Origin of the sequence: Myxococcus sp. AS-1-15, from assembly GCF_020037055.1 — a bacterium.
Taxonomy (GTDB): Bacteria; Myxococcota; Myxococcia; order Myxococcales; family Myxococcaceae; genus Myxococcus; species Myxococcus fulvus.
Genome location: NZ_JAIQDF010000022.1, coordinates 1 through 57,671, shown reverse-complemented (window position 1 = coordinate 57,671; position 57,671 = coordinate 1). Strand labels below are relative to the sequence as shown.

The window sequence follows — 57,671 nt, the reverse complement described above, 5'->3', positions numbered from 1 at the left end:
GGCCGCGCCCGGAACACCCCGGGGCGCCTGCGTCGTCACCAGCGTGCCGGCATCGTTCTCCAGGCGGCAGCCCAGGGCCGCCGCTCCGCCGATGGACACCGCGCAGCCCTGCATGAAGCCCTCGCCGCGCAGCGCCACCACCTCGCCACCGTCCGGAAGGCCGTAGGCGGGAAGCACCTCACCCAGCACCGGGGCCGCCGGCGTGTCCAGCGAGGCCGTCTGGAACCGGACCTCCGTGTCCGTCCCCAGGCCGCCATCGCGCAGGTCCGTCAGGCCCGCGCCAATCCGCAGGACGTAGTCCGTGGACACGCTCAGCTCCGGGTCCACCGCCACGATGCGCGGGCTCCCGTCTGCGCTGGTGGCCAGCCACTCCACTGGCACGGTGCTGCCTCCGTCCGCGACCTCCAGTCGCACCTCGTGCAACGTCGTCGAGCGCGGCAGCTCGCTGAGGAGCACCTCGGGCGCGGTGTGGATGGACACCCGCTCTCCCTCGCCCGGCCGGGTGCCCAGCACCTCGATGTGCGGCAGCGGCGCCGTGGCGAGCATTCCCGCCAGTGGCGAGCTCGCTTCGTGCGGGTGATGCACGGGCAACTCCACGGCCCGCCCGCCCGCGTCGAGCACCAGTGTGCCCACCAGCAGGTGGCTGCCACGGAACGCCAGGGTGGTTGCATCGCCCGTGACGCTCACCCGCTCCAGCCACGCGGGACTGCCTGCCGCTGGCACCCGGAAGCGCTGCACCTTGCCGCCGCCCGCCGCGACCCAGGCGATGCCCGCGGCCACGTGCGTCTGCTCCGCAGAGACATGGCCGCCCCCGAGCGGGTCCTGCAGCGGCAGCACCCCGTTGACCTGGGGGTTCGCCGGATCGCTCAAGTCGATGAGGGCCACTTCCTTGCGCTTGCCCAGCGAGACGAACGCACGGTGCCCTTCGGTGGTGATGTGGCGCGCACGGCCGGCGAGCGGGAGCTGCCCCACCACCGCCAGGTCACCGCGGCGCGCATCCAGCACGTAGAGCACCGCGCTGCCCGCGCCACCGCCCGCCGCGAGGAGGTAGCCGCCATGGAGCGCGAGCGCCGAGACACCGCCTTCGATGACGCGCTGGCCCGTCAGTCGCGGCCGCACGTCCTCGGTGGTCCGCCATGCCCTCACACCGCCGCTGTCAGCGGTGAAGAGGAGCTCGCCTCCCGCGACGACGTCCACGGTGGGGCCCTGGCCGGACAGCGAGGACTCCAACGAGGGTGCCGCCGGACGGGTGATGTCGACGACCTTCAGGCCACCGGTCCCCGCCGCCACGTAGAGCCGGTCTCCCATGCGCGCCAGCCGCCAGGCGCCTCCCTGCGTGCTGTCCGGGAACGTCAACCGGGTGATCTCCCGGATGGCGGTGGGCTCGGCGGGGTCCGCCACCAGCAGCCCACCGGGCGACCAGGAGCGCAGGCCACCTCCCGACACCGGCTCACCGCCCGGGCCGGTGACCTCCACCTCGCCGCCCATGGCCGCGAACACCACACCGCGCTCGAGGAGCAGGTGCCGCAGCGGCGGAGTCCCGAGCCGCGCCACCGCGCCCGTCCCGTAGAGGAAGGACTGGTGCTTGGGGAACGAGTGGTCGTCCGAGTCCGACACCCTCAGCCGCGCCACCACGTCCACCAGGCCGGGCTCGTGGGTCGGCGCGTTCGCCACGGCGGTCTGGGACGACAGCACGCGCACGTCCATGGACTCCGTCCCACCGAACACCACCTGCAGGCCGGGCCGGAAGCCCGTCCCCGTCAGCACGACGTCCACCCCGCCACGCTGCTCCGCGCGGTCCGGGGTGAGCATCTCGATGGAGAGCGGGGCCCGGTAGGTGAACCCCCCCAGCCGCAGCGCCGACAGCCCGCTCGGGTCCACCACCCGCACGGACACCGGGCCGGAAGTCGCGCCGGGGGGCACGTCGATGAGGAGCGTCGCGCTGTCACTGCCCGCCTTGGGGCGCACCTCCTGCGTGCCCACGAGGACAGTCGTCCCCGTGCCGTCGACACGCGGACGGAAGTTGCTACCCGTGATGACCACCGGCGTGCTCTCCGAGACCAGGCCGCTGGTCGGCGAGATGCTCGAGAGGATGGGCTGCGCCGCCCCCTCCCCGGCCACGGTGAAGGTCAGCTCCACCGCCGTGGCCAGCGTGACGAAGGAGCCGCCCACCGTCCGCAGGCTCCCCTTGGGAATGGTGACGTGCACCGTCTCGCCGCCGTTGAACGGCGGCACGGGCAGCTCCTGCGTCATCGAGTCCGGCGTGAAGAGGAGCGACGACCCGCGCACGCGAGGGATGACCGTCCAGGTGCCCGGAACGGTGCGCTCGCTCCCGCCCGCGCCCACCGCCTTGATCTGCACGGCCCCCACCACGGACGCCGGCGCGACGGCGAGGTTGAAGTCCAGGCTCACCTGCGCGTCCACCGGCGCGAGCGCGCCGTTCACCGGCGAGGAGCCCACGCTCAGCAGCTCCGCCGGAGGCACCTCCACCACCGTCTGCGTGGCGTCACCCGTGGCGACCCACAGGCTGCCACCCGCCCAGGTGAGGCCCCGGCCGTCGTCCGCCAGCTGCGCGGACTGGAGCGCGACGGGCGCCTGCTCGTGCTGGGGGCTCACGTCGAACACGTACACGCGCCGCCCCACGGTGACGTAGGCGCGGCCGGCGCGCACCGCCACGCGGCTGCGCATCAGCATGGAGGTCTGGGTGATGGCCGCATCCACCGTCACCCAGCCCTTGGGTGTGCCCGCGCGGTCGTAGATGCGCAGCCGCAGTCCGTCTCCTGAGCCGCCGTTGATGGCCGACGTCAGCACGTAGAAACGGTCCGGCCCCAGGTCCAGCGCCAGGCCGTCCTCGGGATAGAGCAGGCGGGCCTCGCTCGTCAGGACATTCAGCGTGGGCGACGTCAGGTCGAGCACCTGGATCTGCCCGCTGCCGGCGCTCGGCTCGGTGACGCTGACGTAGGCACGCGTGCCCTCGATGCGCACGCCCGTGGCCGTTCCCGAAGTGGCCACCCGGCCCACGACGAAGGGACGCGCCGCGTCCGAGACGTCCACCGCGGTGATGCCCGGCCCTTCGGCCAGCAGCGCCAACGGGTCGCTGACATCCAGGCCCAGCACCGGAGCCGCCGTCTTCAGGCTCCCCTTGCGGATGGGCCGCTCTTCCAGCAGCACGTCGAAGATCTGCAACCCGGGGGCATGGGCCGACACACCCACGTACAGGGTGTTGCCATCCAGCTTGAGCTCCGAGGCCTCGAGCGGCGGGAAGCCCGGCAGCGACAGGTACGAGCCGAACGGCAGGTCATACGAGAAGGAGCCCACCACGATGGACTCTGGCGGGTCCTCGGGGTCTTCCGCGTCGCGCTCCAGCGCCACGGGGACCAGGCCCGCCGTGCCCTCGGGCAGGGTGAACTTCACCTGCCGCAGGTCGACGACGTCCACCTCACCCGCGAGGCGCGTGCCCACGCGCACCCGCATCCCCGGGGACAGCGCGGCGCGGTCCAGCGTCAGGGTCACCCGCGTGTTGCCACCCACGGGCCCGTGGTCCGGAGACAGCGTCGCGCGGGCGCCCACCAGCTCGTCCATGTAGAACAGGGCCGAGGAGAGCGCCGAGCTGGGACCGCCCGGGTCTCGCGCCACCACGTCCACGGGCCCCGGCAGATCCGACGGCGGCGCGTTCAGGGTCAGCGCCGAGCCATCCGAAGCCGCGTCGCAGTCATTGGCCGCGACGAGGCAGTCCACCTCCACTCCGCCGATGCGCACCCGCGCGTTCGGCGCGAAGCCGCTGCCCACCAGGGTGATTCTCCCGCCCTGGAGCGGCACGGACCGAGGCGTCACCGAGACCAGTTGGGGGTGCTTGCTGCTGACCGCACCCGTCTTGAACCGACCCTCGAACGGGATGAGCAGGCGGCCACCTCGGTCGTCCGTGATGCCGGCGATCCGCAGCGTGTAGGGCTTGTCCGCCTCCAGCGTGCCGCCCACCGTCACCCGCAGGCCGTACCGCAGCTCGCCATGGTTGGAGATCTGCGTCCACGACAGCGGCATGCGCGCGTTGCCCTGCATGACCGGCTGATGGCTGCCGTCGAGCAACTCGAGCGTGATGGGCGCTCCGCCGGAGCCCACCGACGTCCGGACACTGGCGGGGTTGATGGGCCGACTGACGAGCACCATGAAGACCGGGGACTCCGGCGGCACCACGGAGTCGCGCTCCGGCGTCATGCCGGTGACGAACGTGAAGGGCACCCGCAGCTCGGTGACGCGGTCCTTGCCCGCGACGAGCAGCCGGTCTCCCACCGCCGCCGAGTCCATGGCCGCCTCGGTGTTGCCACCGCTCACCAGGCGGGGCTCACGCGGGTCGGCCACGTCCACCAGCACCACGCCGCCCTCGTTGGCGGACACGAAGAGCATGTCCCCCACCAGCCGCAGCCGCTGAGGCTGGCCGGGCACGTTCGACAGCGTCTCGTCGAAGAGGATCCGCTTGTCCTCGAGTTCGACAGGCGCCTCGGGGTTGGAGACGTCGATGAAGAGCAGGCCCAGCTCGGCCGCCGCGACGATGGCCACGTCGCGCACCACCACCACGTCCGTGAGGTTGGCGTCGAACCGCAGCGAGCCGAGGTCCGGCCTGTCGCTGCTCGACGGGTCGTGGATGGAGAGATACCCCTCCGGCTTCTGCGTCGCGCCTTCGCGCTTGTGGTACGTCGTGCGCTGGCCACCACGCTCACCGCCCGTCAGCGAGTACTCGGGCGGAGGCGGCGCCAACGGGTTCGACGGGCAGTAGTAGATGCCCTCGTGGTGACCGGCCGCCACGAAGAGCAGCCCACCGTGGAGGGTCATGCCATACGGCTCTCCGGGCACGCTCACCGTGCGGACCAGCAGCGGGTCCGCCGGGAAGCGCGTGTCGAGCAGGCGCACCCGCCCCGGGGTGCCCGCCGCGGGCTGAAATCCCTCGCACTTCGGCGATTCTGGCGGCGGGTTGGGCGCCATGCCGTTGAACGCCACCCAGCTACCGATGGGCGTGGGCAGCAGGCGCGTCGCGTACTCCGCCAGGCCGAAGACGCCGAACTTCGCGGCGCCCAGCTCCCCCAGTCCGCTGGGGTCCACCACCACCAGGCCCGCCTCGCCGTTGGCCACGAGCACCTGGCCCTGCCGGGGCACCACGTCCATCGAGTCCGGCGTGAGCGCGATGTCCGGCAGCGGCGAGCCTTCCGGCAGGTAGCGATTCAGCACCGCGAACAGCCGGTCCACCTGAGCATGCTCCGGCGCCGCGGCACTCCCCGCGCTCCCTTCCGGATTCCCCTGCGACTTCACGTCGTAGCGGGCCAGGCGCATGGCGTCGTAGTACACGCCACCGCCCGTCAGCGGCCCCAGGTACGGGGATAGCGTGCGGTTGCCGCTCCCGGACGCGCCCGCGGACGCGTAGACCAACAGCGGCTCCGACGGGTCCGCGGCGAGCGCCTTCGGGTAGAGCCCGACGACGCGCTCCTCTCCCGCGTCCACCGGGCCCGGGAGATTCGTGCCCAGGGGGAGGCTGCGCTCCAGGCCATAGCCCACCTGCTCCGCGAGGTGGGTCGACTCGGGCAGGCTGTCCGTCGAGTCGGCGCCCTGGTTGTCGGGCAACGTCGTGCTGACGGTCACCGTCGCGAAGCCGTCGGCGCCGAACGAGCCCGGCGGAGCCTCGACCCTCAGCAGGCTCGTGGACACCACCGACACCGCGGGGGCATCCACACCGCCGACCTTCACCAGCGGAGCGCCCATGGCGCCATAGGCCCACGCGGGCAGGAACCCGTCGCCGGCGATTTCCATCAGGCTGCCGCCGCGCGGATTGAGGAAGCGCGGGGTCGCCTTGCTGAGCCAGAGGGGCGACTTGTAGAGGAAGCCGCCCGGCCGCCGGTCGGAAAGCCCCGCCAGGCAGCCCAACTCGCAGTTGATGACCTCCACGTCCGCCAGGCCCGGCACCCCCTTGGGGGTCTTCACCGTCAGGCGCGTGGAGTCATGCACGGCGGACGGGAGGACGTCGGCCTCGACGCCGCCGATGCGCACCTTCGCGTGCGGCTCGAAGTCCGCGCCGAGAATCTGGAGGATGGAGCCACCAGCGATGGGGCCGACACGCGGCACCACCTGGGCGATGCGCGGACGCGGGAAGAAGCCGGAGGCGGACTCGAACTCCACCTCGAAGGGCGTCATCAGGTGCTTGCCATCCGGCGTGCTCAGCCCGGTGGAGACGGCGAGGCGCAGCCCCGCGGCCTCGGGCAGCGGCGTGCCCGGCCGGAACCGGAGCACCGCCGTGCTCACCGGCAACTCCGCGCTCCCGGCCTCCAAGTCCACCTGCGGAGTCGCCGTCTTCAGCCACTCGGTGCCATTCACCTGGAACGACACCGCTTGGCGCGCGCTCTCCGGGGTGATGGTGGTGGAGAAGGTGAGCAGCAGCGAGGGCAGCTCGCGCGGCACGCGCTCTGCCCAGTTCACACTCGAGGACACCAGCACCAGCTCGGCCGCCGGACCGAACTCCAGCGACCAGCCGGAGGAGGCACGCTGCCGCACGTTGATGATGCGGCCACCCGCCACCGCCACCAGGCGTGCCGCGCCGCCCCGGGCTCCCGTCACGTGGTACAGCAGCTTCGGGGCCCCCTGTCCGAGGTTGCTCAGGTCCACCACCGCGACGCCCGCCTCGCCCGCGGCCACGTACGCGAGATTGCCCACCAGCCGGACGTCGGACGCGAAGCCTCCGAGCACGTCCCTGCCCACCTTGTGCTCGGACACGGCGGGCGCGTCCTCGCCCGTCAATCGCACCAGCACCAGCCCCTCGTCACCGGCCGCCACCACCGCCCAGTCGCGGTACATCCGCACTCGCTGGACGTCGACGTCCACGGAGCCGAGCACCCGAGGAGGCGCGTCCTCGTCATCCGCGAGGCGCTCCACGTCGATGAGGTGCAGCCGCCCTTGGGTGAAGCGGTGCCCGTCCATCCACACGCCGGTGCCGAGCACCGCGCGGCCATCCCCCACCGCCAGCGCGGTCGCCTGCGTGGACAGCGTGTCCGGCGAAATGGGGGTCGCCCGCTCGTTCAGCAGGAACGGCGCGTGGGAGATGTCGAAGCCGAGCAGGCCGCGCGCGCCCGCCGCGGCGAGCAGCCGGTCGCCCCGTGTGTCGAGCCCGAACACCGCTCCCGCGCCCGCCCGCGTCGCGGAGATCATCCGGGGCTGGGCCGGGTTGGAGATGTCCAGCTCGATGACGGTCGCCAGGGCGTACTGGCCCTTGTCGTTGCGCCGGCCCGCGCCCACGAAGAGCCGGTCGCCTCCCTCCGCGGGGTACGACAGGGAGAGCAGCTCACCCTCCAGGTTGCTCCACTGGCCGATGAGGCGGTCGTCGACGTTGTCGCGGTCCTCGTCGATGAGCTCCGTCCGCCGCTCGGGCGGAATGGGAACGCCGGCGAGCGGCCCGCGGGTGTAGAGGTTGGACAGGTCCACCACCTGCAGGCCCCCCGCGCCCACGGTGTAGACAGCGTCACCGATGACGAGCAGGTCGCGGATCTCCGTCATGGCCAGCGCCGAGTCCGTGGGCTGGTCGAAGGTGAAGAAGTCCTCGCGCGTGACGCTGGCCCCGTTCGGCTCGGGGAGCATCACCCTCACGTCCACCGGTCCCCGCAAACCGTTGGGCGTATAGGCCTCCAGCCGGCCGATGCCGAGCGTCCGGACGCGCAGCGCGCGCTGGTTGCCGAAGTAGACCTCCATGGGACGGTCGGTCGCGAAGCCGGCGCCCTCCAGCACCACCCGCGTGCCCCCCGAGGTCGGTCCCCGGTCCGGGGAGATGGAGGCCAGGGACAGCACCTCCGTGTAGAGGTACGCGCCCACCCGTGTGAGCGAGCCCCCCGAGGGGTTGCGGACCTCGAGCGTCGCGGCGCCAGCGGAGCCCGCCGGGGTCTCCACCTCCACCCAGGTCTTGTCGGTGGCGACCCGGACGACTCTCGAGGGCTTCCCGCCGAAGCGGACCTCCAGGCCGGACTCGAAGCCCGCGCCACGCAGCGTGACGAGCGTTCCACCCTGCACGGGCCCCTGGCGGGGCTCGACGCATTCCCTGGGCCCGTCCGGCGTCGCCGCCGGGCACAGCAGCGTCACCGGGACGCGGTCGCCCGCGGTGGACGTCTCGAACTCGGCGACGAAGCGGCCGGGCATCACCGCCTCGCTCTTGGAGACGAGCCCCTGGGCCACCACACGGTAGGAGGTCCGCTCCTCCAGGTCGTGCGCCGGCCGGAGGATGATGGCGGTCCGCGACTCGTTCAGGCTCCAGGTCGCCGCCACGGGCACGCCCTCGGCGGAGCCGTTGAGCTTCACCAGCCGCACGGAGAAGCGGGACTGCACCGCGCTGCCCTCATGCAGGGCCGTGCTCAGCTCCAGCGTGATGGGCTCGGAGACGCGCACGCCGGTCTCACCGGAGCGCGGCGTGCTGGCCACCACGATGGGGAACGGCACCTCGATGAGCGCCAGCGCGTCCGTCGCCGCCGAGCGGGGGACCAGCTCGCGGATGGTGGCGGCGATGAGGTTGCCCTCGACAGCCACGTCCGCCAGGTTGACGGCTGGGTACAGGTCCACCGCGTCGACCGGGAGCGGCGCCGCCAGGTCCGAAACGAGGTTGAGCTGGACCAGCGAGCGGCCAGCGGTGGCGCCCAGGTGGGGCCCGAGGCCGGCGGAAGAGAAGTCGACCGGCACCAGCGACTTCACCGTGGACACCACGCGGGGCCGGGTGGGCAGCGCCAGGGACACGGTCCTCGCGCCGCCGGACGCGGCGAGCCCCGCGGAGCCGGACGTCGCCAGGTCCCCGAGGTCGGGGTCCAGCTCCCCCACCACCGGGAAGCCCGGACGCGCCAGGTCCACCACGAGGGTAGAGGCGCTGCTGGAGCCACGTTCGGCCGTGACGACGGCGTAGCGCCCGCGCGCCTGCACGCGGGTGATGGACGGGGTCCCCAGCACGCCGCCCTGCAGGAAGGACCGGACGGAGCCGATGAGCATCGGCTTGAGCGGGTCCCTCAACGAGAAGAGGGTGAGGCCACCCTCGCCGGAGGCCACCAGCACCAGGTCGTCCACCACGTCCACGCCATGCGCCTGGCCCTCGAAGGGAATCGCGTAGGCGAACCGGGGAGCCGTGGGGCTCGTGGCATCCACCACCAGCAGCGACGGGCCACCCTCGCCCACCAACTCAACGGCCTGGAGCTCCGGCGCGTCCGCGACGACGTAGGCCGTGCTGCCCCGCACCGCCAGGGCGCGCGGCAGGTACGGCGGCGGAAAGGAGACGCCGCCCATCACCTTGGCGTCCGCCGGGTCGCTCACGTCCACCAGCGACAGCGCGCCCTGGAGGCTGTTCTTCAGCACCTCCACCACCGTCGCCCCCTGGCTGACGGCGCCGTCCGACAACATCCACACGCGCTTGTTCGTGAGGACGAGCTGCCCGGGGATGCCGCGAGGGAGCCGCTCCGGGGGCCTGTCACCGTGACCATCGTGACGGCTGACCACGGCCGACGTGTTCAGGTCCGAGTACAGGAAGGCCCCGAGCGCCTCCACACGTTGGCCGTCCGGGTTCTCCACGATGATGTCCGCCGGGCCGAAGTCTCCCTCGGGCGTCTTCAGGCGGATGCGCCCGGGCGACTGCACCACGACCTCCGTCGCCGCGCGGCTCACGGAGACACCCCGGAAGGTCACCTTCGCGCCGACCTGGAAGCCCGCGCCGGACAGCTCCACCGGCTCGTCCCCCAGGGTGCGGCCCGTGGCGGGGTACGCGAAGCCCAGCTCGAGCATGGGCAGGTAGACGAAGCCACCCAGCAGGCTGCCCTGGAGCCCGTCCGGGTTGACGACGGTGACACGCACCGGCCCCTTCACCTGGGGAGGCGTCACGGCGGTGAGGAACGCGCCCGTCGTGTCGAGGCCCACCTCCGTGGCCTCCTCGGAGGAGAAGAACACGCGAGCGCCCGACTTGAGCCCCACGCCATGAATCTTCACACGCGTACCGCCATCCACCGGCCCCGCGGGCGGCTCCACCCTCACGACGGAAGGCGGCGTGCCATCCGCCGGGCGGGTGCGGAAGCGCGAGGTGAACCCGGCGCGCAGCGGCGCTCCGCCTTCGCTCCTCAGCCCATCCGGGCCTCCCATGATGACGACGTAGATGTCCGTGTTGCGCGGCAGCTTCGGGGCGTCGCCCGTCAGCGTGAAGACGAGTTGGCGCTCGTTCTCGACGGCCGCCGTCGCGGGCACCACCGTCGAGGAGAAGGGGCTGCCCACGCGAAGCACGGCGACGGTGGGGTTGTCGCCGAGGAATTCCGAGTCGATGGGCTGCGAGAACGTCACCGTCACCCGGGGGTCCATGCCCGACAGCGCCACCTGATCCGCGCCGTTCGCCGGCACCACGTCCGTCACCAGGAACTGCGGCAGGCTGAAGTCCACCAGGCCCTGGTGACCGAACAGGGTGAAGGGCCGGCCTTCATAGAGGCTCACGTCCTGCGCCAGCGGGACGTTGGCGCGCACGAACGTGCGCGGGAGCCCGTCCGGAGGGACGACGGAGGCGGACAGCAGGCCCTTCACCGGCACCGCTTCCTGATCCACCAACTGCACGGTGGACACGGAGAGCCCACCGGACGTCGCCAGCGAGCGCTGACCGGTGGCCACCAGGTCCCGGCGCCGGGGCGCGTGCGACAGCAGCGCCTCCAGCAGCGGCGGGCTGGAGGTCAGGTCCACCACCGCGAGCGCCGCGGCGAAGCCCTGGCCGCCCACGAGCGCGCGGGTGCCGGAGACCTCGACCTCTTCCGCGCCACCCGGAATCGGCGTGAAGGTCCGCTCGCCCAGTTCCGGGTCCAGCAGGTCATGCACGCGCAGCCCGCCGGACCCAGCCGCCACCAGCAGGTCGTTGCCCATCACCACCACGTCCCGCGCCTCCCCCACGACGGGGACGACATCCAGCCGCTGCGGCAGGCCCTGCGCCTTCAAATCCACCACCACCACGCCGGCCTCGCCATTGGCAACGAAGGCCAGGTGGCCCTCGGCCGTCACCGCATGCACCTGCGGACCGGGCAGGTCGATGGAGCCCAGCAGCTTCGGCATCGACAGGAGGGTGACGTCGATGACCTGCAGCGTGGGCAGCTCGTCGAGCTTCCCCTGCACCACCACCAGCGCCAGGTTGCCATGGAAGGTCGCCGCCACCGGAATGCCCGGCAGCATCAAGGGGCCGGCGGTCGCCACGCCCTCCGCCGTGACGGTGAAGAAGTGGACGCCCTGGGGCCGGATGAGGGCGTGCTTCGGGAGGTTCCAGCCGCCGACGACGCCCCGCCCCGTCTTCGCGTCCAACGCGAGCGAGCCCAGCTTGTACTCACTCGGGCCGCCCGTGCCGAAGAAATAGGTCGGCAGGTGTTCGGGCCGCATGCCGACCTCCACGCGGACGTTCGACGACTGGCCTTCCTGGCCGGACAGGTCCTTGGCTCTCGCATCGACGACAAGGAGGTCCTCCTCCGCGGCGCTGGCCGCGGAGTTGGGCACCAGCCAGGTGAAGGGGTACAGCGGACGGCCCGCCGGGCCCTGCACGGGCACCGCCGACGTGCCAACCCGGACGCCATCCACGTGGAACGAGACGGCGTCGACAACGCCGTTGTCCTCCGCGGCCGCGGCCAGCACCAGCGGCTCCGCCTCGGTGACGACGTCGAGGTCCGGAGGGTCCACCAGCTCGACCTCCGGGGGCACCGTGTCCCTGATGATGAGGACGCCATGGGCTTCCGAGGCCACCTCGTTGCCCGCGACGTCCACGCCCACGGCCTGGAACTCCAGGTAGGCCTCGGGGTTGTCGACGGGCACCACGTAGCTGGCCACGTAGGCGTTGGGCCGCCCGGGGATGCCCGCAGGCGCGGTGGCGGTGGCCACCTTGCGCCCGTCCACGAAGAACGTCACCGAGGACACCTCGCCCTCGGCATCCTCCACCTCGGCCTCCATCCGCACCCGGCCGCCCTCCAGCAGGGTCGCGCCAGCCATCGGCCTGACGAGCTTCACGCGCGGCGGACGGTCCTCCACCACCCCGAAGGACACCGCGTCGGACAGCCGCTCCTGCCCCGCCGAGTCCACCGCCCTCGCCCGCAGCCAGAGCGTCTTTCCCACCTGGGCGGGGTCCGCCACGTAGCGAAGCTCGAAGGGAAGCTGGAAGTCCCGGCCCACCTCCGCGACCGAGTCCTCGCTCGGCCCCACCAGGAAGGTGACGTGGGCCACCGCGACATCGTCGCTGGCCTTGGCGAAGAACGTGGTCGGCAGTCCGACCACCGCCTGCGGGGACGTGGACACCGCCACGCTGGGCTTCGCATCACCAATGGCCTCCACCCGCACCCGGGCCGTGGCGTCGTTGTTGCTCGTGTCGACTGCCTTCGCGGTGAACTCCAGGGGCACCGGCGTCCCGTCCTCGGACACCAGGCTCTTGTCGATGAGGTACGAGAAGCGGAACGGCGGCGCGGCGAAGCGGGCCACCTCCTTGGGCGTGGCATCACCCACCTTGGCGCTCACGGTGACGGCGGCGACGCCGACGTTGTCCTCGGCGCGCACCTCCACGTCCAGGCGCAGCCCCTCCACCATCCGGGAGTTGTGGGCCGGCGAGGCGAAGGCCACGGTGGGCTTCTGCTTGTCGTCGATGACCGTCACGCGCACATCCGGGGCCGTCACCGTCTGCCGCGCCGAGTCGCGCGCCTTCGCGCGCACCGTCAGCGTGCGGTCAGCCGAGCCATACGGCAGCGGCACGCGGAAGGAATACGGACGCGCCGTCCCCACGAAGTGCAGCGGCCCGTCCACGCCTCCCTCCACCGTGACCTCCACGGACTCCACGCGGACGTCGTCCTGCGCGGCCACCAGCACGGAGAAGTCGCGGCCCTCCACCACCTGGACCCCGTCGCCCGGCTGGGCGATGGCCACCGTGGGCGGCTGGTCCTCCTGCGCGCTCAGCGTCAACGCCTGCGAGAAGACGACGTGACCGAAGCTGTCCACCGCCTTGCCTTCGATGACGACCGTCGTGCCCTCCGGCAGGTCCGCCGGCGGCACGTAGGCGAACGTGAAGGGAGGCCGCTCCAGCGGCAACCCATAAGGCACCTTCGTCGTCACTCCGCCGACCTGCAGGACGCGCAAGAGCTGCACGCTGGTGACGGCGACGTCATCCTCGGCCGCGAGCACCACCGTCACCGGGTTGCCGCGGACCACCCGGGTGCCGTCCGCCGGGGACACGATGGCCAGCGCCGGCTCTCTGTCCCGCACCACGTCGATCTGCTGGTACTCCAGCTCGCTCCACTGGCCGGACACGTCCCTGGCGCGCGCGGCCACGAAGTACGGCACCACGTCCAGCGCGGCTTGCGCCCCCAGCTTCGGGACCATGTGCTGGTAGGTGATGACGGGCGTGTAGACGTCGAACGCCGAGCCGGGCAGCGCGTTCTCCAGCGGGAAGTCTCCCGCCGTGTGGACCCGCTTCAGTTCCTCCGCGCTCGCGCCGGCATAGAGCTCCACCCGGTCCACGAACGCGTTGTCGCGAGCCTGGACCTGGATGAGCACCGGCGTGCCCTCGACGATGTCGCTGCCGAGCGAGGGCCGCAGGAAGCTGGCCACCGGCAGCCCCGTGTCCTGGACGACGCGCACGCGCCGCTCCACGGAGGACCGGTGGTCCTCGTTGTCCACGGCATCCACCCGCAGTCGGATGAAGGCCTCGGAGCGGCTCGGGTCCAGCTTCACGAAGCCCGGCGGCAGGCTCAGCGTGGTGCGGTACGTCTTGAACCGGCCAATCTCCTCGGTGGGCACGCGCAGCGCGGCCAGCGCCTGTCGGGCGAGCGGGTCCGAGGGCGTGCGGAGGCCATCGCCATCGACGAAGGTCTCGACCGGGATGCCCGTGCTCCCCTGCAGCGTGATGGCGGGCGTGGTGCCACCGTTGATGTAGACCTCCAGCCGCTGGATGCCGAGGTCGTCCCCGGAGAGCGCGTTCAGGCGGAGCTGGATGCTGCCCTCCACCAGGTACCCATCCACCGACGGCTCGAGGATGGCCAGGTCCGGCGCCCGGGGCTGCCGCGACTCGATGATGAGCCGCGTCTGGCCCACTGCGCCCCGGTCGTCGCGAGCGGTGATGACGAGGACCGAGGGCGCGCCATTCAGTCCCACGGGCGGCGTGAACGAGAGGCTCTGCGTCCTGTCGGGCTGGTTGACCGTCACCCAGGAGAGCGGCCCTCCCGACGGGTCCCTGCCATCGTAGTCGACCTGGTAGTCGACGACGCGCACGTCATCGCGCACGCGGAAGCGCAGCTCCGCGGACGTGTTCTGGATGAGGCGGACGAAACCGCTCTGGAGCTCCTTCTGGGTGATGCGCTCTCCCGCCGAGCCCAGCTCCAGCAGCTCCACCACGGGGATTGCGTCCGGACGGACCTGCACGAAGGCGGGGCTCGACGTCACGGGAGGATTGCCCGCGCGGTCCCACGCCGTGGCGGACAGCTCCAGCGTGCCGGCGGTCGCCAACGCGCCGGGGATGGTGAACTCCACGTCCTGGAGCGGGCCCACCAGCGGCGTCTCGCCCACCAATGTACCACCCGCATGGAGCCGTACCCTCGCGATGCTCGCGTTGTCGGTGACGCGCACCGTCGCCTGGAAGCCCCGGCCCTCCACCGCCGCGCCACGGTCTCCCGCGCTCACCACCGAGACGGCCGGTGACTGCCGGTCCGGCTGGACCGAGAAGGTCCGCTCCGCGCGCGCCGCCGCGCCACGCGAGTCCACGACGATGGCCGTGTAGCGCACCGCGTCCGCGCCCCAGCCAGAGGGAACGCGCAGCGACACCGGACGCTGGGTGGGCCGGCCGGCCGTCACCGTCGCGTCAAGGGCCTCCACCGCCACCTTCGCCCCCTCGGCGACGACACGCGCCTGGGGCGACGGATGGCCGAGGTAGCGCAGGGACAAGCGCGAGACGAGCGGCGCCTCGCCGCTGGTACCGGCGGAGAAGGTGACGACGACCTCCTCCATCTCCACGCGGGCCGCCGGGAAGGCGAGGTCCGCGGTGAGGAGCGCGCCCTGGGGGACCAGCGTGACTTCACGCGCCTCGGTGGAGGGGTGCTCCGTGAAGAACGGGTCCGGCGCCCCCGCCTTCGGACGGTAGATGTAGGTGACGTGCGCGACGGCAGCGTGGGCGGGCTGCCAGTTGGGGAGCTCCAGCCGCAGGGCGCCGGGCGCCTCGTCGTTGCCGAGCAGCGCGGGGGGCGACACGGTGAGGGCCTGACTTCCGACGGTGGCGGTGAACCGGGCCGGCAGGGACGTGGCCTTGTCCCGGCCGAAGGAGAGCGTCGCGCTGGGCACCGGGCGATTTCCCGCGACGACGGTGGACGCGAACGGAACCTGGAAGGAGCTGGCCCCCACCGCGGACAAGGGCGCCGAGGGCGCGACGAGCCACGCGGAGCGCAGCGTCACGTCGTCCTGGAGCTCCAGCGTGCCGGGCGTGAGCTGTTCCTCGGTGAGCCGGGTCGCGGGGTCGGGCGAAGCCCAGAGCGCGATGGGCGAGCTGTCCGCCACGAGCTGGCAGGAGAAGCTCGTGACGGTCGCCCGGTGGCTGGCGTCGACGGCCCGCGCCTCGAAGACCACGGTGCGGGGGCCTTCCGCATCCAGCGGAGGCAGCGGGAAGGGCCCGGCCAGGGTGATGCTGCTCGCGCTGCGCGTCTCCACGACGGCCCCTCCCGGCACCACGGGAGCCCCGTCGAAGAGCACCGCGAGCGACGTCAGGTTGCCGTCATCCGACGCCTGGACACGCAGCAGGGGGGTGGAACCCGCCACACACGTGCGCTCCGAGGGCGTCCCGCCCAGGGAGATGCGCACCACCGGAGGCAGCTTGTCCTCGCGCGCGAGAATCTGGAACCGGACCGGCGGGCTCAGCTCGAAGTTGCCCGCGGCGTCGTACACCTTCGCCTGGAGGGTGTGGAGGCCGGGTCCCAGTTTCGTGTCGCTGGAGGGGAAGGAGACCGAGCCGCTCCAGGTGCCCACGTAGCGCCGGCTGAGGAGGATGTCCCCCGGGCCGAGCGGGTTGGGCGTGCGCTCCTCCTCGAACTTCCACTCGAGCTCCCGGACCCGGGGCTGCCCGGACTCCTCGGCCAGCTCGTAGCTGTCGTCCACGACCACGCCCACCCGGGTGACACGCACGTCGTCGGACACCTCCATGCGCATGCTCAGGCTGCCGTTCTGGGACACCTCCAGCACGCCCTCGCGGGCGGCCTGGGGCGTGACGAGCACCACGGTGGGAGCCTCCGTGTCCTCCGCCACGTCCAGCACCACGTCGGTGAAGGAGCCAGCATCGTGGAGGTCGACGGCCGCCACACCCACCGAGGGCGTGCCACCGTCCTGTACCAGCGGCGCGCGGACCACGAGGCGCTGGAGGCTGGACAGGTCCTGCCGCTCGTTCGTGGGGATGCGTGGGAATTCACCGACCCGCACGCCACCGGAGCGCCCCGCCCAGGCCACGTTGCCGTCGTCGTTGGCCACGGTGAAGGTGATGTCGACGTCCTCACCCTCCTTCACCGGCGTGCGCGCCGCCGGGGTGTAGATGGAAATCTCGGGAGGGAGGTTGGCCCCCACGGGCAGCTCGATGCGCCGCTCGGCGACATTGCCCGCGGCATCCTCGACCCGCGCCAGCAGCGACATGGGCTGGTCGGTTCCCGCCGGGGTGGCCCTGACGGTGCTGAACTGGAAGACCTGGTACAGGTTCTCCTGCGTGAAGCCGGTCGACGTCAGCGCGCCCGCCTCGTTGCCATTGACGACGAGGGTGGCCTTCTTGACGCCCACGTTGTCCGCCGACAGCACCTCGATGGGAACGAGGTCGTCCGTGAAGAGGCGCGTTCCTTCCATGGGGGTACGGAAAGCCACCATCGGCTGCTCGTCGTCCGGCACGACCTGGACGGTCAGGATGGCGTCGTCGGACTGCTGCGCGGAGGAGTCCCACGCACGGGCCGTCAGTTGGAGCGGCTGGGGGGTGGCGGGCAGCTCCACGAGAAAGCGGTACGGCGGCGACAGCAGCGGCTCACCGACGCGCTCCGCGCCCCGGTACAGCTCCACGCGGGCGACGGCGACGTCGTCCTCGGCGCGCAGCAGCACCGCGAGCTTCGTGCCGACGGGAACGGCGTCCTCCGCGCTGGGGGTGACGAACGCCACGGTGGGCTTCGCGTCGTCCGTGTCCAGCTCGACGGTGAGCTCCTCCCTCCGGGTCCTCCCCGATGCATCCTCGGCCTCCGCGATGAGCTTCAGCTGGTCGATGCCAGCGAGCCGGTTCTTGGGCACGACGGCATGGGTGACGAACGAGCCCAATCGGCCCTGGTCCTCCAGCGGGGAGGGGTCTGCCACGAGCAGCCCGGGGCTCTGCTCTTCCGGCCGCTGGCTGTAGATGCGCACGGCCACCGTGTCCACGTTGTCCCCGCCCGTCACCGTGACGAGCAGGGGCTGGGACACGGGAACCTTGATGCCAGGCCTGGGCGCCTGGAAGGTGACGTTGGGGTCCGTCGTGTCCGGCTCGACGTGCACGACGACGGGGTGTTCGGGTGAGGCCGTCTGGCCGCGCCCATCCCGCGCCACGGCCGTCACCACGAGGTCCCCGCCCTGACCGGGCGTGACGTAGCGCACCCGATAGGGCGGCGCGCTGGACTGGCCCACGCCCGCGCCGTTGACGTACCAGGTGACGCTGACGCTGTCCGCGCTGTCGTCCACGACGTTCGCCGTGAGGAGCAGCGAGGAGCCGGCCACCACATTGGCCCCGTTCGTGGGCGTGGCGATGGAGATGATGGGCGGCTCGTCGTTCAGGACGATGGCCTCGAAGCCCACCCGCCGCTCCAGCCCGGCGTTGTCGATGGCCTGCACCTCCACGTGGTGCCGCTTGCCCAGGCTCGAGCCGGGTGGCGTCCACGTGAAGACGAAATCCCTGGAGTGGGTGCTGGTGCCCGCGAGGCCCTCCGCGGACAGCTGCACGCTGCTCACGGCGTTGCCATCCACCAGCAGCGAGGCCCGCACGCCGAACGCCAGCGCATCATCCCCGATGATGCCGCGGACGGTGAGCGGCAGGCCGGCCCGCACCTCCACCTCCTGGCCCGCCGGTTGACGGATGGAGACCAGCGGTGGCGCGTTCTGCACGATGCGCACCAGCATCGCCCCGGCGTCGGCGAGTGCTCCGCCCGAATCGACGCCCACCGCCCGCAGCGAAGCGGTGGTGCCCGCGCTGCCCGGCGGCGGAACGTAGGTGACCTCCCAGAGAGGCACGGCCACGTGCTGCTCGGGGTTCGAGTTCGGCACCGTCCGGATCTCGATGCGCGGCGTCTGGGACACACCGAGCGGCGCCCCATCCACGGAGAAGCGCACCGACTGGAAGTCCAGGGGGGACAGCGTCCCGGACCTCCACTCGCCGCTGGTGACCCGGATGACCTGCGGCAGTCCCTCGATGAGATGGGCACCCGGCGAGGGCACCTCGTACATGACCTGCTTCGCGCTGGGGCCGGGGACGGGCGTGACCTTCACCTTCACCGGCTGGGCAGGGCTCACCGCTCCACCGATGTCCTCGACCTCCGCGGACACCTCCAGCGTCGCGCCCGACTGGGTCGGGGCCTGCACCTGGAGCACGTAGGGCTCCTGGGTGTCCACCGCCACGGGGACACGTGCCTTGCCCAGGAAGAACCGCACCTCCTTGATGCCCATGTCGTCCGTGGCGAGCGCATTCACCGAGAAGGAGGTGCCGGTCGTCACCGTGGCGGGTGAAGCCAGGCGGATCTCCGGCAGGGCGTTCTTTGCCTCCACCGAACGCGGCGTGGCATCGAGCACGGTGGAGTCGTTCACCCGGTAGGTGGCCTGGATGGAGGCGAAGCCCGGGCGCTTCGCGGTCAGCCGGCCCTGGGGAGACACCTCCACGCTGGTGTCGGAGGACGACCACACGATCTTCGACGTGAAGGAGGTGAGGTCGACGAACCGCTCCCCTCCTCCCACCGACAGGACACCCACGAGCTTGAGCGGCAGCGTGCCCCCTACGCGGGGGATGCCGAACTCCAGCGGCTCGATGAGCGCCTCGGGGTCCTGGTCCCGGTGGATCTCCACCCGCTCGAACTGCGCCTGCTGGGTGACGAGGACGGGCACCTCCTCCGTCTGGTTCGCATACGTCACCTGGAGCGTCGTCTCGCCCGGGAACAGCGCGACGGCGGTGCCGTCCGGCGAAACGGAGACGACGTCGGGGTCCCCGGACGCATAGGTCACGCCGCGCCGCGCGCCCGACAGGTCCACGTCTCCCGCCACCGCGAAGCGGCCGGTGACCTGCAGCCGCACCGGCTGACCAATCTGCTCCATCAGCAGGGACGAGGGGGACACCACCACGTCCACCAGCGGATCAAAGGTGGTGGAGCTGGTGAACTCGACGGCCGAGGTGTGCACCGTGCGGCCGAACGCATCGCGCAGCGCCACGTCCGCGATGACCACGCCGTCCGGAGGAATGGAGACGCCCTCCAGGGTGGGAACGGTGAAGCTGATGCGGCCGGGGGCGCTGACACGGGGCCGGCCCACCAGCCCGCGAGCCACCATGAAGGCCCGGGGCTCCACCATCCCCAGGTCACCGTGCGCCAGGTTCAGCGCGATCGCCGAAGCGCCGAGCACGGACACCTCCGCGGAGGACACGTCTCCCGTGTAGTTCACCTCCAGGGTGATTTGGTTCCGGGCCTCGTTCGCACGCACGGCAACGGGCGTGGCCCCGAAGGCCGGGGGGCTCGACTTCGCGCTGAACGTCACCGGAAGCGCGTCGCCGGAGGTGCCATCCGCGGCCAGCGGCGTGGCGGTGACGGTGAGCACACCGTCATCCGGGAAGGGAGCCGTCAGGGGGATGAGCAGGTGGAAGGGCACCGCGCCCGCGAAGTCCCGCTCCACGAGCACGTCGCGCAGGGTGACGAAGCTTCCCTTGGTCGCGGAGGTGCTCGTCACGGACACCCGGAGGCGCGACGCCTGCTCCGCGATGTCGAAGCCAATCTCCGCGCTCGTGGCTCCCGGGCGCAGCGGGGCCAGCGGGTAGGCCGCGGTGACGACAGGCTCCGCAGGCGGCTGCTGCGCGCTCGCGGTCAGGACAAGGCCCAGGCAGAACATCACCAGCACGGCACGCCCACCGTTCGTAACGAACCGATTCACGAAGCCCCCTCCATACGGTCCCATTCGCGCTGTGACTAGGGACGCCCCGCCACGTCGATCTCAATCGTTCCCGCCCGCCGCAGCCGCTCGAGCAGGTCTTCGAATACCTTCCGCTTGCGCTGCGGGAGCATCCGCGCCTCCACCTCGGCACGGACCTCTTCGAACGGCGGGACGCGTGCTTCGCGGCGCTCCAGCAGTTGGAGCACCGAGAAGCCTCCCGCCTCAGCCACCACGGGACTCACCTCGCCCACCTTCTTGAGGGCAAAGGCCGCCTTCTCCACCGCCACATCCCCACGCCAGTCCCCGCGCGCGAGCCCCCCCAGCTCACCGCCCCGCGCCTTCTCCGGTCCATCCCCGCCCGCCGCCACCTTCTCCCGCGGCTGGCCCGCCCGAAGCTGCTGCGCGAAGCGCTCCGCGCGCTGCTTCGCCTGGGTCCGCTGGGCCGCCGAGGCCCCGGCCGGCGTGGCCGCGAAGATCCGCACCACCCGCACCCGCTCGGGTTGTGTCAGTTCCGAGAGGTGCCCCTCATACCAGGCGCGCAGTTCCGCCTCCGAGGCTGCCCCCGCCGCGCGCTCCTCCTCGGCCAGCAGCGCCTGGAGCATCAGGCGCTCTTCCAGTGCCTGGACCTGCTTCTGGATTTCCGGGTTTTCGTTCAGCCCGCGCGCACGGGACTCCTGGGCCAGCAAGCGTTTGTCAATCATCGACCGGACGAACTCGTGCCGTCCGTTGGGTCCTTCGAACTGCTCGCGCAGGGGCGAGGGGAGCCGGGAGGACTCGGCGAGCAGTTCCTCCTCCGTGACGACGCCCCCGTCGTAGCGCCCCACGACCCTGCCGCCATCCTTCAGGTTTGCCTGCTCCTGGGCGGACGGTTCGCGGACCGGCGGAGTACAGGCCCCGGCAAGAAAGACAAGAGTCAGACCTGTAGTGAAACGGAACGGGCTCAAAGGGGGCGCTCACTGCTTGGGTGGCTGTTCACCGGGTCGGCCCGCCTCGATAGCGACTGTCCGCAGACGAACAATCCCCGACTTCGGGGCAATGATGCAAGAATCTCTTTCAACTCACCGCACGCCTTCCCGGTCCCGACGCACCGGGTCTCGGACTGCGAGTCTGCCTTACCCTCGGAATCCCTGTCATGCACATGCCGTCCCTCCCTCCTGACCTCGCTCGTCCTCCTCGAATGCTCGGGTGACAGGAGTTCCGGTTCGGAAGCCGCCACCCGCAAGAAGGGGCCGTGGTGGCGCTGGTGAACGGCCAACCCGTGATGGAGGAGGTGGTGGTGGAGGCGAAGCGAAGGGAGCAACCGGCGTTCATCCGCGCCCGATACGCCATATCCGAGAAAACTGAATTCCTGGACAATCTCAGCCGTCTCGAGCTGCTGGCGCAGGAAGCGCGGCGGGTGGGACTGGACAAGGAGCCAGAGATCCTGGCCACGCCCGCGAAGGTGAGGGTGCAGAAGCTGCTTCGCCAGCAGCAGGAGGCCACCGGGACACCCTCGGAGACTGAGCTGCGCAAGCATTTGTTGCTGCCGCGGCTGGTGCGAGCCGGCGGCGAGTAGACGGTGAGAGGGGTGTGGCGACACCCCTGCCCACCAATGCCCCGCGAGAAGGCTGTGGAGAGCGCTTCGCGGAGCACCCGAGGAGTCATCCGAAGTCAGAGAGGAGTCAAGTCCTGGGCCCAGGAAGTGCCCTCGGTGGAGGCGGCGCGTCCGGCCCGCTGCCCAGGCCCGTCCTCTCCAGTTCGCATATCACTACGCCAAGGACGTGTTGACGCCGGAAGATGCGGATGAAGACGGAATTCCACTGCTCCTTCCGCAGAGTGCGGGCCGACATGGACCTCCACCGCAAGTCATTGCATTGCCCAACCTGAGCGGCGAACTGCGCTACATCGCCGGACACCTGCAGCAGCTCCACTCGGAAGGACTCCGCGGAGAAGATCGACCTCGCGGAGGTCGGCACGCTGGGCGCAGGTGAGTACCTGGTGGTGAGCTCGGCCGCGGTTGTCGGCCCCTCTGGCGAGTCGTCCCGGGGTGAAGACCCTCCAGCGGGGGACCTCGGACTTCATCCAGAACGGCGGCAGCGCGACGAGCCCCCCCCGCGGACGCCGTGGCACTCTACGAGGGGGGCCAGGATGCGCTCATCGACTCGCTCTCCTACGAGGGAGCCATCACCCAGGCCACCATCGCGGGCTCCTCCAAGCGGTTCGACATGCAGGAGGGAACCACGAGCGCGACGACGCTGGCCGACAGCAACACGCTCGAAGGCTCGCGGTACCGCGACGCGAACAGCACGGACACCGACGACAACGGGGTGGACTTCAAGTTCACCACGACCGTGACGTCGGGCGGGGCCAATGTCGTAACCGCGCCGTGATGCCCGTCCGCTGACCGGACGACGAAGGCCTGGGCCGTGCTGGAGAATTCAGCGCGCGCCCGGGCCTTCACCGTTCATCGACTCTCAAGAGCGAGACCCGGTAGCCCATCCGCATCAGCCTGTCATGGGCATGGGTCAAGTTGAGCTGGCTGAAGAACGGCAATGAGTGAGGCCAGTTCGACTTTCGCTTGGTGATGATGGCGAATACCACCTCGAATTTCGAGGGGTCAGGCCTCGCGTCGGGAATCAACGTACCCAGCGCAGGCCGCCCCTTCACGACTTGATTCCGGGTGTGACTCCGGTACTCCGGGTCCATCCAGAACGAGTCGGCGGATACAACACCCTGCGCGAAGAGGTGGCTCAGCGTCGCGGAGCGCGTCTTCCTCTTCACATGGACGAACTGGCAATCCTTCGTGAACAGATCACACACTTCGATTCGGGTCTTGCTCCCGTCCACGAAGACGTTTCGCCGATCCATCAGCGCGTAGTTCTTCGAGGTCTTCGCCACCTGGCTGTTGTAGTCGTCCTCGTGCTGCTCGCTCCCCGCCGGAGGGAGCACGAGCTTTGAAGCGGGAATCTGTCCCAACTTCGTCTTCACTCCATCCGCGAACGTCTTGTCGACCTGGAACCAGTCTCCTCCGGAGAGGACGTAGACCTTCCCCTCCAGCTCCGTCTCGAAGACGAGGGTGTCGAACACGCTCCACTTCGAGAGCGGGACCTCCGAGCGCGTGTCATGGAGCCTCACCACATCTCGCTTGAGCTTCTCGAATGAGAGCTCGTCCTCGTCCACCGTGCGGAGATACTCCTCCATCCGCAACTCATGGCGCGGAGTCGGCTCAGCCTCCGTGGAGAAGGAGAGCCCCGACGATTCGTGCCAATCGATGATGTCGGGAGGGGCCAGATGCAGGTCATCGTGCTTCTTGGAGCGGATCGTCTCGAGCAGCATCGTGGAGAGACTCGCTATCACTGACGGGTCGCGCACGGCCCGCAGCTGGTCGAACCAGGGGAAATGCTCCCGGTACGCGTTGCTCTGGTAAGCCGCCAGCAGCTCCTCGCACTTCGCCCCCAGGTCTTCGACCTCCAGCTTGGCACTCAACGACAAGGAGTCCGAGCCCGCGATCAACTTCGCGAACGCCTCGTCGATGGGCTTCCCGGCGATGACCCGAGGGATGTCCTGATGCAGGTTCAGCGCGAACGCCGTCATCGGCGAGTTCCGACTCAGCTGCTTCCGAGTCTGCGTCGTCAGGCTCTCGACGCTTCGCACATCGACGCTCCGGAGCTGCTTCGGGTCCACCGAGTTCAGCACCACCTTGATGCCGAAGTCCCGCTCGAAGCAGTCGACCTTCAGCAAGTTCCTCCCGTGCCCCTGCGTGAAGACCAGCCACCGCTTCTGGACACGAACAAAGAGCACCGCACTGATGTTGTCGTTCTTCAGCTCCGGAAGGCGCCCCTCCAGCATCGGCGCCACGAAGCCCATCCAGGCAGCGGACCTGGCGCGCTTGGACTGCACGTAGAACTCCCCCGTGAAACCAAGGCCGCGCTTCACCCCTATCTGAGTCACCGAGGCAGGGTCCTTGAGACAGTCCTTGGGACTCTTGAACTCACTCTTGATCAACAAAGCGGTCAGATGTCTGACGCGCTTCCGCGACTGAGCCTTCTTCGTGGCCATTCACTCCCCAATCGAAGGTCGTGTTTCGATCTGGAGGATGGGCCTCAGGGGTTGGGATGTCTCTACCACCCCAGGGGTACGCACGGGGCGGCGCTAGCCGGCGCGGCGAAACACACCGTCCAGCGCCCGGAAGCGCTCCAACGTACTCGTGGGAATCTCATCGAGCGCCGCCACGAGCGGCAGCGTGAAACGGTGGAAGCTCGCGTCGTACAGCGGCTGACCCACGAACCGCGCGCCCATCTTCCTGGCGAACAGCGACGGCGCCCGGGGCATCCTCAATCCCGCCAACAACCCCTGCCCTGCCCGCTCGCGCTCCGCCGGCGTATAGAACGGGCTCCTGGGGATCGCGGGCGACTCATGAGGCACCGTCGACCTCACCCGCCAACGCGGACTCACCCAACCCCGGTGCTCCGCCACACACGCAATCAGCCGCGCGTCCTCGTGTGAGTCCGTGTCCATGTTGGCCGCGGCAACCCAGTGCGTCACGCCGCGCCGCCGGCTCTCCGCGTAGATGCCCGCCTGCAGGTGCGCCACCGCCTCCGTGTGCCGCCACTGTTCGAGCACGCAGAAGCGCGCCGTCTCCGCGATGACCCGCCCCGGCCCCACCAGGCTCGACAGGTCCAGCTTCTGCTCCATCTCCACCCCCAGCCGCCCTCCCGTCGCCAGCGCCACCTCCGGATTCGTCAACAACATCCGCAGCGTCGCCACCGGCGTCCGGTCCGCATAGACCACCAGATGCACCGTCGTCTCCAGCGTGTCGAAGCAGCCCACCTCGCGCCGCGTCGGTGACGGATTGCCCCCCAGCAAGCGCAGCTCTCCTCCGAAAACAGCCCAGCGGATCCGCAGCGCGTCATCCAACTCACGCTGGGTGGTGGCGACTCGGCAGTGCATGGACGTCATGGGTCCCTCCTGAAACAGGCCGGCGACATACCGACCCCGTCCCCCTTCTTCGGCGCCGCCGCCCCGACTGCGCCCACCACCCCATGTCTCGTCCACCCTGAGCCATACCACCCGGGAGGTACAGACATTGCTTCGCTTCGCGACCAACCTTCCGCGGACGTGAACGAGACACACGCCGTCGAACTCACCGAGCCGGTAACGAAAGGACACACAGTTCGATGTCAACCCGAGAGCGGGCACGTGTTCCCGGCGAGGAGTGGGGATGAGTCTTCCAACACCATCGGAGGAGCAGGAGCTTCACGAACGCATCCTGAAGAAGGATGAGTCATTGGCTACCGCGGAGGTCTTTGAAGTCTTCGTCGACCCAATCACTGCACACTTGTGCAGAGACCTGAACCGCACCAAGGAAGAGGCCTGGGACGCGGTGGTCGATGTCATCTACGCCTATCTGGCGCACCCTGAACGGTACGTTCCCCAGAAGAGTCGGCTGTCCACCTACCTTCGAGAGGCCGCCAAGAAGAAGCTCACCGACCGCTACCGCTCCCGGGTAGCCCGCACCCACCGAGAGCAGGATTACGGGACCGTTTTCGAACTTCGCACGCGGGCACCGAATGAAAGCCTGGAGGTCACCGTGGAAGCCAGGCTCGCCGTGAGACGAATCGACCATGCCAGACTGCCGGAGCGAGACCGAGTCTTCCTCGGGCTGGTCCTCCAGGGAGAGGGCTCTACTCGAGTCCTCGCCCAAGCCATGGGGTTGCCCCCCATGTCGGATGAGGACCGCAAGCGCAGGGTGAAGCGGAATCGAGACCGGCTCATGAAGTGGTTGAGGCGCTTCGGAAAGGAGGACCGAGATGACGAATCCTGAATGGCTCGAGCGAGCGGCCCGACGCGGCCGGAGCGAGCCCTGGTCAATGGCCTACACATTCGAGCAGTACCGACAAATCGAGGGCATCAACGAGGACACGCTGGCCGGGGAACTGGGGTGCACCCAGGAGACGCTCCACTGGATGTCCCTGTGCCGCCGCCCCGAAGGCGACAGCTTCAGCGAGCAGTGCACCGCCATCGCCAAGAAGTTCGGCGTGGACCGCCTCATGCTCATGCAGGTGATTCGCCACGTCGACGTCATCAATGTCTTCTCCAACGGCACACGAACCGGGTCGACGACCCCCATCCGGATGGCGGCCCAAGACCACCTCCCGGATGAAGAAACGGACACGTGATGGAAAGCTGGCTGCAAGAAGCGGTGGAAGCCTGTGCACTGAAGGACTGTCATGCGTCCGTCCATGACCTGCTCGACTGCTTCTGCGGCCAGTTCCACATCCGGCCCGTTGCCCTCCCCAGATTCACTCCGCAGACAGCCCAGGACTGGCTGTCTCGCCGGAGCCCGGGGCAGTGGTTCACGACACAAGATCATGACCTCCATGGCTTCATGGCCTGGTGGCGCGGACACGGCATCCTCTTCTTTGACAATCAGCGAAAGGATGCGGAGCAGCGCTTCACCATCGTCCACGAGGTCGCGCACTTCGTCCTGGAGGAGTGGCTCCCCCGCAGACGAGCACTGAGCATCTTCGGCCCTGAGATACTCCCGGTCCTCGATGGCGAGCGGGCCCCCTCTCCCGAGGAGGCCCTGACCCTGTTCTTCGAACAGGTCCCGCTGAATCTACGCACGGACCTCATGGCCCGTGATGGCTCGGGGGGCTACGCCAGCCGGGATGTCGTCGTGGCCGAGCACCGCGCGGACCGGGTCGCGCTCGAGCTGCTGGCGCCCGTGGAGCGCGTCCTGCCGCTCGTGAAACAGCTCTCTCGGGAGGATGCCATCAACAGCTTGCGGTTCCAGTTCCACCTGCCCGTGGAGAAAGCCACCGAATACGTCGATGGGCTTCGGCGGCGGCTGCGCGTGTCCCGTTTTTCCATCGCGGAGTTCCTGGGAGTGGAGGAGGGGTAATCCATGTCGAGTGACTTGCCGCCCGAGGCGGATGAACTGAAGGAAGAGCTGTTTGGCGATGCGGACTACCGTTCGGCGTTCGGCGAGGACCTCGCCTCGACGTTGGACCTCGACCGGTGGTCCACGGGGCTCGACCTCGACAAGATCATGGAGCGGTTCCGCCGGGAGATCGCCAGCGCCGTCCACAAGGAGGGCGAGCTGCGCGCCATCGTCCGCAGCGAGCTCTTCCCTCGGCTGGCCACGCGCCCCGATGCCTTCCCGGACGCCGGTGTCTACAAGGTCACTCCAGAAGACCTGACCCTGGTCCACGAGCGCCTGCTGTTTCGCAGCAAGGTCGACGCGGTGACCGGAACCCACGTCTCCCATGACAGCCTGCCCATCGGCATCTCCCAGATTGGCGTCGGCATCGTCAGCTACCAGGGCACCTCGGGCGCCTTCACCAAACGGCTGTTCCGCAAGGAGATGGCGTCCCAGAACACCAGCAACCCTCTCCAGGAGGCGATGGACTTCATCGACATGCGCCAGAACCGCTACCAGGGGAAGCAGGACACCCTGTCGCGCATGGCCCGCCGTGGCATCCAGGCCTATGCCGAGCGCGCCGCGCTCGTGGAGAAGGCCACCGCGGAGTGGCGCATGGGCTCCGGCAATCCGTGCGCCCACGAGCTGCTCTCCGGTTCGGGGTACATGTCACTCCTGGACCGCTCACTCACGGTGCTCGAGCGGCTCATCCACGAGCACAAGAAGTTCGTCTACGTCTCGGACTCCCTCACCGACCGGGGATTCCTCACGATGGGACTCGCGCTGGACGCTGGCGAGTATGCCCTCCTGGAGACGCTCAAGCGCGAGGGCACGCAGATCGTCCGCAACTGGGAGTACGGCGGACGGAGCAAGCACCGCGCCTGGAAGTTCGTGAGAGACTCGAGCCCCTGCGTCGTCAAGGGCATCTTCCGCGTGTCGGACCACTCGGCGCCGCGCTTGTTCTACGCGCACAAGGACCACGCCCACGAGGCCGCCTGGGTGGCCATGGCCGACAGCATCCTGCGCCCCGAGCGCGGGTTCCCGATGCTCCTCGATGTCGCGGCGGTGACCTGCCGCGGTGTCTTCGGGGTCGATGGTTTCCTGGGGCTCGTCGAGGACGCCTACACCCAGGCCGGAGCCAATCTGCAGTTCATGACCGAGCGCGGGATGCGCCGTTAAGGGGGGACCACGGATGTCCAATGATGGCAAGGAACCGAGGCCGCAGGGTGCAGGCAACATCAACGGGAAGTCTCCCTCCCTCCAGATAGTGAATGGCGCACGTGCCGTGCCTCCACGCAACGGCACGCCACCGCCTCATGGCGCCACGAGAACCCCACCGCCGAGCGCGCAGCGCGAGCCGGCTCCCAACGGCGCGGCCGGCCGCCCTCCGCCTCCGAATGGCTCGGCTCACCGGCCCAACCCTTCTCCTGTGTCCGTCGGACGTGCCCCGTCATCGGTGCAGGCATCGGACCGCGCCGAGCCTCCTGGGGCGCCGCCGCCCACGAAAGCGCCCTCCCCTGGCTCATCGCCCCCTGTTTCGACAACCACCTCGTCCGCCCTGAACGGCGCCTCCCGTGCCTCGGGCGGTCCTTCAACCCACTCGGGGGCGGAGGGCCCGTCCCGCACCTCGGGAGGCCCCTCGAACGCCTCTGGACCTCTGACCTCGAGCGCGGAGGGCGCCTCCCGCTCCATGGGAGCGCCGCCTGGCGCAGGCATCACGTCTCGCGCGTCAGGAGGCCCCTCACCTGTCGCGGGAACCTCCTCCGACGCAGGAAGCGCCTCTCGCACCCCGGGAGCCACCTCCCCTGCTTCGACGCGTGCCCCCACCGGAGCTCCGATCCCTCTCTTGTCGAGGGGCCCCTCGACGCCCCCCAACGGGTCGGAGAACGTCGTCCGCGAGACGCCCGCCTCGGCCCGTGCCGCGCTCGAGGAGCTGAAGAACGATTCCTCGGCGACACGAGTCGACCCGGAGCTCGAGTCCGCCGCGGGCTTCACCCACTTCGACACCGCGTCGAGCGAGGACAACCTGCTCACCGTGCTGCTCACTCGCGCGGACCTGCACCTGCTCGCGTCCCAGACGCTGGTGCGGGTGAAGTCCCGAGAGGATGGCCGCGCCTACCTGGGCGTCGTCGTCAAGGGCCCCTTCGCCGAACCCAACGCGGTCCCCGCCAACTCGACGATGGCCGTCGGTGTCGTGACGCACGGCAAGAAGCTCACGTACACGTTCGACTACCACGGCCGCGCCGAGGTGGAGCTGCTCGGCGAAGAAGTGGAAGGCACCCTCAAGCCACCCCGCTTCCGTCCCCGCCCCCAGAGCCCCGTGTTCGTGCTGACGGACGAGGAGAGCGAGCGCGTGCTCGGGGTCGGTGGAGACATGAGCCTGGGTGTCGTCGTCGGCTACGAGCAGATGGAGGCTCGAATCAGTCCTAGCGACAAGTCCGTCCTCCCCCGGCACACCGGCATCATCGGGACCACGGGCGGCGGCAAGTCCACCACCGTGGCCACGCTCGTCCACCGCGCTCAGTCCCAAGGCATCGCCACCATCGTGTTCGACGTGGAGGGTGAGTACACCCACGTGGACGAACCCACGGACCATGAGCCCATGCTCGAGGCCCTCAAGCGCCGGGGCCAGCAGGCCGAGGGCGTCCGCGACCTGCACATCCACCACCTCATCGGGCGCACCAGCCGCAACCCCCGACACCGCAACCTCCACCGCTTCTCCCTCAACTTCTCCAGCCTCTCGCCCTACGCCATCGCGGAGATTCTCGGCCTGTCGGATGCCCAGCAGGAGCGCTTCCTCAAGGCCTACGACGTCACCAAGCAGTTGCTGGAGGACTTCGAGGTCTTCCCGCAGACGGACGAAGAGAGGCGCCAGGCGCTCGAAGTCGACGAGATGTCCACGGGCTATCCCAAGATGACCATCCAGCACCTGCTGGACGTCGTGAACGCGTACATCTACAGCCTGGGCGACGAGAATCGCGGCGAAACAAAGAGCCGTTCAAAGAGCAAGCGCAAGGAGGCCGCGACGGACACCACCGAGAGCGAGGACGAGGCCGAAGAGACGGCGACGCCCACCGGTCCCTTCCTCCAGAGCGAGTTCAAGGCTAACCGTGGCACGGTCATGAGACGCGTCATGGCCCAGAGCAGCCGCAACGCGGTGAGCTGGAAGACGCTCTACGGAAAGCTCCACCGCCTGCGCCGGCTCAACATCTTCGACATGGGCTCGGTGCCCGGCCCCGCCTACAACTCGATGCTCGCTCCGGGCCGCGTGTCCGTCATCGACCTGTCGGACACGGACTCGCCGCAGCTCAACAACCTGGTCATCGCGGATGTCCTCCGCGGCCTCCAAGAAGCCCAGGAGGTCCGCTACGAAAAGGCCAACGCCCAGGACCAGGCCGTCCCTCCCGTGCTCATCATCATCGAGGAGGCCCACGAGTTCCTCTCCGCCAGCCGCATCAGCCAGATGCCCGTCCTCTTCGAACAGGTGGCTCGCATCGCAAAGCGCGGCCGCAAGCGCTGGCTCGGACTCGTCTTCGTCACCCAGCTCCCCCAACACCTCCCCAACGAGGTGCTCGGCCTGCTCAACAACTTCATCATCCACAAGATGACCGACAGCACCGTCATCTCCCGCATGCAACGCACCGTGGGCAGCATCGATGAGAGTCTCTGGAACCGCGTGACGAGACTCGCGCCAGGACAGGCGCTGGTCTCCTTCAGCAACTTCGCACGCCCGCTCATGGTGGCCGTCGACCCCGCGCCCGTGAAACGCCTGCTCGTCGACTGACCCCCAGGGGCGGCATGGTATGACCCACCCCCATGCCGCCCTCGGAGACCGAGTCCTACCTCCTCGACTACCACCGTCGCCTCGCCGGTGTGACGGCGCGGTGGTTCTCCCGAACGCCTGTGACTCGAGGCGACCACCGCTTCGACTCGACCTACGCGCTGCTCGCCGCCGAAGTCCCCTCGGACTCGCGCGAACACACCGTGCTCGACCTCGCCTGCGGTGATGGCTACCTGCTGGAGCTGCTCGCCCACCGCGAGCCTCCCCGCCCCCGACTCCTCGGCCTCGACATGAGCGCCGACGAGCTCGCCCACGCCCAGGCCCGACTCCAGGGCGCCGCCACGCTCCACCAGGGGCTCGCGCAGTCGCTCCCCTTCGAGGACGACAGCCTCGACGTCGTGCTCAGCCACCTGGCCCTCATGCTGATGGACGACTGCGAACAGGTCCTCTCCGAGGTCCGGCGCACACTCAAGCCCGACGGCAAGCTGTCCTGCGTCGTCGGCGGAGGCTTCGCCCCCACGGGCTCGCTGGCCGTGTTCCGCGAGCTGATGAAGCCCGCAATCGAATCCCAGCCGCGCCCCCTGCTGAGCCTGGGCGACAAGCGCTTCCGCTCCACCGAGGGACTCCAGCAGCTCTTCGGCCTCGCCTTCCAACACGTCGACGTCTTCGACCTCCTCGTCCAGGACGGTGGCTCCCCGGAGCACGTCTGGGACTCGCTCGCCCAGACCTATGACGCGGACCAGCTCTCCCCCTCCACCCGCGAGGACGTCCGCAAGGCCTTCCTCTCCGCCGTGGAGCCCCTGCGGGATTCCGCTGGAAACATCTCCTGCCACTGGAGCATGAGGCAGGTGACCGCACACGCCCCGCGACGCTGAAGGCTGCGATTGAGGTGACGAATGCGTGACCTTGTCACCCACGCGACAAGGTCACCGACTCGTGATGCGGTGGGCGCACCGCGCCGTGCGACTCAATCTCCTTCGCCCTCCTGGCGATTGGAGACATGCCCATGCAGCGCAGGAACTTCCTTCGACTCACCGCGATGAGCAGTGGAATCCTGGTCCTGGGACCCGGCTTCTGGCGCGCGGCCTATGCCGCCCCCGCCCGTCCGGGCCCCGGCCCCTATGGCGCCATCTCGGGCTCACCGGACGCCCACGGCCTGAGGCTGCCCGCGGGCTTCACCTCGCGCATCATCGCCCGGACCGGACAGAACGTCCCCGGGACGAACTACACCTGGCACCTCGCCCCCGACGGCGGCGCGTGCTTCGACACCGGTGACGGAGGCTGGGTCTACGTCTCCAACAGCGAGATTCCCCTCCTGGGCGGTGTGTCCTCCATCCGCTTCGACGGCGGCGGCAACGTGGTGGACGCCTACCGCATCCTCTCCAACACGAGCATCAACTGCGCCGGAGGTCCCACCCCGTGGGGCACCTGGCTGTCGTGCGAGGAATGGGACCTGGGCCATGTCTGGGAATGCGACCCGCGCTCCCCCTCCCAGGGCCAGCGCCGCTCGGCCCTCGGCGCCTTCACCCACGAGGCCGTGGCCGTGGACCCGGTGGGACAGCGCCTCTACCTCACCGAGGACCGCCCCGAGGGCCGCTTCTACCGCTTCACGCCCTCACAGTGGCCCTCGCTCGGCGCTGGGAGACTGGAGGCCGCGAAGCTCAACGGCAACGCCCTGGACGGCACCGCGAGCTTCAGCTGGGTGAAGGTCTCCGCGTCGCGCTCCGCCTCGCTCCAGCTCGAGCGCTTCCTCACCACCGCTTTCAATGGCGGAGAGGGCTGCTGGTACGACAGCGGCACCGTCTACTTCACCACCAAGGGCGACAACCGCGTGTGGGCCCACACCCCCGCCACCGGCCAGGTCGAAATCATCTACGACGACGACCTCTACCCGGACTCGCCGCTCCGAGGCGTGGACAACATCACCATGTCCCGCTCGGGTGACCTCTTCGTCGCCGAGGACGGCGGTGATTTGCAACTGTGCCTCATCACCCCGGGCCCCGAGCGCACCGTGGCCCCCTTCCTCCAACTCGACGGACACTCGGGCTCCGAGCTCACAGGCCCCGCCTTCAGCCCCGATGGTCGGCGGCTGTACTTCAGCTCGCAGCGCGGGACGGACGGCACCACCGGCGTCACCTTCGAGGTGAGCGGGCCGTTCCGCTGAACGGACACGACTCCCCGCGCGGTGGCCGACATCGCGCGGGGAGTCCTCACGCCTCAGGGCGAGTAGTAGAACGCGTTGCCCCAGATGAAGGCGGACTTCCCGGACGGCGGCGTGCCCAGGTAGCAGTTGGCGCCGTCGAACCAGCCGTACTCACACACGTTGTTCGGGCCGCGCGTGACGTAATAGTTGTTGGCGTGGATGAACGGCGAGCCGTCCTGCGCGGGGACGGCGGCCACGTAGCAGTTGGCGCTATCGAAGCCCGCCTTGATGGTGTTGCCCAGCCAGCTCACGTCACCCGGGCAGGCGTCACCGGGAACACCCACGATGAAGCTCGAGCTGCACACCGTCTGACCCGCCGTGTTGGCGACGTTCATCGTCACCGTCGAGTAACGACCCGGCAGGGCGCCGGCCGCCATGATGAAGCTCAGGTAGAGCGTCGTCGAAGAGCCGATGAAGCCCTTCTGCCCGTTGCTCCAGCTCACGCCCGGCGCCGCGCTGAAGGCCAGGTTGATGAGCCCCGCGCTTCCCGAGAACGACGCCGTGATGATGTACGTCCCGTAGGCCAGCCCCGAGACGTTGATGGTGTCCGCGTACGACGTCCCCGGCGTGACCGTGGTGTTGGTGGGCCAGCTCGTACACTGGGCCTCGGCGCGCACCGGCGCCCCCAGGACGAGCGCCACGGCGGCGACAGCCACCAACGAGCCAAGACGAGACAGACCCATGCGTCCACCAGACGATGAAGCAGCGTGCATACGACCTCCAGGTGTGATGCACGCACTCTGCTGTGATTGATGGCTCAAAAACAAGACACAACATCAACATTTTACGATACGCCACTCCGAGCTGTGGCGCTCGATGCTACACTCCTGACAGCGACGCCCCGGATACATGGTGACACATTGAAACTGTAGCGCCCCACGCCACAGCCAGGTCACCTCTGTCAGTCTTCAGCTGTAACCCCATTCGCCACAACCGAGACACCACCACCCGGCCCTGTCTCCAGCCGACGCACCTGACGGTCTCGCGCCCGACGGGCAGGCATTGCGCGTCCACGGTTCGAAGACGCGGGCACGCCGCATCACCGTCCACCGACCGCCGTCCCGGCGCCATGGATGAGCACGTGACTCGGCGCCGGAATCGTCCTCCACGTCACACGGGCGACGTCCGTTCCAGCAGGTCCTCTCGCTCCGGGTGTGTCCTGGGTGCGGCGGACCGTCGCCCCGAGCCGTCGACCAGGCGTCGCCCCTCCCAGAAAGGGCGCGGCGCGGGCGGGAAACTGGCGTATGGAGCGCTCCATGGCGCGGAACATCGATGGAACCGAGATCAGCCGGGTGATGCGGGCGGAGATGGCCCAGCAGGTCGCCGAGCTCCAGGCCCAGGGAATCACTCCGGGGCTCTCCGTGGTGTTGGTGGGCAACAACCCCGCCAGCCAGGCCTACGTGGCGAGCAAGACGCGCGCGTGCGAGGCGCTCGGCATGCGCGGGCAGACGCTCAACCTGCCCGAGGACGTCTCCCGGGAGGAGCTCTTCGCCGTCATCGACCGGCTCAACCAGGACCCCGCCGTCCACGGCATCCTCGTCCAGCTCCCCCTCCCTGCGCACCTTCCCTACAAGGCCGTCCTGGAGCACATCGACCCGGACAAGGACGTGGACGGCTTCCACCCGCGCAACGCGGGCCTGGCCTTCGTGGGAGACCCCCGCGCCTTCATCCCGTGCACCCCCGCGGGCATCCTCGAGATGCTGCGCCGGGAGAACGTCCCCACCCGGGGCAAGCACGTGGTCATCGTGGGCAGGAGCCTCATCGTCAGCAAGCCGCTGGCCTCGCTGCTCATGGCCCCCGGCCCCGACGCCACCGTCACCATCACCCACCGGCACACCCCGGACCTGGCCTCCTTCACCCGCCAGGCGGACATCCTCATCGTCGCGGTGGGCAAGCAGAACCTCATCACCCGCGACATGGTGAAGCCCGGCGTCGTGGTCATCGACGTGGGACAGAACCGCGTCGAGGACCCCGGCTCCGCGCGCGGCTTCCGCATGGTGGGCGACGTGGACTTCGACGGCGTCAGCCAGGTCGCCGAGGCCATCACCCCCGTCCCCGGCGGCGTGGGCCCCATGACCATCACCATGCTCCTGGCCAACACGCTCCAGGCCGCGCGCCAGTCCGCGCAGGCCCGCCGCACGTAGCCACACCGGGGAGTCCGGCGCGCCCCATCCCGGGGTGCGCGCCTGGGCGCGACGCAGTGTGAATACATCGACGCGGCTTGCGTCGAGTACCGCACGTTTGCCGGCCAGGCGGCCGGTCAGCGCCATTCCCGGACTCCCCACCATGACGAAGCATGTCCTCGCCCTCGCCGGGCTGTGCCTCTGGCTGTTCACGCCAGGCACCGCCCATGCCGCGCCCCGCCCGTTCGACTTCTCGCCGCGCCACCAGTCCAGGGCCCTGCGGCTGATGTCTTCGCCTTCCGCGAGGGGTGTCATGGCGGAGGGCAACCGCCTGCGGGCCCTGCAGACCGACACGTACGAGGACGACGAGTTCATCCCCACGCATGTCTGGCTCGTCCCGCTGATTCTCACGGGCGGAGGGCTCGTCGCTGGAATCGCGGTCTGCGCGTCCGGCGCGGTGGGCGACGGGGACTGCGGCAAGGCCATCCTGGGTGGAATCGTGGTCGGCGCGACGCTTGGACTGGGCTACCTGGAGCTGCTCGCGGACCTGGATGAGTACGAGGACGACGAGGGCTACGGCGGATGCGTCGACAAGGCGTCCTGCCGGCAGGCCCAGCGCGGCGGTCCCCGCCCCACCCGGAAGGCGCAGCTCGCGTCCTCGCGCGGCCCGCAGCTCCGGCTCCCGCTGGGACTCATGCCCACGGTGGGTCGGGTCAACGACGCCGCGGTGCTCGGCCTCGGTCGCAGCTTCTGACGCCCACGGCACTCCGGGCCCCACCGACGACGGGTGCGGCCGGAGTGCCCCTCGCTTCCGAGCGCCCTGGGTCAGTACATGAAGTTCAGCGCCGCGATGTCCGTCGAGGTGAACTCCCCGTTCGTGCTCAGGGGCACGCAGGTGTTCATGATGGAGCCGCCCGGCGTCGCGCTGGAGGGTGTCCCGGGGATGAGGATGGCGCCTCCCGGGTTCGCGCCCTCGCGCACGGGCGTGCCGCCGCAGCTGATGGCGGTGTTGAAGAAGTCCGTGTGGCGAAAGCCAATCGTGTGGCCAAGCTCATGCGTGAGGACGTGCTCGATGACATCCAGCGGGTACGTGGACAGGCCCGTGCCGATCCAGATGGTCGGATAAGGCAACCCGCCGGAGGGATAGCCGCTCGCCCCGCTCGGACCACTGGGGAGCGTGGAGTTGACGACCACGTTGATGGTGGCGTGGCTGCCGGGCGGACACGCCGAGGGGTCGGCGAGGCACGGATTGGCGGTGTAGAACGTGAGGCGAAGCCCCAGCGCGTTGTAGTTGGCGACGGCCTCCGCCAGGCCCGCGGCAATCGTCGACGCAACGGGTGAAGGGAGCTGGACCGTGACCTTCCTCACCGCGCTGGAGACCAAGTTCGTCGTCCGGTAGTGCTCCGCCGTCGAGCCTCCCGTGTCGAGCATCTCCCGCGAGGCCTGGAGGCTCACGACCGCGTCGCCCCCCACCTGGACGACACCGTCAACCACCTGGATGTCTTCCGTCCGGAACCCCGCCTCCACCAGGTTCTCCACGGTCTCCCGCGTCTCGTCCGTGAGCACCGGCCCGACACCTCCACAGCCAGACATCCACGCGCAGCAAAGCCATGCAACAGCGGTCGCCTTCTTCGCCATCGACTTCTCCCGGCCAGCATTCGAGGTGGGCGTGCCATTTACAGAGGCACGGCATCAATCCAAGCCGACGGGCCACGGGAAGTCCACCAGCGGATGGACTCAATCGCAGACGCGCAGGTCGGGCCTTGCCCCAGGCAACGCCATGTCACCATGCGTCCGCGGCAAACGCCCATGGCGGGCAGAGGAGACACCTGTATGAACTGGCTCGATTTCCGTCGTCTCACGCGCGCGGGCTCCTGGAGACTCGGCGCCCTTCTCACGGTGGCGGGGCTCGCGACGGGCTCGCTGCTCTTGTCCCCGGCCGAGGCCTCGGCCGATGACACCAATCCCTGTCCCTTCTCGGACGTGCTCTGCCTGTTCGATGGAGAGGACTACACCGGCGCGGTGTGGAACGTCCGGGCCTGGCCTCCGGGCACGTCCACCTGCGTGGGCCTGCCCGAGCACGGCTGGGAGGGCCGCGCCGAGTCCGCCATCAACCGGGGCACCCAGAACGCGTACCTGTTCCCCAACGAGGACTGCTCGGGCTATCCGGTGACGCTCCTGCCAGGCGAGTGGCTGAGCCCGCTCGAGTTCGCGCCCAAGAGCGTCTTCGTCTTCTGACACGCGGGCTGTGCGCCAGGAACCGAGTCGCCCTGGCGCACCACCTCACGGGGCTGCTTCGCGGCCCCGGACGACAGCGCTACTCCTGGGAGCCGCCCTGCTCGGAGCGCACCCAGGACGCATCGACCTCCTCGGAGGACTCGGAGGACATCAGCGCCTCCTCCTCGCCGCCCTCGGCCGCCAGATAGGGCGTGCACGTCGTCCCGGAGTGGTACTCGGTCGCCCACCTCCCGCAGTTGATGATGCGCGTGGTCCAGGGAACGGCGCACGTGGTGTCACACGCCTCGAACTCCTCGCAGATGACATCACAGTCCGGCGGCAGCGCCAGCGCGGACAGGGGGGACAGCACGCACGCCGCGAAACCCGCGAGCAACGTCTTCGAGATGCGCTTCATTGGAATCTCCAGACTGAAACGTCGAGTTGAACCCATCACCAACCGTCCCAGGAGGACGGGACTCACTGCTCGGCGGCGTCCTGCTCGGAGCACTCCCAGGACGCATCCACCGCGTCGGCCTCCTCGGACGAGAACAGCTGCGCCTCCTCGGGGGCCTCCGCCGTCAGGCCCGGCGCGCACGCCGCGCCCGGGTCGTAGTCCGCCACCCAGACGCCGCACGTCACCACCTGCATGCTCCACGGAATGGCGCAGACGATCCGACACGGCGTGCTGGACACGCAGCGGACATCACAGTCCTGCGGCAGCGCCAACGCCGACAGGGGGGCCAGCGCCAACGCCGCGAACAACACCTTCGAGATGCGCTTCATCGGATTCTCCAGGATGAGATGTCGGACCCAGCAAGCCGTGTCACGTCACACGGCGGCGGGACTATCCACCCCAGGCCAGGAAACATCAAAGACAGTCGCGCCGGGTCGGACACCACTCCCCAGGCTTGATACAGGTCAACGACAGACGCGGCCCCGGAGGTCCCGTCCCGCCACAAGACTTCACCCACGCGGCAGCTCCCCCACCCCACCCACCCAGAACAGCCACTCCGGGATGACGCAACACGTCGTCACTCTTTCGGAATCCGGCCGCGCAGACACTGTTGACACTCCGCCAACAAGCCTCCAATATCCCTTTCATCGAAGTGATGAGGCCCCCACCATGAGCTACCAACACATCCGGACCTCGGTCTCGGACCGGGTTGCCACTCTCGAGCTGAACCGTCCCGAGGCACGAAACGGCTTCACCATCACCATGGCGGACGAGCTGGCGGACGCGCTGACCCAGGCGGACGCCAACGAGGACGTGCGCGTGGTCATCCTCACGGGGGCCGGCAAGGACTTCTGTGTGGGCGCGGACCTGAGCGGCCTGTCCTTCGAGGTCGCCAACGGAGGCCTGCCCGAGCCGGGGTGGGTGGAGCCCGCGACGCGGGTGACCCGCCGCCTGTTCTCCCTGCGCAAGCCCGTCATCGCCGCCGTGCGGGGCGCCGCGGTGGGCGTGGGCTCGACGATGCTCCTGCCCGCGGACTTCCGGCTGGCGGCCAAGGACAGCCGCTTCGGCTTCGTCTTCAGCCGCCGGGGCATCTACCCGGAGGGCGGCTCCAGCTGGTTCCTGCCCCGACTGGTCGGCATGGGCCGCGCGCTCGACTGGATGGTGAGCGGCCGGCTCATCCCCGCGGACGAGGCGCTCGGCGCGGGGCTGGTGCGCTCGCTCCATGAATCCGACGAGGTCCTCGGCGCCGCGCAGGCGCTGGCGCGCGAGCTGGTGGAGTGCACCGCGCCCGTGTCCGTGGCCGTCATCCGTCAGTCCCTCTACCGAATGAGCGCCCTGCCCAGCCCGGAGCAGGCCTTCTCCCTGGACAGCCAGCTCATCGCGAGCCTGGGACAGAACCCCGACGCCGTGGAGGGCGTGATGGCGTTCCTGCAGAAGCGGCCCCCCGCCTTCACGCGCACCGTGGAGCAGGACCAGCCGGCCTTCCTGCCGTGGCGGGAGCACAAGTCATGAGCCCCTCCCCCGCCCCCCGCTGGAAGCGCCTGGAGCCGGACGAGCGCCGCGAGCAGATCCTCGAGGTCGCGACGCGTCTGTTCGGTGAGCGTCCCTACGCGGACGTCTCCACCACGGACATCGCCAAGGAAGCGGGTGTCGCCCGCGGCCTGCTCAACCACTACTTCGGGCAGAAGCGCGACCTGTACCTCAAGGTCGTCAAGCGCATGCTCCTGATGCCCGGCCTGGAGGAGAAGGTCAGCAACACGGGCACGCTGCGCGAGCGCGTGGAGCGCAGCGTCCGGTGGTACCTGGACACGGTGGCCACCCACGGCAAGACGTACGTGGCCGTCACCGCGGTGGGCGGCATCGGCGCGGACCCGGAGGTCGAGCGCATCATCTCCGCCGCGGACGACGTGGCGGCGGCGAAGACGCTCGAGTTCCTGGGGCTCAAGGTGGAGGTGGGCAGCGACGCGCGCCACCGCGCGATGATGCGCTCCTACTCCGGCATGGTGAAGGCCACCATCCGCGAGTGGATTCGCGGCGGGACGCTCACGCGCGAGGAGGCGCACCTGCTCTTGAGCGAATCGCTCATCACGCTCGTTCGCGACGTCATCCCCCAACTGAAGAACATGCCGCCCCGCGCGGAGCCGGAAGCCACGCCCGCTCCGTCCGAGGGTCCGAGCGACAAGGAGCCCTGATGAGCCAGAAGCCTCTGTCGGGACGCACGTTGTTGATGTCCGGAGGAAGCCGCGGAATCGGCCTCGCCATTGGCGTCGCCGCGGGGAGGCTGGGCGCCAACGTGGTGCTCCTGGCCAAGACGGACACGCCCGACCCCAGGCTCCCGGGCACCGTCCACACGGCGGCCGCGGACATCGAGGCCGCCGGAGGCCAGGCGCTCGCGGTGGTGGGCGACGTGCGCGAGGAGGCGGACGTCCAGCGCGCGGTGGACCAGGCCGTCAAGCGCTTCGGCGGCATCGACTTCTGCGTGAACAACGCCAGCGCGCTGGCGCCGCTGAAGACAGACGAGCTGCCCCTCAAGCGGTTCGACCTGATGCAGCAGATCCAGGTGCGCGGCACCTTCCTGCTCACGCGCGCCGCGCTGCCGCACCTCAAGCGCTCTGCGCACGCGCACATCCTGTCGCTGTCGCCGCCCGTCAACCTGGCGCCGCACTGGCTGGGCAAGCACCCGGCGTACACGGTGGCGAAGTATGGGATGACGCTCCTGACGCTGGGCTGGGCCGCGGAGTTCGCCGAGGCGGGCATCGCCGCCAACGCGCTGTGGCCGCGCACGCTCATCGCCACCGCGGCGGTGAAGAACCTGCTCGGCGGGGATGACTCCATGCAGCGCGCGCGCACGCCCGACATCATGGCGGACGCGGCGGTGGCCATCCTCCAGCGCAAGCCGCGCGACTGCACCGGCCACACCTTCATCGACGAGGACGTGCTGCGCGCCGAGGGCGTCACCGACTTCAGCCGCTACGGGGGCGGCGACGACGTCATCCTCGACCTCTACGTCGACCCCTGAGGAGCACCCCACACGCCGCATCCGCAGTCGCCGCGAAACCAGACGCAGGAGGAGTCCATGGGTACGTCGCTCGCAGACCTGGAGGCGCAGTGCCAATCCCTGGCGAACAAGCTCACCCTGCCGCTCTTGCTCAAGCGCAACGCGGACGAGCTGGCGGACGAGCCGGCGCTCACCGCCGGTGACACCACGCTCACCTGGGCCCAGATTCGCGCCCGCACCGCGTCGCTGAGCCGGGGCCTGGGCGCGCTCGGGCTCCAGCGCGGCGAGCGGATGATGATCATGATGTCGAGCCGGCCCGAGCACTGGCTCATCGACTACGCCGCGGCCCACCTGGGCGCCATCCCCTGTACCGCCTATCAAACGCTGAGCACGGAGCAAGTAGGCTACGTCGCGCAGCACAGCGCGGCCACGGTGGTGGTGCTCGAGGGCGCCGAGGAGGTCGCCCGCTGGCGCCCCATCCTCAAGTCGCTCTTCTCCCTCAAGCGCATCGTCGTCATCGACCCAGCGGCCGTGCCCGCCGGAGACCCGCTCTATGTCTCCTTCGCGCAGCTGGAGGAGGACGGCGCCGCGCTGCACGCCCAGGCGCCGCAGGTCTTCGAGGACACCTGGAAGCCCATCCGTCCCGAGGACCCCATCGCGATGATGTACACCTCCGGCACCACCGGAGACCCCAAGGGTGTGGTGCTCAGCCACCGCAACGCCTTCTACGAGGCCATCTGCGTGGACGCGGTGGTGCCCACGCCCATGCGCGCGCCGTCCATCGCCTACCTGCCGCTGGCGCACATCGCCGAGCGCGAGCTGGGCCTGTACCGGATGCTCTTCAAGGCGCTGCACGTGCACGTCTGCTCGGACCCGGCGGGCGTGGTGCCGCTGATGGCCAAGGTGCGCCCCCCCGCCTTCTTCGGCGTGCCCCGCGTCTGGGAGAAGCTGGCCGCGGGCCTGCGCGCCAAGCTGGGCACGCTGGAGGCGCCCCGCCGCGACGCCATCATGGGCGCGCACGCGCTCGCGCTGGAGGCGTTCCGGCTGGAGGGCTCCGGCCAGAAGGTGTCCGAGGAGCTGGCCGCCAAGGTCGCCGTGGCGGAGGAGAAGGTGCTCAAGCCCCTGCGCTCCACGCTGGGCCTGGACGCGCTGCAGTGGGCGAGCAGCGGCTCGGCGCCCATCCCCGTGGAGGTGCTGGAGTACCTGGGCGGCTTCGGCATCCGCGTGCTCGAGGTGTGGGGCATGAGCGAGACGACGGGCTGCGCCACCATCAACCTGCCCACCGACTTCCGCGTGGGCTCGGTGGGCCGCCCCGTCCCCGGGCTCGAGCTGAAGCTGGCCTCCGACGGTGAAATCTTCGTGCGCGGCCCCGTGCTTTTCATGGGCTACCTGGCCGGGGACGGGCGCATCGTCAGCGCCACGGACGAGGACGGGTGGCTGGCCACCGGTGACATCGGCACCATCGACGCCGAGGGCTACCTCACCATCACCGACCGCAAGAAGGAGCTCATCATCACCTCGAGCGGGAAGAACATCGCCCCGTCCCGCATCGAGGGCTTGCTGCGCGCCCACCCGCTCGTGGGCCAGGCGCTCGCGATTGGTGATGGCTGGCCGTATGTCACCGCCCTCATCTGCCTGGACGCGGAGGTCGCGCCCGTGTGGGCCAAGGCCCGGGGCCTGCCGCCCATGTCCGTGGCGGAGCTGACGAAGGACCCCGCCATCCGCTCGGAGCTGGAGGCGCTGGTGGCCTCGGTCAACCAGCGACTGTCGCGCGCCGAGCAGGTGAAGCGCTTCGAGGTCGTCACCGAGACGTGGTCGCCGGCGACGGGCGAGCTCACCCCCACGCTCAAGCTCAAGCGCCGCGTCATCCTCCAGCAGTACGCCGAGCGCATCGCCACCTTCTACGAGAACGCCTGAGCCCCACCGCCATGCACGCCAGAACCCCCGAGCAAGCTTCGTTCGCCGCGTCCATCGATGCCTTCTGCCGCGCCAGGACGGGCACCCGCGCCCAGCGCGACGCCTTGACCCGGCACGGCGTGGAGGCGCACAACGTCGAGCTGTACGCGCAGATGGCCGAGCTGGGCTGGCTCGGCGTGGGCATCGACGCGGAGTACGGCGGCTCCGGCGGCGGCATGTCGGAGATCTGCCTGTTCGCGGAGCGCACCGCCTACGGGCTTGCGCCGGTGGGCGGCTACGTCACCACCGCCGTCGCGGCCGGGCCCTACGCGAGGTTCGGCACGCCCGCGCAGAAGCAGAAGGTCCTCACGGGAATCACGCAAGGGCGGGTGGAGGCCATCTCCATCTCGGAGCCCGGCGCGGGCTCGGACGCGGCGGCCATCACCTGCCGCGCCGAGCGCGCCTCGGGCGGCTTCGTCGTCAACGGCCAGAAGACGTGGTGCTCCAACGCGCACATCGCCGACCACCTGCTGCTGGTGGCGAGGACGCGCGGCGCGGGCCCAGGCTCGCGCCACGAGGGGCTCACCATGTTCTGCGTGCCCACGAGCACGCTGGGCGTGGAGATTCGCGGCATCCCCACGCTCAACGGCAAGGAGGTCAACGACGTCTACTTCACCGACTGCTTCCTGCCCGAGGACAGCGTGGTGGGCGCGGTGGACCAGGCGTGGCCGCAGCTGATGTCGGGGCTCAACAGCGAGCGGCTCATCCTGGCGGCGACGATGCTGGGCCGGGGGCGGCGCGCGTTCGACGACGCGGTGGCGTACGTGAAGGACCGCAAGCAGTTCGGCAAGTCGGTGGGCTCGTTCCAGGCCCTCAAGCACCGCATCGCGGACCTGGCGCTGGAGCTGGAGTGCAGCGAGCTGCTCCTGTACCGCGTAGCGCAGATGGCGGACGAGGCCCCGGAGAAGATGCTCCCGCGCGAGGCCTCCATGGCCAAGCTGAAGGCCACCGAGACGGCCAAGCGCGTGGCGCTGGAGGGCGTGCAGATGATGGGGGGTTACGGCTACGCCACCGAGTTCGATATGGAATCGCATCTGCGTGCCACGGTGATTTCCACCGTCTATGGTGGCACCAGCGAAATCCAGCGGGACATCATCGGCAAGACGTTCGGACTCTAGACAGCAGTCACGACAGCGCGGAGACAGACAATGACGGCACGTCCTCGGTGGAGCTCCGACGAGCTCGAGCAGGTGCGCGGACTCGCGGCCACCTATTTCACGAAGGAGGTCCTCCCCAACGTGCCCAAGCACGTGGCCCAGGGCTTCCCGGACAAGGCGCTCTACCGCCGGGCGGGCGAGCTGGGCCTTCTGTGCATGTCCATCCCGGAGGCATACGGCGGCGGCGGCGGCACGTTCGCCCACGAGGCCATCCTCCTGGAGGAGCAGGTGCGCGCCGGGGACCCGACGATGGGCTTCGCGGTGCACTCCACCATCGTCGCGCACTACGTGCTCGCGTACGCCTCCGAGGCCCAGAAGCTCAAGTGGCTGCCCAAGCTCGCCAGCGGCGAGTGGGTGGGCGCCATCGCCATGACGGAGCCGGGCACGGGCTCGGATCTGCAGGCCATCTCCACCCGCGCGGTGCGCGACGGCGACTTCTACAAAGTGAGCGGGTCCAAGACCTTCATCTCCAACGGCCGCGTCTGTGACTTCCTCATCATCGCGGTGCGCACCAGCGACGTGAAGGGCCATGCGGGCATCTCCCTGTTGTGTGCCGAGGTCTCCGACACCACGCCCGGCTTCGAGCGGGGCCGCATCCTGGAGAAGCTGGGCGGCCACGGGCAGGACACCACGGAGCTGTTCTTCGACGAGCTCCGGATTCCGGCCGTCAACGTGCTGGGCGGCGCGGAGGGCTCGGGCTTCATCCAGCTGATGCAGCAGCTGCCCCAGGAGCGGCTGGCCACGGCGGTGCTCGCGCAGGCGAGCATCGAGCGGGCCGTGGCGCTCACGGTCGACTACACCAAGCAGCGCCAGGTGTTCGGCAAGCCGCTTTTCGCTCTGCAGAACACGCGCTTCGAGCTGGCGGAATGCGCGACGCTGGGGCGGGTGGGCCGGGCGTTCCTCGACGAGTGCGTGGAGAAGCACCTGGCGGGGGAGCTGGACGTGGCGTCCGCGGCCATGGCCAAGTACTGGCTGACGGACCAGGCGAGCAGCGTCGCGGACCGTTGCCTCCAGCTTTTCGGAGGGTATGGGTACATGAAGGAATACCCCATCGCTCACCTGTTCGCGGATACTCGCGTCATGCGCATCTTCGCCGGCGCCAACGAGGTCATGAAGGAACTCGTCGCCCGTTCGCTGTAGACCACTCCCACACCGAATCCCAAGGAGGCTCCCGGTGAGCCAGGAAGCATTCATCTTCGACGCCGTCCGTACACCTCGCGGCAAGGGCAAGAAGGGCGCGCTGCACGGCATCAAGCCCATCTCCCTGCTGGTCGGCCTGGTGGACGCCCTCAAGAAGCGCCACCCCGGCCTGGACCCCCAGCAGATCGACGACATCGTGCTGGGCATCGTGTCGCCGGTGGGCGACCAGGGCGCGGACATCGCGCGCACGCTGGTGCTGGCGGCGGGCCTGCCGGAGACGGTGGGCGGCGTGCAGCTCAACCGCTTCTGTGCCTCCGGCCTGACGGCGGTGAACATGGCCGCGCAGCAGGTGCGCTCGGGCTGGGAGCACCTGGTCATCGCGGGCGGCGTGGAGAGCATGTCGCGCGTGCCCATGGGCTCCGACGGCGGCGCGTGGGCCATGGACCCGGCCACCAACTACGACACGTACTTCGTGCCGCAGGGCATCTCCGCGGACCTCATCGCGACGATGGAGGGCTTCACCCGCGAGGACGTGGACACCTACGCCGCGCAGTCGCAGGCGCGCGCCGCGAAGTCCTGGGCGGAGGGCTACTTCAAGAACTCCGTCATCCCCGTGGTGGACCAGAACGGCCTGGTCGTCCTGGAGCGCGACGAGCACCCGCGCAAGGACACCACCGTCGCCTCGCTGGGGCAGCTGAGCCCGTCGTTCGCCGCCATGGGCGAGATGGGCGGCTTCGACGCGGTGGCGCTGCAGAAGTACCACATGGTGGAGCGCATCGAGCACGTGCACACCCCGGGCAACTCCTCCGGAATCGTGGACGGCGCGGCGCTGGTGCTCATCGGTTCGGAGAAGGTGGGCAAGTCGCTGGGGCTGACGCCGCGCGCGCGCATCGCCGCGGTGGCCACGTCCGGCTCGGACCCGACCATCATGCTGACGGGGCCCATCCCCGCCACTCGCAAGCTGCTCGACATGACGGGCCTGTCGGTGAAGGACATCGACCTGTTCGAGCTCAACGAGGCCTTCGCCTCCGTGGTGCTCAAGTACCAGAAGGACCTGGGCATCCCGAACGAGAAGATCAACGTCAACGGCGGCGCCATCGCCATGGGGCACCCGCTGGGCGCCACGGGCGCGATGATCCTGGGCACCATGGTGGACGAGCTGGAGCGGCGCAAGGCGCGCCGGGCCGTCATCACCCTGTGCGTCGGCGGTGGCATGGGCGTGGCCACCCTCATCGAGCGCGTCTGACCTTTCTGCGCATCCCCTTTCGACCAAGATTCGAGCAAACCCCATGAGCGAGCAGAGCACCATCCGCTGGGACAAGGATGCCGACGGCATCGTCACCTTGACGCTGGATGACCCCCACCAGTCCGCCAACACCATGAACGCCGCGTACATCCAGTCGATGCGCGCGACGGTGGAGCGGCTGGTCAAGGAGAAGGCCGACATCAAAGGCGTCGTCATCACCTCCGCGAAGAAGACCTTCTTCGCCGGCGGCGACCTGAACGACCTGTTGAAGATCCGCAAAGAGAACGCGAAGCAGGCGTTCGAGCTGGGCCAGGAGCTCAAGGCGCAGCTGCGCGCGCTGGAGACCCTGGGCAAGCCCGTGGTCGCCGCCATCAACGGCGCGGCGCTGGGCGGCGGCCTGGAGATCGCGCTCGCCTGTCACCGCCGCATCGTCGCGGACGTGAAGGGCGCGCAGATTGGATTGCCGGAAGTCACGCTGGGCCTGCTGCCCGGCGCGGGCGGCGTGGTGCGCACGGTGCGGATGCTGGGCATCGTGGACGCGCTGATGAAGGTGCTCCTGCAGGGCCAGCGCTACCGTCCCCAGGAGGCCAAGGAGGTGGGCCTGGTGCACGAGGTGGTGGACTCGGTGGAGGCGCTCATCCCCGCGGCCAAGGCGTGGGTGAAGGCGAACCCGAGCTCGCAGCAGCCGTGGGACCAGAAGGGCTACAAGATTCCGGGCGGCACGCCGACGTCCCCCGGGCTCGCGGCGAACCTGCCGGCCTTCCCCGCCAACCTGCGCAAGCAGCTCAAGGGCGCGAACATGCCCGCCCCCCGCGCCATCATGGCGGTGGCGGTGGAGAGCACGCAGGTGGACGTGGACACCGCGTTCACCGTCGAGTCGCGCTACTTCACGGAGCTGGCGACGGGTCAGGTCGCGAAGAACATGATTCAAGCGTTCTTCTTCGACATGCAGCACATCAACTCCGGTGGCGGCCGGCCCAAGGGCCATCCGCAGCACACGGCGAAGAAGGTGGGCATCCTGGGCGCCGGCATGATGGGCGCGGGCATCGCCTACGTGTGCGCCAAGGCGGGCATCGAGGTGGTGCTCAAGGACGTGAGCGTCGCCGCCGCGGAGAAGGGCAAGCAGTACTCCGTGAAGCTCGTGGAGAAGGCGCTGGAGAAGGGCAAGACGACGAAGGAGAAGGGCGACGCGCTGCTCGCGCGCATCACCCCCACCCAGGACGCCGCGGCGCTCAAGGGCTGCGACCTGGTCATCGAGGCCGTGTTCGAGGGCGTGGAGCTCAAGCACAAGGTCTTCCAGGAGGTCCAGGACGTGGTGGCGCCCGACGCGGTGCTGGCGTCCAACACGTCCACGCTGCCCATCACCCTGCTCGCGGAGGGCGTGAAGCGCTCCGAGGACTTCGTAGGCATGCACTTCTTCTCCCCCGTGGACAAGATGCCGCTGTTGGAGCTCATCGCCGGCAAGAAGACGAGCGACGCGACGCTGGCGAAGGCCATCGACATCGCGGTGCAGATCGGCAAGACGCCCATCGTCGTCAACGACAGCCGCGGCTTCTTCACCAGCCGCGTCATCGGCACGTTCCTCAACGAGGCCATCGCCATGGTGGGCGAGGGCATCTCCCCGGCGTCCATCGAGCAGGCGGGCCTGCAGGCGGGCTACCCCGCGGCGCCCCTGGCGCTCATGGACGAGCTGACGCTGACCCTGCCGCGCAAGATTCGCGAGGAGACGAAGGCCGCCGCGGTGGCCGAGGGCAAGCCGTGGGCGGACCACGGCAGCTACGCCGTCGTCGACTCGCTCATCGACCAGCACGGGCGCAAGGGCCGCTCCACGGGGGCGGGCTTCTACGACTACGTGGACGGCAAGCGCGCGGGCCTGTGGTCGGGGCTGGCGAAGCACTACACCAGGCCGGGCACGACCATCCCCTTCGAGGACATGAAGGACCGGATGCTGTTCGCGGAGGCCATCGACACGGTGCGCTGCTTCGACGAGGGCGTGCTGCGCTCGGCGGCGGACGCCAACATCGGCTCCATCCTGGGCATCGGCTTCCCGGCATGGACGGGCGGCGTGGCCCAGTTCATCAACGGCTACGAGGGGCCCACGGGCACGGGCCTCAGGGGCTTCATCGCCCGCGCGAACGAGCTGGCGAAGCGCTACGGCAAGCACTTCGAGCCGCCCGCGTCGCTCATCCAGAAAGCGGAGCGAGGTGAGCTCCTGAAGTAGCCGCGCATCGCCTTTCGCAAGGAGAAGTCCATGGTCCAGAGCTCCAGTCGCCTCGCCGCCGTACCGCCTCCGCTCGACGCGGGGGCGCTCGTCGAAAAGCAGCGCGCCTATTTCGAGTCTCGCGTGACGCTCCCGCTCGAGTGGCGGCGGGCGCGGCTGGAAGCCCTGGACCGGGTGGTGCGCAAGTACGAGGCGGAGATCCTCGCCGCCCTCAAGGCCGACCTCTCGAAGAGCGCCGAGGAGGCGTATCTGACGGAGGTCGGCAGCATCCATGGAGAGATCAAAGGTGCGCTCAAGCACCTGAAGTCGTGGATGAAGCCGCGCCGGGGCTCGGCGCCCATCGTCATCCAGCCGGCGCGGGCGTACCAATACTCGGACCCGCTGGGCGTGACGCTCATCATCGCGCCGTGGAACTACCCGTATCAGCTGTCCATCGCGCCGCTCATCGGGGCGCTCGCGGCCGGGTGCACCGCGGTGCTCAAGCCCAGCGAGCTGGCGCCGGCGACGTCGGCGGTGCTGGCGAAGCTCCTGGGTGAGGCCTTCTCCCCGGAGGTCGTCGCCGTGGTGGAGGGCGACGCGGACGCCAGCCGCGAGCTCCTGGCGCAGCGCTGGGACCTCATCTTCTTCACCGGCGGCACCCAGGTGGGCCGCGTGGTGGCCGAGGCCGCCGCCAAGCACCTGACGCCCACGGTGCTGGAATTGGGCGGCAAGAGCCCCTGCATCGTCGACCGGAGCGCGGACCTGGAGGTCACCGCCCGGCGCATCGCCTGGGGCAAGTACCTCAACGCGGGCCAGACGTGCATCGCCCCGGACTACGTGCTGATTCCTCCCGAGCTCAAGGCGCCCTTCACGGAGCTGGTGAAGAAGGCCGTCACCCAGTTCTACGGCCAGGACGCGCGCCAGAGCAGCGACTACGGCCGCATCATCAGCCCCCGGCACTTCGAGCGCGTCCGCGCGCTGGCCGGGCACGGCAAGGTGGCCTTCGGCGGTGAGCACGACGCGGCCAGCCGCTTCTTCGCCCCCACCGTCATCACCGACGCGCCCCTGTCCAGCCCGCTGATGCAGGATGAAATCTTCGGCCCCCTCCTCCCGCTGGTGGACTGCCCGAGCATCGACGAGGCCATCCGCTTCGTGCGCTCGCGCCCCAAGCCGCTCGCGCTCTACAGCTTCTCCAAGGACGCGGCCGTCAACGAGCGGGTCCTGACGGAGACGTCCAGCGGCGGCGCGGTGGTCAACGACGTGTGCGTGCACTTCGCGGCGGAGGGGCTGCCCTTCGGCGGCGTGGGCGAGTCCGGCGTGGGCGGCTACCACGGCCAGGCCAGCTTCGATGCCTTCAGCCACAAGAAGAGCGTGGTGAAGCGACCCTTCCTGCTGGACCTGGCGATGCGCTACCCGCCGTACGTGGGCAAGCTGGGCCTCTTCAAGCGCCTGATGTAGCCCGACACGACGAGGCCGCCGGGACGCTGCTCCCGACGGCCCGGTTTCCTCCAGGCCTCTCGCGGACGGGCACCCTGCCCCGCCCGCGCGAGGCCTTCGTCGTCACAGCGTCTTCATGTACTCGATGATGGCCCAGCGCTCGCTGTCGGTGAGCGACTGGGTGAAGTCGTGGCCCTCGTTGCCGAGCCCGTACAGGTGCGAGTTGAAGATCATGCGCGAGCGGATCTGCTTCTGGGTGATGGGCGGCGGCGACTGGTAGGCCAGCGAGTTGTAGTTGGCGACGGTGTTGGCGATGTTCGCGAACAGGACGTCGAGCGTGGCCATCTCCTGGCTGCAGGGGATGAAGGGGTCATTGGCCGGGCGGTCTCCGCAGGCCAGGGCCTGCACCTTCCAGCCGAGCTTGTTGAAGTCGTACGCGGCGAAGCTCATGTCGTAGCCGGCGTTGGAGCCCAGCGCGTTGCCGGAGACCTGCTGGCGCTTCCAGACCTTGGGGCGATCCGAGGGCTTGAGCACATCCCACAGCGTGGGGACGCTGGAGTTGTGGAAGTACGGCGCGGAGGCCCAGGCGCCGTAGAGCGGCGTGGCGATGTAGCCGAAGGGCTTGATCCAGATGTTCGGCCCCTCCGGCGAGTAGATGGGCCCGGTGCCCCGGTCATACGCGGCGCGCGGCACGCGGCGCAGGGCGCTGGTGATGGGGTCGTCATAGAAGGGTCCGTGGTCCGGGTGCTGGTCGTTGTAGGCCAGGAAGGACGTGTTCCAGGCGCGGCGCTTGCGCTCGTCCGCCATCAGGTCCTTGCGGGCCGGGTCCGTGCGGATGGTCTCAATCGGGGTGATGACGCCGGAGATGCCCTTGAGGCGCGGGTCCGGGAGGAAGGCGGGGTTGGCGGCGTGGCGCGGCGAGTAGACGCCGTGGCAGCTCGCGCAGGAGCCGTTGCCAGCCTGCTTGGGAATGTTGGCGTTGGCGCCGTTGGCCCACAGGTCGCGCTCGTGGAAGAGGATGGCGCCCTGCTCCGCCAGGGCCGTGTTGATGGGCTTGGGATAGGTGGGCGGCGACAGGGAGACGAAGAAGTTGTCGTTGTCCTCGAACTCGGCGGTGAGGGCGCGACGTTCGGGGGCGGAGCGGGTGATGTTGGCGATGCCGAACGCCATCTCCGAGCGGACGTTGTCGGACGTGAGCGCGCCGTCCCAGAACTGGCGCGTCTTGAAGGCGCGGTACCACCAGTTGGGGGCGCGCGACATGCCACCCGCGTGGGTGGGGAAGTACTCGAGCAGGCTGGGCGCCAGCGACATGGCATCCATGTCGAAGAGCGCGGGCAAGAGGTCCACGATGCCAATGGCGTCGCTCATGCCGCGCCCGACGCTCCACGGCACCGGGACGATCTGGAAGATGTTGCCCACCACGGTGGAGCGGAACATGTCGGACTGGATGAGGCCCGCGTCGATGGCGTCACTGGAGCGGCCCCACAGGAAGGACGACTCCGAGTCGCCCCCCAGCTTCGAGTCATGGCAACCCGAGCAGGAGGAGGCGATGGCGCCCGTCCAGCGGCCGTTGGCGTCGCGCTCCTGGACCATGCCGAGGGGCAGCTGCCCGCTCCCGCCGTTGGTGAGGTTGGGGTTCTCCCAGGGGTACGGATAGGGATTGCGGAAGGGGGCCTTCGCCAGGCCGAAGCGCTTGATGATCTGCTCGTCGAAGTCCGACGGGCGCAGCGGGTAACCCCACAGCGTGTACATGAAGTAGTACGCGGACGCCGTGGTGAACGGCTGGAAGTAGGCCCGCGTCTCGATGTTCTTCTTGCCGCGGGCGACGCTGGCCCGGAACTCGCCACATGTCTTGGGGTTGGGCGGCAGGTTGGAGATGAACGGCGGCGGCGGGGTGTGCAGGTCCACCCAGAAGGCGTTGAACTGCACCGCCGCGCCCGGCTTGTTGACGCCCGGGACGACGAGCGTGCGCGGGTCCACGGGTAGCAGCGTGGAGTCCGGCTTCCCCTCACAGGCCGCCGCGAACGGCGCTCGCAAGGGGGTGCTGTCCAACAACGGCAACTCCGCGGCCGCGGCCTGGGTCACTCCCAGGGCCGCGACGAAGACACTCGACAAAGCCAACGAACCACTGCGGTGCAGTCGCATGAGCGGGCCCTCCTCCGCTTATTAGCAGGGTGACAACAAGACACTTTCTATGCCTGTCAGTGAAGCGTCTCAATACGCGTCGCGTCACCCCGTGACTGCCAATTGCCAATAAGGCCTCCTCGCCGGCCGAGCGGGTCCCGGAGGCAATCACAACCAAAACAACGACACGGCAAAGAGAGACTCCACCTGAAAGACAGCCACTTCTGTCCATCAGCCGACAGGGCCTGGGCGGACGGCTGGCGCCTCAGGACAGCTCCTCAATTCGTGCATTCCAGGTCATAATGAGAGGACCGCCACGAAGGAGGCTCGCGATGTTCGACGTCATGCAGGTCGCAAGGCAGCTCAAGAGCGCGGTGCTGGCGGACCCCGAGCGTTTCTACTCGAACGAGACGGGTGCATGGGTGGCAGGGCTGCCCAGACCACAAGAGATTCGCGTCGTCACGGGGCGGGAGCCCTTCTGGATCAACCTGGGCTACTGGCGTGACGTGGAGCGCGTGGACGAGACGAACTGCGAGCGCGTCGGGGATTTGTTCAAAGCCGCACAAGCGCAGATGGCCCATCTGCTCGCGCGCACGGCGCGGCTGGGCGAGCGGGACGTGGTGCTCGACTGCGGGTTCGGCTACGCCGACCAGGACATCCTCTGGGCGGAGGAGTACCGCCCCGCCCGAATCGTGGGCATCAATGTCACCCCCAATCAGGTCCGCGTGGGCAAGGAGCGCGTGAAGCTGACGGGGCTGGAGGACCGGGTGAGGCTGGAGGTGGGCTCGGCCACCCAGATTCCCTTCGGTGACGGCGAGTTCGACGTCGTCTTCGCGCTGGAGTCCGCGATGCACTTCCGCACGCGCGGCGACTTCCTGCGTGAGGCCTTCCGGGTGCTCAGGCCTGGCGGGCGCCTGGTGATGGCGGACATGTGTCAGAAGACGGACCGCGAGTCCGGCGCGGGCCTGCGCCGACGACTGCGGCACCGGTACTGGCGCGGACGGATTGCGTTTCCGGAGGCCAACGTCTGGACGACGCAGCGCTATCTCACGGAGCTGAACGCGGCCGGCTTCCACCAGGGGAAGCTGGAGTCCATCGCGTCGGACGTCTACCCGGCCGTCAACACCGCGCTGGCCGCGCTCCGGGGCATGACGGCCGCGGAGCGTCAGCCCGGCAGCGTCACCGTGGCGAAGGTGCGCGAGGACGTGCGGCGCGCCCGCCAGATGGAGTTCGAGCAGCTCCAGTGGCTGACGCTGTTCAACTGCGACGAGTACGCGGTGGTCAGCGCCGAGAAGCCCTGACGCCCACTCGCCCGGAAGTCGCTGGAGGACTTCCGGGCGGGCACCCCGCCTCAGGCGAGCGAGGCGACGTAGAAGTGCGTCGGCAGGTGGACGACGAGCGCCTCGTGAATCTCTCCGCAGACGGCCAGGCCGTCGCGCGGGAAGATGCCGGGAGGCGGCGTGGCGAAGCGGATGGAGGAGCGGCCGCTGTCGAAGATGGTGGCCGCCGCGGTGAAGTCCCCGACGATGACCTGCCCGGGGTCCACCATGCGCGCGCGGGCGATGCGCACGCCCATGCTCGTCAGGTCCGACAACAGCCCGCCCTTGCCCACGAAGTAGCGGTAGTAGTCCGCCGGGTTGACGAGGATGCCGTCCGCGCTGCCGCCCATCTGCTCCACCCTGTCACACGCCGCCAGCAGCGAGGACACGGGGTCCGAGCGCGCCGGCAGCCGCGTGATTCCCGGCGTCTCCAGCAGGCCCCGCACGCGGTCCCCTCCCCGCCCTCTGGCGAGCGCCTGGTTCTCCGCGGTGCACAGCCGCACGAGCAGCCGGAAGTCGATGAACGTCGCCAGCGTCTCCGGGTCGTCCAGGAGCGCGGGCGGGACCTGGATCCACGCCGTGGTGGGCTTGAGCGTCGCGAGGTCCGTGTGGAACTCGAACGCGGCCTCGGGGCGCAGGCCCACGTCCTCCACCTGGACGGTGGGCGGCGACTGGGGCGGCGTCTCGTGCCAGTACTTCACCTTGCCGCCCTCCGCCTTCACCACCTTGAACAGGCCGCGCACCGCGATGCGCGGGCGCCGCTTGAAGCCCGGGAAGGCCTCCGTGATGGTGTGCGAGAACTCCACCGAGGCCTTCGCGCCCTGCGTGGCGACGGCCTGGGCGAAGACCCTTCCGGGTGAGAGGAGCGGCTGCTCCGGGGATTCGTTCGTGCTCATGGCGCTCCCGGGCCTACTCGCCCCAGTCCTCCTCGACCTCGGGCGCTTCCTCAAGCCGGAGCGGATTGAGGCCGACCACCTCGAGCTCTCCGTCACAGCCCGAGCACGTCAACACCTCGCCCTGCACGCGGCCCTCGGCCTCGATGGGCTCCGAACACGTGGGACAGCGGGCCTGCCCGGTCGATTCCGACTGCTTCGTCAGTGCATGCATGCCCTTGCTCCTCTTTTGCTGAATCGGCGCAGTGTGTGAGTCTTCATTCCAGTCGTCAAGACAAGCCCTGAAACACAAGTGAGTGCAGCAAGGCCACATTTCTCAGGTATTTCGGCACGGCGTATCGACGTGCTCACGCGGACACACTCCGAGGGAGTGTCCGGGCGTGGGAACGTTCCAGCGCGTCACGCAGGAGCGTGACGAGGGTGTGAACTCCCGGGGCGCGCAGCAACGCGTAGTGGTCACCGGGCAGCGTGTGGACGACCGCGCCTCCCCTTGCGAGCAGCTCCCATTCGTGCGCGCGAGGTGACTCGGAGGATTCGATGGAGACCAGCGCTCCCGGGTAGGGCCTGGGCACGTAGCGCCAAGCGGCGCGGAGGTTGGCTTCGAACACGGCGCGCAGCGCGGCGAGCCCTGTTTCAGGGAGCGCCGAGGCGCGGCGCGCCGCGTCCTCCAGCACGCCCAGCGACTCCTCGGGGGCAAGGCTCGCGAGGACGTCTTCGGAGCACGGCAGCCAGGCTCCCGCCGAGCGCAGCACGTCCCGGAAGAAGAGCGCGCCCAACCGCGCGGGTTCGAGCCAGGACGGGTCCACCGCTCCTCCCGCGTGGGCCCGCGCATAGGTGTCGATGAGCACCAGCAGGTCCACCGACTCTCCGCGCGCCTGGAGCTGCTGGGCCATCTCGAACGCGAGCGTCCCGCCCAGGGACCAGCCCCCGAGCAGGTAGGGGCCCTGTGGCTGCACCGCGCGAATCGCGTGCAGGTAGCGCTCCGCCAGGGCCTCCACGCTGTCGAGCGGCGCGGTCTCCCCATCGAGGCCGGGCGCCTGGAGGCCGAAGAAGGGCTGGTCCGCGCCCAGCAGGTGCGCGAGCTCCGCGTACGCGAGCACGGTGCCACCCACGGGATGGACGCAGAAGAAGGGGCGCTTCGTCCCGCCGCGCAGTTGGACCAGGGGCGAGCTGGCCGCGGGCGCGCGACTCGATACCAGGGCCGCGATGCGCTCCACCGTCGCGCCCTGGAAGAGCGCGGCCACGGGGAGGGCTCGGCCCGTGAGTTCACGAATCCGCGCGAGCAGGCGCATGGCCAGCAACGAATGGCCGCCGAGCTCGAAGAAGTCATCGCGGATGCCCACCGGGTGCACGCCGAGCGTCTCCTCCCAGGCCCGGACGAGCTGGAGCTCCAGTGAGGTCCTCGGAGGAACCCGGGGCGCCGTGTCCCGTCGGGTGACGTCCGCGTCCGGCGTGGGCAAGGCCCGGCGATTCACCTTGCCGCTGGGAGACAGGGGAAGCGAGTCCAACATCACGAAGTGGCCTGGAACCATGTGGTCCGGCAGCCGCTCCTGGAGGAAGGCGCGCAGGGCTCTCGACTCGGGCTCCGCGCCGTCCGTGCCCACGACATAGGCCACCAGCCGCGACAGCCCCGAGCCATCCGCGCGCGCCTCCACCACGCAGTCCTTCACCGAGGGATGGTGTGCGAGCGCGGCTTCCACCTCCGCGAGCTCGATGCGGTAGCCGCGCACCTTCACCTGTGCGTCGCGTCGGCCGAGGAACTCGAGGGTGCCGTCGGAGAGGTAGCGCGCGAAGTCTCCCGTCCGGTACACCCGTGAGCCTGGAGCAAGGCCCACCGGGTCCGCGACGAAGCGCTCCATCGTCAGGTCCGGACGGTGGAGGTAGCCGCGCGCCAGCGCCGCGCCGCCGAGATACAGCTCGCCGGCGACACCCGGAGGAACCGGAGTGCCTCGCGCATCGAGCACGTGCACACGCGCATTCGAGATGGGACGACCGATGGGCGGCAGGTCCGGCCAGGACGCGGGGTCGCCCTCCAACGTGTGGGCCGTCACCACGTGGGACTCCGTGGGCCCGTAGTGGTTGTGCAACACGCAGCCCGGCAGGCGGCCGATGAAGCGCCGCAGCGCGGGTGTCACTCGGAGCTGCTCTCCGGCCGTGATGATTTCGCGCAGTCGACCCGGCGCCAGCCCGTCCCGGTCCGCCACCTCGGCGAGGTTCTGGAGCGCGACGAAGGGGAGGAACAGCCGCTCGACGCCATGCTGCTCCAGGTGCTCCAGCAGGGCACGTGCGTCCAGCCGCAGCTCCTCGGGGATGAGCACCAGCTCCCCGCCGGCCGCCCAGGTGGAGAACAGCTCCTGGAAGCAGACGTCGAAGCTCAGCGCGGAGAACTGGAGCGTGCGCCCCTGTGGCAGGCGCGAGGCGCCGAGCTGCCACTGCACCAGGTTGAGCAGGGGCCCATGGGGCATGGCCACGCCCTTCGGGTCTCCCGTCGAACCCGAGGTGTAGATGACATAGGCGAGCGACTCCAGCCCCGCCAGTGGCGGGAGGTCCTCCGGGTCCTCGTCCTCGAAGCGCGCCGCCTCCGTGTCGAGCAGCAGCCTCTGTGCCGCCCCGTCCGGCACGAGGTCGGCGAGGGAGGACTGCGTGAGCAACCACGGCGCCCTGGAGAAGCGGAGCATCCACGCCAGTCGCTCGCGCGGATAGGACGGGTCCAACGGGACGTAGGCGCCACCCGCCTTGAGGATGGCGAGCACACCGACCGCGAGGTCCAGGGAGCGACGGACGCACAGCCCCACCGGCACATCGGGGCCCACGCCTTCCCTGCGAAGGAGTCTCGCCAGTCGATTCGCGCGCTGGTTCAGCTCGCCGTAGGTGAGCACGTGCTCCCCGAAGCGGACCGCCACCGCGTCGGGAGTGCACTCGGCCTGCTCCTCGAAGAGCGCGTTCACCCGGCTCACGGAGGCAAGTGGCGCCTCGGTGGCGTTCCACTCCACCAGCAGCCGGTGCCGCTCGGACTCGGCGAGCAGCGGCAGCGTCTCCACGTCCTGCGCGGGCTGGGCGAGCGCGGACTGGAGCAACCGGAGGTAGTGCCCCGCCATCCGCGACACCGTCTCCTCGTCGAACAGGTCCGTGTTGTATTCCCAGGACGTCACCAGCGACTGGGGCTGTTCCTGGACGAACAGCGTGAGGTCGAACTTCGACATGCCCGGCTCGAAGGCGAGGCTCTCGACGCCGAGCCCCTGGAGCGACACCGGCACCGTGGGGCCCGGCATGACGAACATGACCTGGAAGAGCGGTGAGCGGCTCAAATCCCGGCTCGGCTGCAGCGCGTCCACCACCTGCTCGAAGGGCAGGTCCTGGTGCGCGAACGC

General features: G+C 69.6%; 34 protein-coding genes (1 of these 34 running past the window's edge). 22 read left to right on the top strand and 12 right to left on the bottom strand.

The window, feature by feature from the left end:
- A protein-coding gene (locus K8625_RS39390) for an IPT/TIG domain-containing protein (protein ID WP_370642030.1) crosses the window boundary here: on the bottom strand, window positions 1-20,151 show its 5' portion. 11,928 nt of this gene lie to the left of the window's left edge; the window shows 20,151 of its 32,079 coding nt (coding positions 1-20,151); the start codon lies at window positions 20,149-20,151; its stop codon lies beyond the left edge, outside the window.
- Window positions 20,152-20,186: 35 nt separating this feature from the next.
- On the bottom strand, window positions 20,187-20,975 hold the full coding sequence (locus K8625_RS39380; RefSeq protein ID WP_223785607.1) for a peptidyl-prolyl cis-trans isomerase: 789 nt from the start codon (window positions 20,973-20,975) through the stop codon (window positions 20,187-20,189).
- 407 nt (window positions 20,976-21,382) lie between these two features.
- Here K8625_RS39380 and K8625_RS39375 point away from each other — a divergent pair, with 407 nt between their 5' ends.
- Window positions 21,383-21,706 carry a hypothetical protein gene (locus tag K8625_RS39375; protein WP_223785606.1) on the top strand — a complete coding sequence of 108 codons (324 nt, stop codon included), beginning with the start codon at window positions 21,383-21,385 and terminating at the stop codon, window positions 21,704-21,706.
- Window positions 21,707-22,253: 547 nt separating this feature from the next.
- Complete coding sequence (locus K8625_RS39370) at window positions 22,254-22,520, top strand: hypothetical protein (protein ID WP_223785605.1); 267 nt, start codon at window positions 22,254-22,256, stop codon at window positions 22,518-22,520.
- 67 nt (window positions 22,521-22,587) lie between these two features.
- Here K8625_RS39370 and K8625_RS39365 read toward each other — a convergent pair whose 3' ends face one another.
- Window positions 22,588-24,189: a DUF6119 family protein gene (locus K8625_RS39365; protein WP_223785604.1), complete on the bottom strand. Its 1,602-nt coding sequence runs from the start codon at window positions 24,187-24,189 to the stop codon at window positions 22,588-22,590.
- Between the two features lie 93 nt (window positions 24,190-24,282).
- Window positions 24,283-25,089, bottom strand: coding sequence for a GNAT family N-acyltransferase (locus K8625_RS39360; protein WP_223785603.1), 807 nt, complete (start codon window positions 25,087-25,089; stop codon window positions 24,283-24,285).
- A 262-nt stretch (window positions 25,090-25,351) separates the two neighbouring features.
- Between K8625_RS39360 and K8625_RS39355 the strand changes: the two genes are divergently transcribed.
- The 7 genes from K8625_RS39355 to K8625_RS39325 all read left to right on the top strand — a co-directional run bounded on the left by K8625_RS39355 (window position 25,352) and on the right by K8625_RS39325 (window position 32,997).
- Window positions 25,352-25,954, top strand: a complete 603-nt coding sequence (locus K8625_RS39355; protein WP_223785602.1) for an RNA polymerase sigma factor — start codon at window positions 25,352-25,354, stop codon at window positions 25,952-25,954.
- Between the two features lie 46 nt (window positions 25,955-26,000).
- Window positions 26,001-26,309, top strand: a complete 309-nt coding sequence (locus tag K8625_RS39350) for a hypothetical protein (RefSeq protein WP_141326356.1) — start codon at window positions 26,001-26,003, stop codon at window positions 26,307-26,309.
- A gap of 209 nt (window positions 26,310-26,518) precedes the next feature.
- Complete coding sequence (locus K8625_RS39345; RefSeq protein ID WP_194869245.1) at window positions 26,519-27,034, top strand: hypothetical protein; 516 nt, start codon at window positions 26,519-26,521, stop codon at window positions 27,032-27,034.
- A gap of 3 nt (window positions 27,035-27,037) precedes the next feature.
- Window positions 27,038-28,231 (top strand): hypothetical protein, encoded by a 1,194-nt coding sequence (locus K8625_RS39340; RefSeq protein ID WP_141326360.1) that lies wholly within the window; start codon window positions 27,038-27,040, stop codon window positions 28,229-28,231.
- A gap of 667 nt (window positions 28,232-28,898) precedes the next feature.
- Window positions 28,899-30,836, top strand: a complete 1,938-nt coding sequence (locus K8625_RS39335) for an ATP-binding protein (protein WP_223785601.1) — start codon at window positions 28,899-28,901, stop codon at window positions 30,834-30,836.
- Window positions 30,837-30,868: 32 nt separating this feature from the next.
- Window positions 30,869-31,708, top strand: coding sequence for a methyltransferase domain-containing protein (locus K8625_RS39330; protein ID WP_223785600.1), 840 nt, complete (start codon window positions 30,869-30,871; stop codon window positions 31,706-31,708).
- 125 nt (window positions 31,709-31,833) lie between these two features.
- Window positions 31,834-32,997 (top strand): alkaline phosphatase PhoX, encoded by a 1,164-nt coding sequence (locus K8625_RS39325; protein ID WP_223785599.1) that lies wholly within the window; start codon window positions 31,834-31,836, stop codon window positions 32,995-32,997.
- A 53-nt stretch (window positions 32,998-33,050) separates the two neighbouring features.
- Here the strand turns inward: K8625_RS39325 and K8625_RS39320 are convergent, their stop codons facing one another.
- Complete coding sequence (locus K8625_RS39320; RefSeq protein ID WP_223785598.1) at window positions 33,051-33,719, bottom strand: hypothetical protein; 669 nt, start codon at window positions 33,717-33,719, stop codon at window positions 33,051-33,053.
- Between the two features lie 573 nt (window positions 33,720-34,292).
- Here K8625_RS39320 and K8625_RS39315 point away from each other — a divergent pair.
- Window positions 34,293-35,180: a bifunctional 5,10-methylenetetrahydrofolate dehydrogenase/5,10-methenyltetrahydrofolate cyclohydrolase gene (locus K8625_RS39315; RefSeq protein ID WP_223785597.1), complete on the top strand. Its 888-nt coding sequence runs from the start codon at window positions 34,293-34,295 to the stop codon at window positions 35,178-35,180.
- Window positions 35,181-35,322: 142 nt separating this feature from the next.
- Window positions 35,323-35,913 carry a hypothetical protein gene (locus K8625_RS39310; RefSeq protein WP_223785596.1) on the top strand — a complete coding sequence of 197 codons (591 nt, stop codon included), beginning with the start codon at window positions 35,323-35,325 and terminating at the stop codon, window positions 35,911-35,913.
- A 71-nt stretch (window positions 35,914-35,984) separates the two neighbouring features.
- On the opposite strand, the gene K8625_RS39305 is transcribed toward K8625_RS39310, so the two are convergent.
- A complete protein-coding gene (locus K8625_RS39305; RefSeq protein ID WP_370642029.1) occupies window positions 35,985-36,725 on the bottom strand; it encodes a M57 family metalloprotease in 741 nt (246 codons plus the stop codon).
- Between the two features lie 267 nt (window positions 36,726-36,992).
- Between K8625_RS39305 and K8625_RS39300 the strand changes: the two genes are divergently transcribed.
- The gene (locus K8625_RS39300; protein ID WP_223785594.1) at window positions 36,993-37,397 is read left to right on the top strand and encodes a peptidase inhibitor family I36 protein; all 405 of its coding nucleotides are present in this window, start codon (window positions 36,993-36,995) and stop codon (window positions 37,395-37,397) included.
- 79 nt (window positions 37,398-37,476) lie between these two features.
- Here the strand turns inward: K8625_RS39300 and K8625_RS39295 are convergent, their stop codons facing one another.
- The gene (locus K8625_RS39295; protein WP_223785593.1) at window positions 37,477-37,791 is read right to left on the bottom strand and encodes a hypothetical protein; all 315 of its coding nucleotides are present in this window, start codon (window positions 37,789-37,791) and stop codon (window positions 37,477-37,479) included.
- 62 nt (window positions 37,792-37,853) lie between these two features.
- Window positions 37,854-38,159, bottom strand: coding sequence for a hypothetical protein (locus K8625_RS39290; protein WP_223785592.1), 306 nt, complete (start codon window positions 38,157-38,159; stop codon window positions 37,854-37,856).
- Between the two features lie 340 nt (window positions 38,160-38,499).
- Here K8625_RS39290 and K8625_RS39285 point away from each other — a divergent pair, with 340 nt between their 5' ends.
- From K8625_RS39285 to K8625_RS39245, 9 genes are read left to right on the top strand one after another with little or no spacing between them, the layout of a single operon-like run.
- The gene (locus tag K8625_RS39285) at window positions 38,500-39,342 is read left to right on the top strand and encodes an enoyl-CoA hydratase-related protein (protein ID WP_223785591.1); all 843 of its coding nucleotides are present in this window, start codon (window positions 38,500-38,502) and stop codon (window positions 39,340-39,342) included.
- Entirely contained in the window at window positions 39,339-40,022 is a 684-nt protein-coding gene (locus tag K8625_RS39280; RefSeq protein ID WP_223785590.1) for a TetR/AcrR family transcriptional regulator, read from the top strand. The genes K8625_RS39285 and K8625_RS39280 overlap by 4 nt, the downstream gene beginning before the upstream one ends.
- The gene (locus tag K8625_RS39275; RefSeq protein WP_223752165.1) at window positions 40,022-40,849 is read left to right on the top strand and encodes an NAD(P)-dependent oxidoreductase; all 828 of its coding nucleotides are present in this window, start codon (window positions 40,022-40,024) and stop codon (window positions 40,847-40,849) included. Before K8625_RS39280 ends, K8625_RS39275 begins: the two co-directional genes overlap by 1 nt.
- 57 nt (window positions 40,850-40,906) lie before the next feature.
- Window positions 40,907-42,745 carry a long-chain fatty acid--CoA ligase gene (locus tag K8625_RS39270; protein ID WP_223785589.1) on the top strand — a complete coding sequence of 613 codons (1,839 nt, stop codon included), beginning with the start codon at window positions 40,907-40,909 and terminating at the stop codon, window positions 42,743-42,745.
- A gap of 11 nt (window positions 42,746-42,756) precedes the next feature.
- A complete protein-coding gene (locus K8625_RS39265; protein ID WP_223785588.1) occupies window positions 42,757-43,902 on the top strand; it encodes an acyl-CoA dehydrogenase family protein in 1,146 nt (381 codons plus the stop codon).
- A 30-nt stretch (window positions 43,903-43,932) separates the two neighbouring features.
- A complete protein-coding gene (locus K8625_RS39260; protein WP_141328616.1) occupies window positions 43,933-45,081 on the top strand; it encodes an acyl-CoA dehydrogenase family protein in 1,149 nt (382 codons plus the stop codon).
- A 34-nt stretch (window positions 45,082-45,115) separates the two neighbouring features.
- A complete protein-coding gene (locus tag K8625_RS39255) occupies window positions 45,116-46,327 on the top strand; it encodes an acetyl-CoA C-acetyltransferase (protein ID WP_223752169.1) in 1,212 nt (403 codons plus the stop codon).
- Between the two features lie 43 nt (window positions 46,328-46,370).
- Entirely contained in the window at window positions 46,371-48,548 is a 2,178-nt protein-coding gene (locus K8625_RS39250) for a 3-hydroxyacyl-CoA dehydrogenase NAD-binding domain-containing protein (RefSeq protein ID WP_223785587.1), read from the top strand.
- Window positions 48,549-48,578: 30 nt separating this feature from the next.
- Window positions 48,579-49,985, top strand: coding sequence for an aldehyde dehydrogenase family protein (locus K8625_RS39245; protein WP_223785586.1), 1,407 nt, complete (start codon window positions 48,579-48,581; stop codon window positions 49,983-49,985).
- A gap of 102 nt (window positions 49,986-50,087) precedes the next feature.
- Here the strand turns inward: K8625_RS39245 and K8625_RS39240 are convergent, their stop codons facing one another.
- On the bottom strand, window positions 50,088-52,109 hold the full coding sequence (locus K8625_RS39240) for a hypothetical protein (RefSeq protein ID WP_223752172.1): 2,022 nt from the start codon (window positions 52,107-52,109) through the stop codon (window positions 50,088-50,090).
- Window positions 52,110-52,420: 311 nt separating this feature from the next.
- Between K8625_RS39240 and K8625_RS39235 the strand changes: the two genes are divergently transcribed.
- Window positions 52,421-53,389, top strand: coding sequence for a cyclopropane-fatty-acyl-phospholipid synthase family protein (locus K8625_RS39235; RefSeq protein WP_141328624.1), 969 nt, complete (start codon window positions 52,421-52,423; stop codon window positions 53,387-53,389).
- 50 nt (window positions 53,390-53,439) lie between these two features.
- On the opposite strand, the gene K8625_RS39230 is transcribed toward K8625_RS39235, so the two are convergent.
- The 3 genes from K8625_RS39230 to K8625_RS39220 all read right to left on the bottom strand — a co-directional run.
- Window positions 53,440-54,303, bottom strand: coding sequence for a family 3 encapsulin nanocompartment shell protein (locus tag K8625_RS39230; RefSeq protein WP_223752174.1), 864 nt, complete (start codon window positions 54,301-54,303; stop codon window positions 53,440-53,442).
- Window positions 54,304-54,316: 13 nt separating this feature from the next.
- Window positions 54,317-54,514, bottom strand: a complete 198-nt coding sequence (lysW, locus tag K8625_RS39225; protein ID WP_046714639.1) for a lysine biosynthesis protein LysW — start codon at window positions 54,512-54,514, stop codon at window positions 54,317-54,319.
- Window positions 54,515-54,647: 133 nt separating this feature from the next.
- Window positions 54,648-57,671 (bottom strand): amino acid adenylation domain-containing protein (locus tag K8625_RS39220; protein ID WP_223785585.1); only part of this gene is annotated, 3,024 nt, incomplete at its 5' end.

Coding starts and splice junctions, on each gene's coding strand:
- K8625_RS39365 (WP_223785604.1), bottom strand. CDS start 24,189: ATGGCCACGAAGAAGGCTCAGTCGCGGAAGCGCGTCAGACATCTGACC.
- K8625_RS39360 (WP_223785603.1), bottom strand. CDS start 25,089: ATGACGTCCATGCACTGCCGAGTCGCCACCACCCAGCGTGAGTTGGAT.
- K8625_RS39355 (WP_223785602.1), top strand. CDS start 25,352: ATGAGTCTTCCAACACCATCGGAGGAGCAGGAGCTTCACGAACGCATC.
- K8625_RS39350 (WP_141326356.1), top strand. CDS start 26,001: ATGGCCTACACATTCGAGCAGTACCGACAAATCGAGGGCATCAACGAG.
- K8625_RS39345 (WP_194869245.1), top strand. CDS start 26,519: ATGGCCTGGTGGCGCGGACACGGCATCCTCTTCTTTGACAATCAGCGA.
- K8625_RS39340 (WP_141326360.1), top strand. CDS start 27,038: ATGTCGAGTGACTTGCCGCCCGAGGCGGATGAACTGAAGGAAGAGCTG.
- K8625_RS39330 (WP_223785600.1), top strand. CDS start 30,869: ATGCCGCCCTCGGAGACCGAGTCCTACCTCCTCGACTACCACCGTCGC.
- K8625_RS39325 (WP_223785599.1), top strand. CDS start 31,834: ATGCCCATGCAGCGCAGGAACTTCCTTCGACTCACCGCGATGAGCAGT.
- K8625_RS39320 (WP_223785598.1), bottom strand. CDS start 33,719: ATGGGTCTGTCTCGTCTTGGCTCGTTGGTGGCTGTCGCCGCCGTGGCG.
- K8625_RS39315 (WP_223785597.1), top strand. CDS start 34,293: ATGGCGCGGAACATCGATGGAACCGAGATCAGCCGGGTGATGCGGGCG.
- K8625_RS39310 (WP_223785596.1), top strand. CDS start 35,323: ATGACGAAGCATGTCCTCGCCCTCGCCGGGCTGTGCCTCTGGCTGTTC.
- K8625_RS39300 (WP_223785594.1), top strand. CDS start 36,993: ATGAACTGGCTCGATTTCCGTCGTCTCACGCGCGCGGGCTCCTGGAGA.
- K8625_RS39295 (WP_223785593.1), bottom strand. CDS start 37,791: ATGAAGCGCATCTCGAAGACGTTGCTCGCGGGTTTCGCGGCGTGCGTG.
- K8625_RS39290 (WP_223785592.1), bottom strand. CDS start 38,159: ATGAAGCGCATCTCGAAGGTGTTGTTCGCGGCGTTGGCGCTGGCCCCC.
- K8625_RS39285 (WP_223785591.1), top strand. CDS start 38,500: ATGAGCTACCAACACATCCGGACCTCGGTCTCGGACCGGGTTGCCACT.
- K8625_RS39280 (WP_223785590.1), top strand. CDS start 39,339: ATGAGCCCCTCCCCCGCCCCCCGCTGGAAGCGCCTGGAGCCGGACGAG.
- K8625_RS39275 (WP_223752165.1), top strand. CDS start 40,022: ATGAGCCAGAAGCCTCTGTCGGGACGCACGTTGTTGATGTCCGGAGGA.
- K8625_RS39270 (WP_223785589.1), top strand. CDS start 40,907: ATGGGTACGTCGCTCGCAGACCTGGAGGCGCAGTGCCAATCCCTGGCG.
- K8625_RS39265 (WP_223785588.1), top strand. CDS start 42,757: ATGCACGCCAGAACCCCCGAGCAAGCTTCGTTCGCCGCGTCCATCGAT.
- K8625_RS39260 (WP_141328616.1), top strand. CDS start 43,933: ATGACGGCACGTCCTCGGTGGAGCTCCGACGAGCTCGAGCAGGTGCGC.
- K8625_RS39250 (WP_223785587.1), top strand. CDS start 46,371: ATGAGCGAGCAGAGCACCATCCGCTGGGACAAGGATGCCGACGGCATC.
- K8625_RS39245 (WP_223785586.1), top strand. CDS start 48,579: ATGGTCCAGAGCTCCAGTCGCCTCGCCGCCGTACCGCCTCCGCTCGAC.
- K8625_RS39240 (WP_223752172.1), bottom strand. CDS start 52,109: ATGCGACTGCACCGCAGTGGTTCGTTGGCTTTGTCGAGTGTCTTCGTC.
- K8625_RS39235 (WP_141328624.1), top strand. CDS start 52,421: ATGTTCGACGTCATGCAGGTCGCAAGGCAGCTCAAGAGCGCGGTGCTG.
- K8625_RS39230 (WP_223752174.1), bottom strand. CDS start 54,303: ATGAGCACGAACGAATCCCCGGAGCAGCCGCTCCTCTCACCCGGAAGG.
- lysW (WP_046714639.1), bottom strand. CDS start 54,514: ATGCATGCACTGACGAAGCAGTCGGAATCGACCGGGCAGGCCCGCTGT.